At 31.8% G+C, this 57,671-nt stretch carries 58 protein-coding genes and 2 tRNA genes (2 of these 60 cut by a window edge); 34 read left to right on the top strand and 26 right to left on the bottom strand.

Annotated elements, in window-relative coordinates; translation table 4 throughout:
• The 9 genes from GvMRE_RS09195 to GvMRE_RS09155 form a co-directional block, all read right to left on the bottom strand.
• Window positions 1-439, bottom strand: partial view of a hypothetical protein gene (locus GvMRE_RS09195; protein ID WP_147410902.1) — the 5' portion only. The gene continues 647 nt to the left of window position 1, outside the view; only the first 439 of its 1,086 coding nucleotides appear in the window; the start codon lies at window positions 437-439; the stop codon falls past the left edge of the window.
• Window positions 440-441: 2 nt separating this feature from the next.
• Window positions 442-1,095 carry a putative phosphothreonine lyase domain-containing protein gene (locus tag GvMRE_RS09190; protein WP_147410901.1) on the bottom strand — a complete coding sequence of 218 codons (654 nt, stop codon included), beginning with the start codon at window positions 1,093-1,095 and terminating at the stop codon, window positions 442-444.
• On the bottom strand, window positions 1,088-1,531 hold the full coding sequence (locus tag GvMRE_RS09185) for a hypothetical protein (RefSeq protein WP_147410900.1): 444 nt from the start codon (window positions 1,529-1,531) through the stop codon (window positions 1,088-1,090). Before GvMRE_RS09185 ends, GvMRE_RS09190 begins: the two co-directional genes overlap by 8 nt.
• A 12-nt stretch (window positions 1,532-1,543) precedes the next feature.
• The gene (locus GvMRE_RS09180) at window positions 1,544-2,122 is read right to left on the bottom strand and encodes a hypothetical protein (RefSeq protein WP_147410899.1); all 579 of its coding nucleotides are present in this window, start codon (window positions 2,120-2,122) and stop codon (window positions 1,544-1,546) included.
• A gap of 127 nt (window positions 2,123-2,249) precedes the next feature.
• Window positions 2,250-2,729, bottom strand: coding sequence for a hypothetical protein (locus GvMRE_RS09175; protein ID WP_147410898.1), 480 nt, complete (start codon window positions 2,727-2,729; stop codon window positions 2,250-2,252).
• A 270-nt stretch (window positions 2,730-2,999) separates the two neighbouring features.
• Window positions 3,000-4,604 (bottom strand): ABC transporter ATP-binding protein/permease, encoded by a 1,605-nt coding sequence (locus tag GvMRE_RS09170; protein WP_147410897.1) that lies wholly within the window; start codon window positions 4,602-4,604, stop codon window positions 3,000-3,002.
• Between the two features lie 232 nt (window positions 4,605-4,836).
• The gene (locus GvMRE_RS09165) at window positions 4,837-5,178 is read right to left on the bottom strand and encodes a zinc ribbon domain-containing protein (protein WP_147410896.1); all 342 of its coding nucleotides are present in this window, start codon (window positions 5,176-5,178) and stop codon (window positions 4,837-4,839) included.
• A 26-nt stretch (window positions 5,179-5,204) separates the two neighbouring features.
• Window positions 5,205-5,366 carry a transposase gene (locus GvMRE_RS09160; RefSeq protein ID WP_245939643.1) on the bottom strand — a complete coding sequence of 54 codons (162 nt, stop codon included), beginning with the start codon at window positions 5,364-5,366 and terminating at the stop codon, window positions 5,205-5,207.
• Complete coding sequence (locus tag GvMRE_RS09155; protein ID WP_147410894.1) at window positions 5,341-6,135, bottom strand: leucine-rich repeat domain-containing protein; 795 nt, start codon at window positions 6,133-6,135, stop codon at window positions 5,341-5,343. The genes GvMRE_RS09160 and GvMRE_RS09155 overlap by 26 nt, the downstream gene beginning before the upstream one ends.
• Window positions 6,136-6,169: 34 nt before the next feature.
• Between GvMRE_RS09155 and GvMRE_RS09150 the strand changes: the two genes are divergently transcribed.
• Window positions 6,170-6,469 carry a rhodanese-like domain-containing protein gene (locus GvMRE_RS09150; RefSeq protein WP_147410893.1) on the top strand — a complete coding sequence of 100 codons (300 nt, stop codon included), beginning with the start codon at window positions 6,170-6,172 and terminating at the stop codon, window positions 6,467-6,469.
• A gap of 45 nt (window positions 6,470-6,514) precedes the next feature.
• Here the strand turns inward: GvMRE_RS09150 and GvMRE_RS09145 are convergent, their stop codons facing one another.
• Together GvMRE_RS09145 and GvMRE_RS09140 are read right to left on the bottom strand one after the other, a co-directional pair.
• The gene (locus tag GvMRE_RS09145; RefSeq protein WP_147410892.1) at window positions 6,515-6,961 is read right to left on the bottom strand and encodes a hypothetical protein; all 447 of its coding nucleotides are present in this window, start codon (window positions 6,959-6,961) and stop codon (window positions 6,515-6,517) included.
• Window positions 6,962-7,000: 39 nt separating this feature from the next.
• Window positions 7,001-7,252, bottom strand: coding sequence for a plasmid partition protein (locus GvMRE_RS09140; protein ID WP_147410891.1), 252 nt, complete (start codon window positions 7,250-7,252; stop codon window positions 7,001-7,003).
• An 871-nt stretch (window positions 7,253-8,123) separates the two neighbouring features.
• Between GvMRE_RS09140 and GvMRE_RS09135 the strand changes: the two genes are divergently transcribed.
• The 8 genes from GvMRE_RS09135 to GvMRE_RS09100 all read left to right on the top strand — a co-directional run bounded on the left by GvMRE_RS09135 (window position 8,124) and on the right by GvMRE_RS09100 (window position 17,113).
• Window positions 8,124-10,790, top strand: a complete 2,667-nt coding sequence (locus tag GvMRE_RS09135) for a leucine-rich repeat domain-containing protein (RefSeq protein WP_147410890.1) — start codon at window positions 8,124-8,126, stop codon at window positions 10,788-10,790.
• A gap of 230 nt (window positions 10,791-11,020) precedes the next feature.
• Window positions 11,021-11,392 (top strand): hypothetical protein, encoded by a 372-nt coding sequence (locus GvMRE_RS09130; protein WP_147410889.1) that lies wholly within the window; start codon window positions 11,021-11,023, stop codon window positions 11,390-11,392.
• A complete protein-coding gene (locus GvMRE_RS09125) occupies window positions 11,370-11,720 on the top strand; it encodes a helix-turn-helix domain-containing protein (RefSeq protein WP_147410888.1) in 351 nt (116 codons plus the stop codon). Before GvMRE_RS09130 ends, GvMRE_RS09125 begins: the two co-directional genes overlap by 23 nt.
• Window positions 11,721-12,010: 290 nt before the next feature.
• Window positions 12,011-12,382 carry a hypothetical protein gene (locus GvMRE_RS09120; RefSeq protein ID WP_147410107.1) on the top strand — a complete coding sequence of 124 codons (372 nt, stop codon included), beginning with the start codon at window positions 12,011-12,013 and terminating at the stop codon, window positions 12,380-12,382.
• A gap of 14 nt (window positions 12,383-12,396) precedes the next feature.
• Window positions 12,397-12,804: a hypothetical protein gene (locus GvMRE_RS09115; RefSeq protein ID WP_147410887.1), complete on the top strand. Its 408-nt coding sequence runs from the start codon at window positions 12,397-12,399 to the stop codon at window positions 12,802-12,804.
• Entirely contained in the window at window positions 12,791-13,264 is a 474-nt protein-coding gene (locus GvMRE_RS09110) for a hypothetical protein (protein ID WP_147410886.1), read from the top strand. The genes GvMRE_RS09115 and GvMRE_RS09110 overlap by 14 nt, the downstream gene beginning before the upstream one ends.
• A gap of 878 nt (window positions 13,265-14,142) precedes the next feature.
• Window positions 14,143-15,627 carry a coiled-coil domain-containing protein gene (locus GvMRE_RS09105; protein WP_147410885.1) on the top strand — a complete coding sequence of 495 codons (1,485 nt, stop codon included), beginning with the start codon at window positions 14,143-14,145 and terminating at the stop codon, window positions 15,625-15,627.
• Window position 15,628: 1 nt separating this feature from the next.
• Window positions 15,629-17,113: a coiled-coil domain-containing protein gene (locus GvMRE_RS09100; protein ID WP_147410884.1), complete on the top strand. Its 1,485-nt coding sequence runs from the start codon at window positions 15,629-15,631 to the stop codon at window positions 17,111-17,113.
• Between the two features lie 149 nt (window positions 17,114-17,262).
• Here the strand turns inward: GvMRE_RS09100 and GvMRE_RS09095 are convergent, their stop codons facing one another.
• The 3 genes from GvMRE_RS09095 to GvMRE_RS09090 all read right to left on the bottom strand — a co-directional run bounded on the left by GvMRE_RS09095 (window position 17,263) and on the right by GvMRE_RS09090 (window position 19,602).
• Window positions 17,263-17,523 (bottom strand): hypothetical protein, encoded by a 261-nt coding sequence (locus tag GvMRE_RS09095; RefSeq protein WP_147410883.1) that lies wholly within the window; start codon window positions 17,521-17,523, stop codon window positions 17,263-17,265.
• 192 nt (window positions 17,524-17,715) lie between these two features.
• Window positions 17,716-17,880, bottom strand: coding sequence for a hypothetical protein (locus GvMRE_RS13815; protein ID WP_172575347.1), 165 nt, complete (start codon window positions 17,878-17,880; stop codon window positions 17,716-17,718).
• Between the two features lie 270 nt (window positions 17,881-18,150).
• Entirely contained in the window at window positions 18,151-19,602 is a 1,452-nt protein-coding gene (locus GvMRE_RS09090; protein ID WP_147410882.1) for a leucine-rich repeat domain-containing protein, read from the bottom strand.
• Window positions 19,603-19,711: 109 nt separating this feature from the next.
• On the opposite strand from GvMRE_RS09090, the gene GvMRE_RS13810 reads away from it, so the two are divergent.
• From GvMRE_RS13810 to GvMRE_RS09080, 3 genes are all read left to right on the top strand, one after another.
• Window positions 19,712-19,867 carry a hypothetical protein gene (locus GvMRE_RS13810; RefSeq protein WP_172575346.1) on the top strand — a complete coding sequence of 52 codons (156 nt, stop codon included), beginning with the start codon at window positions 19,712-19,714 and terminating at the stop codon, window positions 19,865-19,867.
• 267 nt (window positions 19,868-20,134) lie between these two features.
• Window positions 20,135-20,329, top strand: coding sequence for a hypothetical protein (locus tag GvMRE_RS09085; RefSeq protein WP_147410881.1), 195 nt, complete (start codon window positions 20,135-20,137; stop codon window positions 20,327-20,329).
• Window positions 20,330-20,411: 82 nt separating this feature from the next.
• A complete protein-coding gene (locus GvMRE_RS09080) occupies window positions 20,412-21,572 on the top strand; it encodes a leucine-rich repeat domain-containing protein (RefSeq protein WP_147410880.1) in 1,161 nt (386 codons plus the stop codon).
• A gap of 50 nt (window positions 21,573-21,622) precedes the next feature.
• Here GvMRE_RS09080 and GvMRE_RS09075 read toward each other — a convergent pair whose 3' ends face one another.
• The 4 genes from GvMRE_RS09075 to GvMRE_RS09060 are packed head-to-tail and all read right to left on the bottom strand — an operon-like array spanning window position 21,623 to window position 23,339.
• On the bottom strand, window positions 21,623-22,051 hold the full coding sequence (locus tag GvMRE_RS09075; protein ID WP_147410879.1) for an HNH endonuclease: 429 nt from the start codon (window positions 22,049-22,051) through the stop codon (window positions 21,623-21,625).
• A 23-nt stretch (window positions 22,052-22,074) separates the two neighbouring features.
• Entirely contained in the window at window positions 22,075-22,617 is a 543-nt protein-coding gene (locus GvMRE_RS09070) for a tyrosine-type recombinase/integrase (RefSeq protein WP_147410878.1), read from the bottom strand.
• Window positions 22,618-22,624: 7 nt separating this feature from the next.
• Window positions 22,625-22,987, bottom strand: a complete 363-nt coding sequence (locus GvMRE_RS09065) for a hypothetical protein (protein ID WP_147410877.1) — start codon at window positions 22,985-22,987, stop codon at window positions 22,625-22,627.
• Window positions 22,971-23,339, bottom strand: coding sequence for a hypothetical protein (locus tag GvMRE_RS09060; protein ID WP_147410876.1), 369 nt, complete (start codon window positions 23,337-23,339; stop codon window positions 22,971-22,973). Before GvMRE_RS09060 ends, GvMRE_RS09065 begins: the two co-directional genes overlap by 17 nt.
• A gap of 251 nt (window positions 23,340-23,590) precedes the next feature.
• Here GvMRE_RS09060 and GvMRE_RS09055 point away from each other — a divergent pair, with 251 nt between their 5' ends.
• From GvMRE_RS09055 to GvMRE_RS08995, 13 genes are all read left to right on the top strand, one after another.
• Window positions 23,591-23,938 carry a HigA family addiction module antitoxin gene (locus GvMRE_RS09055; protein WP_147410875.1) on the top strand — a complete coding sequence of 116 codons (348 nt, stop codon included), beginning with the start codon at window positions 23,591-23,593 and terminating at the stop codon, window positions 23,936-23,938.
• A complete protein-coding gene (locus GvMRE_RS09050) occupies window positions 23,922-24,239 on the top strand; it encodes a type II toxin-antitoxin system RelE/ParE family toxin (protein ID WP_147410874.1) in 318 nt (105 codons plus the stop codon). The genes GvMRE_RS09055 and GvMRE_RS09050 overlap by 17 nt, the downstream gene beginning before the upstream one ends.
• 23 nt (window positions 24,240-24,262) lie before the next feature.
• Entirely contained in the window at window positions 24,263-24,487 is a 225-nt protein-coding gene (locus tag GvMRE_RS09045) for a hypothetical protein (protein ID WP_147410872.1), read from the top strand.
• A 180-nt stretch (window positions 24,488-24,667) separates the two neighbouring features.
• Window positions 24,668-24,943, top strand: a complete 276-nt coding sequence (locus tag GvMRE_RS09040) for a type II toxin-antitoxin system RelE/ParE family toxin (RefSeq protein WP_147410873.1) — start codon at window positions 24,668-24,670, stop codon at window positions 24,941-24,943.
• A 23-nt stretch (window positions 24,944-24,966) separates the two neighbouring features.
• Window positions 24,967-25,191, top strand: a complete 225-nt coding sequence (locus GvMRE_RS09035; RefSeq protein ID WP_147410872.1) for a hypothetical protein — start codon at window positions 24,967-24,969, stop codon at window positions 25,189-25,191.
• Between the two features lie 11 nt (window positions 25,192-25,202).
• The gene (locus tag GvMRE_RS09030) at window positions 25,203-25,538 is read left to right on the top strand and encodes a hypothetical protein (protein ID WP_147410871.1); all 336 of its coding nucleotides are present in this window, start codon (window positions 25,203-25,205) and stop codon (window positions 25,536-25,538) included.
• The gene (locus GvMRE_RS09025) at window positions 25,531-26,550 is read left to right on the top strand and encodes a hypothetical protein (protein ID WP_147410870.1); all 1,020 of its coding nucleotides are present in this window, start codon (window positions 25,531-25,533) and stop codon (window positions 26,548-26,550) included. The genes GvMRE_RS09030 and GvMRE_RS09025 overlap by 8 nt, the downstream gene beginning before the upstream one ends.
• Window positions 26,551-26,917: 367 nt before the next feature.
• Complete coding sequence (locus GvMRE_RS09020) at window positions 26,918-27,199, top strand: nucleotidyltransferase family protein (RefSeq protein ID WP_147410869.1); 282 nt, start codon at window positions 26,918-26,920, stop codon at window positions 27,197-27,199.
• Between the two features lie 297 nt (window positions 27,200-27,496).
• Window positions 27,497-28,051, top strand: a complete 555-nt coding sequence (locus tag GvMRE_RS09015) for a ribosome-recycling factor (protein WP_147410868.1) — start codon at window positions 27,497-27,499, stop codon at window positions 28,049-28,051.
• Window positions 28,052-28,083: 32 nt separating this feature from the next.
• Window positions 28,084-28,170, top strand: a tRNA-Ser gene (locus GvMRE_RS09010).
• 12 nt (window positions 28,171-28,182) lie between these two features.
• Window positions 28,183-28,872: a ribosome-recycling factor gene (locus tag GvMRE_RS09005; RefSeq protein WP_147410867.1), complete on the top strand. Its 690-nt coding sequence runs from the start codon at window positions 28,183-28,185 to the stop codon at window positions 28,870-28,872.
• Between the two features lie 32 nt (window positions 28,873-28,904).
• Window positions 28,905-28,991, top strand: a tRNA-Ser gene (locus tag GvMRE_RS09000).
• Between the two features lie 12 nt (window positions 28,992-29,003).
• The gene (locus GvMRE_RS08995) at window positions 29,004-29,477 is read left to right on the top strand and encodes a hypothetical protein (RefSeq protein ID WP_147410866.1); all 474 of its coding nucleotides are present in this window, start codon (window positions 29,004-29,006) and stop codon (window positions 29,475-29,477) included.
• Window positions 29,478-29,533: 56 nt separating this feature from the next.
• On the opposite strand, the gene GvMRE_RS08990 is transcribed toward GvMRE_RS08995, so the two are convergent.
• The 5 genes from GvMRE_RS08990 to GvMRE_RS08970 all read right to left on the bottom strand — a co-directional run bounded on the left by GvMRE_RS08990 (window position 29,534) and on the right by GvMRE_RS08970 (window position 34,042).
• Window positions 29,534-30,508, bottom strand: coding sequence for a coiled-coil domain-containing protein (locus tag GvMRE_RS08990; RefSeq protein ID WP_147410865.1), 975 nt, complete (start codon window positions 30,506-30,508; stop codon window positions 29,534-29,536).
• 359 nt (window positions 30,509-30,867) lie between these two features.
• Window positions 30,868-31,971: a hypothetical protein gene (locus GvMRE_RS08985; protein ID WP_147410864.1), complete on the bottom strand. Its 1,104-nt coding sequence runs from the start codon at window positions 31,969-31,971 to the stop codon at window positions 30,868-30,870.
• A gap of 2 nt (window positions 31,972-31,973) precedes the next feature.
• Window positions 31,974-32,750, bottom strand: a complete 777-nt coding sequence (locus GvMRE_RS08980) for a hypothetical protein (RefSeq protein WP_147410863.1) — start codon at window positions 32,748-32,750, stop codon at window positions 31,974-31,976.
• A gap of 243 nt (window positions 32,751-32,993) precedes the next feature.
• Entirely contained in the window at window positions 32,994-33,431 is a 438-nt protein-coding gene (locus tag GvMRE_RS08975) for a hypothetical protein (RefSeq protein WP_147410862.1), read from the bottom strand.
• Window positions 33,432-33,433: 2 nt separating this feature from the next.
• Window positions 33,434-34,042: a hypothetical protein gene (locus GvMRE_RS08970; protein WP_147410861.1), complete on the bottom strand. Its 609-nt coding sequence runs from the start codon at window positions 34,040-34,042 to the stop codon at window positions 33,434-33,436.
• 190 nt (window positions 34,043-34,232) lie between these two features.
• Between GvMRE_RS08970 and GvMRE_RS08965 the strand changes: the two genes are divergently transcribed.
• Both GvMRE_RS08965 and GvMRE_RS08960 read left to right on the top strand, forming a co-directional pair.
• Window positions 34,233-34,571: a hypothetical protein gene (locus GvMRE_RS08965; RefSeq protein ID WP_147410860.1), complete on the top strand. Its 339-nt coding sequence runs from the start codon at window positions 34,233-34,235 to the stop codon at window positions 34,569-34,571.
• A gap of 81 nt (window positions 34,572-34,652) precedes the next feature.
• Window positions 34,653-36,089, top strand: coding sequence for a hypothetical protein (locus GvMRE_RS08960; protein WP_147410859.1), 1,437 nt, complete (start codon window positions 34,653-34,655; stop codon window positions 36,087-36,089).
• Window positions 36,090-36,120: 31 nt separating this feature from the next.
• On the opposite strand, the gene GvMRE_RS08955 is transcribed toward GvMRE_RS08960, so the two are convergent.
• Together GvMRE_RS08955 and topA are read right to left on the bottom strand one after the other, a co-directional pair.
• Window positions 36,121-36,681: a DNA topoisomerase gene (locus GvMRE_RS08955; protein WP_147410858.1), complete on the bottom strand. Its 561-nt coding sequence runs from the start codon at window positions 36,679-36,681 to the stop codon at window positions 36,121-36,123.
• Between the two features lie 233 nt (window positions 36,682-36,914).
• Entirely contained in the window at window positions 36,915-38,639 is a 1,725-nt protein-coding gene (gene topA / locus GvMRE_RS08950; protein ID WP_147410857.1) for a type I DNA topoisomerase, read from the bottom strand.
• Window positions 38,640-38,926: 287 nt separating this feature from the next.
• Here topA and GvMRE_RS14540 point away from each other — a divergent pair, with 287 nt between their 5' ends.
• Window positions 38,927-51,964: a DUF6940 family protein gene (locus tag GvMRE_RS14540; protein WP_147410856.1), complete on the top strand. Its 13,038-nt coding sequence runs from the start codon at window positions 38,927-38,929 to the stop codon at window positions 51,962-51,964.
• A gap of 27 nt (window positions 51,965-51,991) precedes the next feature.
• On the opposite strand, the gene GvMRE_RS08940 is transcribed toward GvMRE_RS14540, so the two are convergent.
• Entirely contained in the window at window positions 51,992-53,602 is a 1,611-nt protein-coding gene (locus tag GvMRE_RS08940; protein ID WP_147410855.1) for a toprim domain-containing protein, read from the bottom strand.
• A gap of 222 nt (window positions 53,603-53,824) precedes the next feature.
• Here GvMRE_RS08940 and GvMRE_RS08935 point away from each other — a divergent pair, with 222 nt between their 5' ends.
• From GvMRE_RS08935 to GvMRE_RS08910, 6 genes are all read left to right on the top strand, one after another.
• Window positions 53,825-54,109 carry a DUF2442 domain-containing protein gene (locus GvMRE_RS08935; RefSeq protein ID WP_147410854.1) on the top strand — a complete coding sequence of 95 codons (285 nt, stop codon included), beginning with the start codon at window positions 53,825-53,827 and terminating at the stop codon, window positions 54,107-54,109.
• Window positions 54,110-54,355 carry a DUF4160 domain-containing protein gene (locus GvMRE_RS08930; RefSeq protein ID WP_147410853.1) on the top strand — a complete coding sequence of 82 codons (246 nt, stop codon included), beginning with the start codon at window positions 54,110-54,112 and terminating at the stop codon, window positions 54,353-54,355. It abuts the gene before it with no gap.
• 946 nt (window positions 54,356-55,301) lie between these two features.
• On the top strand, window positions 55,302-55,592 hold the full coding sequence (locus GvMRE_RS08925; RefSeq protein ID WP_147410852.1) for a type II toxin-antitoxin system RelE/ParE family toxin: 291 nt from the start codon (window positions 55,302-55,304) through the stop codon (window positions 55,590-55,592).
• 6 nt (window positions 55,593-55,598) lie between these two features.
• Window positions 55,599-55,922: a HigA family addiction module antitoxin gene (locus GvMRE_RS08920; protein WP_147410851.1), complete on the top strand. Its 324-nt coding sequence runs from the start codon at window positions 55,599-55,601 to the stop codon at window positions 55,920-55,922.
• Window positions 55,923-56,197: 275 nt separating this feature from the next.
• Window positions 56,198-56,452, top strand: a complete 255-nt coding sequence (locus GvMRE_RS08915; RefSeq protein WP_147410850.1) for a hypothetical protein — start codon at window positions 56,198-56,200, stop codon at window positions 56,450-56,452.
• A 114-nt stretch (window positions 56,453-56,566) separates the two neighbouring features.
• Window positions 56,567-57,671, top strand: the 5' portion of a protein-coding gene (locus GvMRE_RS08910) for a leucine-rich repeat domain-containing protein (RefSeq protein ID WP_147410849.1). It continues 584 nt past the right edge of the window; the window shows 1,105 of its 1,689 coding nt (coding positions 1-1,105); it begins with the start codon at window positions 56,567-56,569; its stop codon lies off the right edge, out of view.

The following is a 57,671-nucleotide window of genomic DNA, read 5'->3' as shown; positions in this document are numbered from 1 at the left end:
ACATTCACTGTTCAGTTCTCCCTCCGACATAGAGGAATTCTTGGTCAATAGGGATAGCCTCTTCAAAGACGATTTCTTGGTAGACAGTCCGGGCAATGGCTCCTCGGGCTCTTTGGTAACTAAACAAATCATAAAAATCAATTCTTTTAGCTCCTTGGTAAAATAGTCCTCTTTCTTTGATTTCAAAATGGTTTCGGTTGAGATTAGGACACTCTTCACAAAACTTCTGAACCAAATCCTCAAAAAAAGGTTTAGTAGACAATAAACTATCATGCCAACGACGACGAATTCAAGCAAAACGAAAATTAGTATCTTTGGTTATGGCTTCCAAGAATGACCAGCCTTTGGTGTCTGATTTTCCTCTCTTTCGGGCTGTGAAGTAGATATGGAAAAGCGGAGAGAGTTTATAAATTCCTTTTCAGTTGATTAGTTTATTCATAACTATTTAACTTTCACCTCCATTTCATCAATCCCTAACTCTCTCAATCTCTCCATTACCCTAGCAACTTCTCCTTCCTTGTCATTAACATAAATTCACAATCAGTATTTACTCTGACTAGTCCTTTTGGTGGAAACATGAGTTTTGAAGCCCAGATTTCCCTTAATGGTCTCTTGCCTAATTACTTTTCATTGCTGGTCGATATTCTCCTGTTCAACAGGAAAAGATATTATTCTTTCTTCGACTTCTAAATAAACTCAGTCTATTGTTTCATCTCGGTTAGTAGTAGGATTTGATAAATTAAGTAAACTTTCTCTGTCTTCTCTGGATAAATTATCTAACACAAAAGGCAAAGTATAATTGTCAAAATTTTGCCAGAACGAAGTGTTGTGTTTTTCTTCTGTTTCTTGTTGTAAAACATGAGCTAACTCGTGAGCCAAAGTGCGAAAGATTAAGGCTCGGCTGCTTCTCTCTAAATTGATGTATAATTTGTGTAATCCTAGCATACCACCACTATGGAAACCATTATAGTTAAGTCATTCATCATTAAATTTCTTTCCTTCTGGTCTAAAAAACACCTCAACTTTTATTTTCTGCTTTTCGGCAAACAGTCAGGCAATTCTTTTGATTTCTAATTCTATGTTGATTTTATTCACATTCCCTCCCCAAACAATAAACCAACCAAGCATCTAGTTCATGAACACTAATTCTCTGACCCTTTCAGCTTCAACCTTTACCTCTACCTTTGGCAAACTCTAAGCCTGCTATGGTTTTGGTTCCTTTAAGTAGTTTGGTTTTTAAGGCTTTCACCTGATTAACTGGCACACTCTTCACCTTCTCTACTGGCAAAACTTCTAGGGTTCCCAGTAACTTTAATAAACTGGTCATGTCTTTTCCTTTGGTGTTAATAAAATTCGTGTGTTCATAAAGTAAAATATTAGGTCGGTAAGTCTTAACTAACGAAACAATAAAATCATAGTGTTTTTGTCAGTCTTTTCCTTGGTAGTGATTAAACTCTTCCTGCTTGCCATTCCTAAAATAAATTCCTGTGGTTCCTGTCCCTGAGGGGTCAATACTTAATATTCTATTCATTTTCTTTACTTCCTAAAATTTTTCCCGTATACATAAGGGCCAACAAGGCCAGCGGGGGAAGGATTTGCTGACGCTGAAGTCAGGATTTATCCTTACCCCGCTGGGTAAGTGATATCTCACAGACAACCAGCCAGTCAGCATCTCCGTCCCGCTAGTGCCTTGGGGATAGAAGTCTAAAACTTGTTTGTTGGTGATTCATTTTCGATACTTAAAGACTAAATTCTGGCCTAAGATTTTCATGTGGCTGATTTGGTTTCATTTGTCCTCAGTTAGGTTTTCTTTTCGGGCTTGGAGGGTTTCTTTAGTGTTGCCACCTCCGAGTTTGAGGACATAATAAACCTGACCTTTGTTTTTGCCTTCTTTATATCTCCTTTCAGAGATTTCAGTGATGGAGCCAAAGAGGGAATAGGTGGTGTAGTTTTGGGGTTCTTCAGAGGTGAAATAATAAGAGACTATTTTCTTTAAGATTTCTCCGTAAAGGTTGGTTTGGATTTCTGTTTTGGGAGAGCCGAGTTTAGTCAGTAAATATTTCTCAGTTGCTTCTTTGTTGGCTAGTTGCTGGTTTTCAAGTTGGGTTCAAAAGTTATTCATAATAAGGATTTTAGCCTACTAAATAGACTAGCAAGTTAAGGATTATTTTGATATATCACTAACACACGAAAGCATATGAAAGTGATATATTAGTGGTATATAAAAAATGAAGAAAGTGTAAAATATATTATATAGATTGAACAGAAAAGTAATCATGGTTAATTCTAGATAAATTGTGATTAGGAAAAGTTAAAAAAGTTCCTTTTCAAGAATTAATTTTCAGTTTTTTCTCTTTAACTAATTTAACCAAGTGGGAGAATTGTTGGTAAGTTAACTCATTTAAATTTTTTGCTTCTAAAGGGTTATTTTCTAAATTGATTGAATTTAGACCGGGAAACTTATTAAATAATAAGGAGAAATTCACTTGGGTCACCTCATTTCCCCAAACATTCAACCACTTTAATTTTTCGGGATTAGGCAAAGTGAACAAAAAATCTAAGTTAGTAATTTTGTTATTAGAGATGTCAATCTTTACCAAGTTAGTAAATTCCTTTAAATTTATTTTCTCTTCTGTTTCGGCTAAATCACGATTACTAATGTCAAGAGAATAAACTCTTCCTTTGTTCATAATATCTTGGTCAATATATTTTTTTGCGTTTTTAGTCATGATAATTATATTTTAAATAAAAAGCCGGTAAATTAAACAAAGAAGTTTTTTGTCTAAAATTATTAATATGAAAACCTACTAACTTCGCTCTATCACAATGGGGTGTCGTCTAATAGCAGGACAACAGTCTTTGACACTGTAAACTCTGGCGCAATACCAGACGCCCCAGCCAAATAGTTAGAATGAAAAAATTTGCTGGCAAAAATATTATCAAACTTGCTTTTTTTAATTTTTAGTTTTTGACTTTTTTTTTATTAGAAAGGTTTGTTGTTAATGCTCAACAATGATGGTAATTGATTTCCGGGCAGTAGTTAATTCTTCCACTTTTTTTTTTCATTGGTCACGATTATTTTTGTCTAGAGAATTCCAAGCCTCGTCTAAAATTACAACCTGGCTTTTTCTTACCGGATCAGCAAAGGTATAATTATCTTTCAGCAGAATTTCCTCTAACTCCTGAATTTGTTTTTCCCCTTCGGAACCTTCTTTGAGTAAAGTTTGATTAGAAGCATAAGCGATTTGCTTGCGTCAGTGAGTTAAGTCTAATTGTTTCAAATCATAGTGATTATTAATAATGATTTGCCCTTTTTGGGGCTCCACTAATCCTAAAATAAGCAAAATAATGGTAGATTTGCCAAAACCATTTCGGCCTTCGATTTTGGTAATTTTACCAGCAGTGAACTCTTGGTTGATATTTTGCAAAAGAAATCTTTTTTGGTTAGGATAATGAAAGTAAATGTTCTGTAATTCAATTTTTTCAATTGGTTCAGTAAGGCAGACTTTGAGAGTTTTTTCTTTTGTTGGTAATTTAGTTGTATGGTAAAAATTAGCCAAGCGTTGACTTGAAGTCAAAACAGTGGGTAAGCCACGCATTGCTACCAGAACACTTTTCAATTGTCGAAGGACATTCTCTGTTAACATGCTCGCTTGGATGTCTAAAGTGAAAGCAAATAAAATTATTACCATTGCCCGGGGTAACAAATAATTAGGGTAAACTCCGTTAGCCACAAACAAAAATTTATCTTTCTCTCTTTTTTTGATATTTTTGTGCATTGTCCGTTTAATTTCTTTTAAAAAAACTGGACTTAATTCCTTTTTTTTTAGTAGTTCGATATTGTCGAGCAGATTATCAATTTTTTGGCTTTCTTGGTCAAGGGATTGCTTAAATTCTTTTTCTTTTTTTACTAATAATCATTGTAAGAAGATAACCAAAAGCAGAGTAAAAACAATTGCTCCTAATAAAATCAAAATGCCTCTTGTTTTTGTTTCACTTTGTAGACCGCTAATTAGTACAGCAGTGGTTAACATTGTATCTGCCGTTTGATAAAAAATTTGGTTAAAGTCTTGTCCTTTGGCTCCGCCTGCAAAAGAATAACTGAGTAGAGGAATATCTAGCAAAAGAATATTTCGTAATTTACTTTTTATTACTTGAGCTTCTAAATAGGGAAGTTGAATATAACGAGTAAGCGAAGTTTGGACCAAATGCTCCCGAATTTTGTCTTCCAAAGTTCAGCCTATATACATATGAAGATAAGATAAATGCGTTTGCACTAAAACTGCCAACAAATAAGCAATGATAAAACTACGAAAATCTAGTTGGTAAGTCCCTCATGGTAAAGGAAAAGGATAAGTTTTATTTTTAACAATTTCTCAATTTTCCGCAAAACTTTTACCAATTCTTAGACCTTCAAAAACTTGTAAACCAGTAGTCAACAAAAAAATTTTTCCTAAAAGAGCAACACCAGCTGCTATTCAATGGGCAAAAACCCACCACCGTAGTTTTTTTTGAATAAGCCGAAAAACAAAAATTTTATTGAGACCAAAAAGAAATAAGCAACCTAAAAGGAAAACAAAAACTACGGCTAAAGCGAAATTCATTTTCTTTTGCCAAAGTTTCTGCTTTTTGTCTGCTGACTTGGGCTGCCTCCCATATTAATAAGTTTTTACTGATTAAATATTTTCCTACTCCACTAAAAAGTTTGTTTAAATTTCCTTAACAAATTTGAATATTCATCATACTCACCGCAAACAATTATTATAATAATCGTGAACTACCCCACCTAACTCTTAATGAGTTTGAGGATGGGGCTTCTAAAAAGAATTCCCGGTTCTACCCAGCCTCTAATGAGACCAGTCCCCGAAGGTCGGTTCCCAACCCTTGTCGTGATTTATCAAAATCACTTCCATTAATTCTTAATTCTGCTCTTTTAAGAATATTATGAGCAGCATTAATATCTCTATTTTCTTTGTAGTCACAAGAACACTTATGAACTCTGACACTTAATTTCTTGGGAACTAATTCACCACATTCACTACATAATTGGCTTGTGTTTCTCGGGTCTACTTCAACTACTTCTTTCCCAACTTCTTCCGCTTTGGAAAGGAGTGTGTTGAGGAAGAGATTTCACCCAGCATCATTAATGCTTTTAGCCAAGTATTTATTTTTCACCATGTTTTTTATTTGAAGTTTTTCGTGAGCTATAAGTCATACTTCTTAACTAATTCCCTGCTTAATTTATGAGCTAAATCCTTTCTCTGATTAGCAACTTTTTCATGCTTAATGGCTAACATTCTCACAGCTTTTTTTCTCCGTTGGCTTTTCTTAACTCGTCGGCTAACTCTCCGACCTGCTTTGGCTAATCCTTTTTCGACTTTTCGATAAGTTTCTGATGCTTGATAGAGTTTGCCATCGCTTAAAAAATTCTTCGGGTAAATATTCTAAGCCGTTCTCAACATTAGTGCCAACTATGCTTAATTCTTTTAATTCAACTAAATTCCTTAACGGCTTCAAAGAACCATAAAAAGGATTGTTGCTAATGAATAATCTATGTAAACCAATAAGGGAAGCAAAACAGCTTAAATCCTGAGCCGAAAACTGGTTATTATCCATCCGAAGAGTGCGTATCTCAGTAGGATTTAAGTTTTTTAAGAATTCTAAATTAGTCAGTTTATTATTAGAACAAAAGATTTTTTCAATTTTAGTTAACCCAGTAAGATTAAGGTCAGTTAATTGATTATTGTCAAAGTGAATTTGTTCAAGTTGTTGGTTATTAGATAAGTCTAAGTAAGCGAGCTGATTATTGGAACAACTTAGTTCACGAAGTTTTGGACAATCTGATATATCTAGGGTGGTAATCTTTTGGTCGTTGATATCTAATCACTCTAAGTTAATAAAGCCTTTAAGTGATAAAGAACCTTCTAAAATAATATTGTCTTCAATTTGTTTTTTGTTTATTAAACTATCAAGACCGAGGAGAATAGTTGATAAGGGGTCTTGACCTTTGCTAATTGCGGTGAGTAAGTCATCGCCAATTCTTTTTAGGTCATCCTTAGAAGATATTCTTTTTACAGCAGCTTTGGCTTCGGGAGTGGGATATTTTTTATTTAATCATTCTTGGGCATTAACCATAATAGTTTAATTTTTATCTAAAAATCTTTAATAAATGAACCCAACTATCACTCCTCAAAAATACCAAAAACTAAAGAAAAAAGCCTTAATTATTGATGTGAGAAGTCTCTTAGAGCACCAAACCCTCCCTAAATTACCAAATAGTATTAATATTTACTATCAGGATTTAATGAATAATCCTGCTAAATACATAAAGGACAAAAACCAACTAGTGATTGTTTACTGCAACTTTGGTAATCGTTCGGGGCAAGTAGCAGAATATTTACATAATCAAGGATATAATGTTTTCGTTTTAGAAGGAGGAATTGAAAGTTATTGCTCTACAAAAAACTAATGTCAATCTAACTAACTATTACAAAAACGCAAATTAAAATTTGTATTATTCCTTTTCCTCCTCAATCACTTTTTTACAATTAACGCAATAAGTAGGATACTGGTTTAATTGGTCTAAATCAGGAGCAGGAGAATAAACTCTGTCTCTGATGAACTTTCTTTGACAGTTATCACAAATAAAGTTTACTTTTCAGAATTGATTCAGGAGTGGTTTTTTGGTTTCTCTTTTCTTACTTTTAGAAAGCAAACTTTTTTTATATATTTCCATGGCTCTTTCCAAAATCTCAATCTGATAACAATTTTTTTCAAAGGCCAGTCTTCTCAATTCTTCCGCAAATTCCGGACGACAAGTAAAAGCAATGCGCTTATTTCTGCCCGTAAATCTTTTATCTCTTGGGGCTAATTCGGGGGCTTGAATATTCTCACTGGCTTCGACAGGTGCTTCTCCTAATGATTTTAAATCTTTTTTTTTAATTTTATCTCACTTACTCATAATTACAACAATATAACAACATATAGTTATGTTTTAGCATTAATCCAAATAATCTAATAGACTAGTAATTAATTGCTTGGCTTGGCTGGCCAGTCCAAGATATTTAGTTTCGGTAATACTTTTGCCTTCGTTTTGGGCTTGCTTGTAACTGGTTTTTTCCATAAGGTAAAAAGACGAATAATGATAACCTGTTTTTTTTAAGTATTCTTGAATTGCTTTGGCTTCGGCGGGGGTAGATAAGCGAGTTAAAACAAATAATAGTTTCTTCTTACTAACTCCGGCTTTAACCAAAGCATTAAATTCTTTTACTGCGGGTATTAAATCATCTCGGCTGGCTCCGGTAGGAGTTAATATGGCTTTCAGTATATTATCTTCTCAAAAAGAATTTTTTAGTTTTTAAAAAAGCATCCTTAATCTCCAACAAAAGATTGTCTAGATTAAGTCTTGAAAAAAGGCAACAAGTCGCAAAATTTATTACCTTTCTTCAGGAGTTAATCCCAAAGATTGCTTCTGAGTTTCCTGAGACTATTACTTTCTCAGCGAATACAAGAATCAGGCAGTTCAAGGACAGCTAGGAAACTAGGTCTGCTCGTAAACTAATCTTGGATTACCAAAATTAGGAACTTCCGAATGGGTTCGGATAGTTGAGTCCCAACCACGAAAGACCAAATAACTAACTTGAATCTGTAATCAGATAGAGTTAGGTATTGGCTACCCAGGACTGATTCTTGATCCGTTAAATGGAAACTATATAATAATAGAATTGCTACAATTATATTTTTAGTAGTTTTGAAGACGGATTGAGTAAAAAGAAGGGCAATTTTTTCGCCAAAAATGACCTATTCTTAAAATATTATTTACTTTGTAAATAAAAATCGGTTAGCCCCTTACCATTTAGGCTTTTTTCTTTTAGTATTTTTTCTTTTTTTATAGTGTATTATAAGAAGCATGAGTGTCATAAACTTAAATAGATAACTTTAATAATATTAGTCAAAAAAGTAAAAGAAAACCCTAACCTCTTTTTGTAAACTTTTTCCCTACACCAAAAAGTGACAAAGCTGATTCTGTTTTTTTTTCTTCTTCTGCTTGCTGGCGCTGTATGTGCTTTTGTTGATCTAATAAACTTCTCCTTTTGCCAGCATTTATAATAAAAACAATAATTATGATTGATTGAGAAGATATTCATCCTGATTTTACTCCTGAATTGCAAAAAGAATGAGAAGACTGAGGATTTGATTATTATGATTGCAAAGGATACATTGATAAAAAAATAAATCCTAAAGAAGCTGATTTTGCCAATTACCTATACTACCAAGGCTACTATTTTTATGGCTCTGGAGCATTAACGGATTGGTCAGACGAAAAAATTGCTAAAAAAATAAAAGAGCTGAGAGAAGAATATATTCGATGAAAAAATACTGGTATTACTTCTGAATTTGCATTCCAGTGACAAAACATTGGCTTTACTTATGAGCAAATTAAAGAATGGTTAAAAATAGGTTTGCAACCTAGTGATTACGAATTCGCTGCTTATTTAAGAGGAAAGAATTATGCCCAACAACAGCCTTTTAATTTAGACCAGTTGAGGGAAGAGTTTAATGCTTGACGGAAAAGCGTGCTTGCCCAGGAGTATTTGGAATGCTGTTATCTCAAACCAAAAAGAAAATCAATAAAAATACTGGATATCAAGAACAAAAACTTAACAGGTTCTTTGGACCTATCTGACTTTGTAAGTTTAGAAATACTAGATTGTTGAGGCAACAAGTTAACTGATTTAAAGCTTGATAATTGTCAGCAACTAAGAATGCTTAATTTTAATGATAACCGATTAACCGGTCTGGATTTAACTTGTTTAGACAAATTGGAGGGTATTAAGTGCAGCAATAACTATTTGGAAAATTTAGTTCTTTCTCCTCTTCAGACTGAACAGTTAACTTATTTGTATGCAGAAAATAATAATTTCTTTCCCCAGAATTGCTCTGTTTTTGGAAAAAGCGTTAATTTGAGGGAATTAAAAATAGGCAACCATGATCAAACAAAAATCAATCAAGAAATTTATAATCGTTTTACTGGTTCTTTGGAACCTTTACAAAACCTAGGCAAATTGGAATATTTAGATATTAGCAACACCGACATCGACAGCGGATTAGAATATTTACCAGAAAGTGTTAAAGTTTTTTCTTGTGAGACATATAAAAGAAAAAAGGCCAAAGTAAAAATCATTCAAGAAGACTGGGAATATTTCAATCATGATCTAAAAAAATACAAAGATTTTATTAGTGGGTCCGATGACAATCAGAAATCATTAAACCAGTGATTAGAAGAAAATTATCCACAAAAAGGAGAATGCCGAAGAGAGACAGCAGACAAAGGTTGGGATGGTAGCGGCGACTGAAATAACAAAGGCAAAAAAAGAGCAGAAATCACCAAGTTAGACATTAGCCAACAAAATTTAGCCGGAAGATTAAGACTAAAAGGTTTTACCAGTTTAAAGAGATTAAGTTGCTCAGGCAACAAATTAACTAGTTTTAATTTAGGCGATTGCCAAAATTTAATCGAACTTAAATGTGATGACAATCCAAATCTTTCACAAGACTTAAAAGTTTTGGTTTCTCTTGAAAATTTGAAATATTCAGACGTTAGCAATTGTCCTTTTGAAGGAAGTTTAAAGCCTCTTGAAAATTTGAATAAGTTGGAACAATTAAACATTAGCAACACTAGCCTAAAAGAAGGGTTAGAGTATTTACCGGAGAGTTGTAAAAAAATTTACTGTAATAGCAATTATCCTCACCAATCTACTAAAATCATGGAAGAATTAGATAAAAGTAGATGCCTGGTGGAAGAAAAAGAAGATTCGAAATCGGTTAGTAAAAAGTATTACAGTCTTGACAAATGAAGAACAGACAAGCAAAATAATATCACTGCTTCCACTATTCCTTTAGAAAGATTGTTTGTTATTCGCAGTAATCTCAAACAGTTTCTTAACAAATGAGGAAAAAAAGATGAAGGTGAGCTAAGTAATGAGTTAAGCAAACTCCAATCTCCCGAACAATACAGTAAATTCCGTTATCTCGGTGGCGTAAAATGAATTGCTCGAGCCACAGCAGTAACTGGCGGTATTTTAGCTTTAACAAATCAAGCAGAAATTGGAGGTTCTCTCGCTGCCGCTTCTCCTTTTATTGACGCTATTGCTTCTCAAATTGAGGAAGTTTATTACACCAAGAGAGAAGAAAAATGAAAAGAATTCTTAAATGATGCTGACATGTTTTTGGATAATTACCATGAACTATTAGGAATAATTAAAAAGCTCGGCACAGGTTCTGATTTAGGAAAAGTAAACAAAGCGTTAAAGGACTTAAATGAAAAAGCAGATGAATTTTTGGAGATATATGACGAAAATCATAACAAAGAAGTAGATATCAGCGAATTAATTGAAAAACGAAAAGAATTAGCTAAAGACTTAGCCAAGGATAAAAAAGAAAGTCGGTCATGAGGAATTGTTGAGTCTATAAAATTACTTGAAGACAAAGTAGTTGATTACAAAAAAAAGGGCTCTTTAATCGAAGAAGAAAGCAAAGAAGAAATTTTCAAAGAAGTAGAAGGAACAACAGAAAAGAAAAAAAACAAGGAACTTGAATCTATCAAACCAGAAACTTCTCAACAATGATTAGCAGTCAATGTGGAGAGTGAGCAGGCAAGTTTTGTTTCTTTGACTTCTTCGCATGTCAATCTTTTAACTAAGGAAGAAATAGAAATGCAGAATCTAGAGCAACAGGCAAATATCATTCAACCATCTGTTTACGGTATTCCTGGTTCAAGTAAAAAATAATCACTAGTATCCTCTTTTCCACATAAGAATATATAAAGGTAAATAATATGACGAAAAATAAAAGAATTGGTGATATCATGGAATAGTAGAAAACCAGGAAAATACTTCTTACTGAAAATGATTACACACCACGGATAGGATTAGAAAGAATGTGAGAGTTAGAAGGATTGGTGTATAATCAAAAGGGAGCAAAAGAAGTAGAGCAATTACTTGCTAAAAAATAGTTATAAATGACTGCTAAATCAGAAAAAGAAAACTTTACTCCTTATCCTTGTCAGGAATGATTAGGCAGGTCATACTTGCTTATTAACTATCGCCAGTTAAACACTCTCCAAATTAGCGACCATGTTTGAAAGAAGTCAGGGCGAGAAGGCATTACTCCTGAACTAATTCAAAAGTTAGTGAAAAAATTAGAAACCAAAGGTCCTTTTATTCCCGAAGGCCGCAAAGATGATAAGGAATTTTTTAAGTTAGAACCTGCCTGAGATAGTGGCAAAAGTTATAAACTAATTTGATATTTAAAAGACAGCGATAATTCTCTTTGAATTAAAACTTGTCATCGCACTAAAAAGAAATATAATGAAAAGAAACAAAGACTTTAAAAACCTAACTGAAAAAGAAATAATTGCTAGACTGGAAAGTGATAATTACGAAGGGGGAAATATTGGCTTGCCAGAAAATCCTACTTTGGAAGAAAAAACCAAATATCGTCTTTGTAAAGCCATTTTATCTTACCAACAAAAAAACAAGTTGCCTTTTGAGAAAGTAGCACGAAAATTAGCCATTTCGGAGGAGGAGTTATATGATATCTGCCGAGCCAAGATTAATGATTTTTCAGTTGCTCGCTTAATGTTTTATTGAGAAAAGTTAACTCCTGGTTCAGAATTATTGTTAGTTGATAAGCAAAGAGAACAGGGGCAGGTTGGATAAAATTATTTTTTGTTTGGGTTGTTTCTCTGGGTTCAGGGCAAAAGTTAGGGACTGTTTGATTGCTCTCAATACCATTTTTGCTTATATACCTTATCGTGTCACATTAATTAACAAGCCTTCGTGGGTCTCGTAAAATGCGAGACTTGGAGAGGGGTATTTGCGGGTGGAACGCTAAGTGTTTTTGCTGATGAAAGTAAAAAATTTTTTTATGGATAAATCTTCCCAAATTAAACAAATCATGTAAAAATATATACAAGGTATTAAAACCAAGGGCGAGCAATATGAATTATATGCCCCTAAAAATAAATCCCAACACAATTAAAGATAAAGAAACATCATCCCAAAAAACTAAAAAAGAGGTGATTACTTATTACCTTTACCCACTAGATCAAGCAATTATAGTTAACGACCGCTCAATTAAATATGTGGCAGTTAGTTCTCACTGTGATAAACATTTAGAGCATGGTATTACCCACAAGTTAATTATGAAATTAGTTCAATTATTAAACAATCACTATTTTCCTTTTAGCGGTAAGCAACCCGAGAAAAAGAATTATTTTAAAGCTTATCCTGAAATAAACGACAAAAGATATAAACTAATTTGGTGATGATGAAAAGAAGCAGACACTTATCTTTGAGTGCGAACTTGCCACCCTGATTAGTAAAATTAGAGTATATGAAAAACCAAGGGCGAGAAATCATTGAAATTCCTATTAACGCTGAGGAAGAAAAAGTTTTTCAGTGAGTAGAAAGTGAAAAGTGTTTAGGAAGTTGAATGCCCGGAGAGCAAGCCAGTGTTAGCGAAAAGACTAAATATGAGTTTAGCCAAGTCATTTGTCGTTATCTAATCAAAAACAATCTTTCCGAGGAAGAATTGGCTCAAAAATTAGATTTAGATAAAGATAATACTGCTAGATTAGTGCGAGGATACACCGAAAGTTTTTCTTTGGATAGTTTAATTGCTCATACCGAAAAATTAAAAATTAAGAACATTTACTTAAATAATATTCCTTTGTTGCAAATTCCTTCTTATTGTAGTTCACGCTTCGCGATAATCAATCAAAAAACGCATGAAAGACTATAAATTAATAAATAACTTTTATAAAGACTCTGCCAAATCTGAAAACGACTGAAAAGAATTAAGAAAAAAATTAATATTTGCTCGGGCTTGTTTATGTAGTTCTAGTTTGCTACAATGAGGAGGAACTGATAGAAAAGAATTTGTAGATGAAAAAAAATCCAAGAAAATTTGAGAATTATTAACTAATAGTCCTGATGGTATAGATAACTTTTATGTGAAAAATTTTGGCAGTGGAAGCATGAATTATTTAACAGAAAAAAGGAAAAATGCGACTGACAAACAACTTGAAGAACTAATGAAACTTATTCAAAACACCGAAAAATTTATTAAAGAAGACTTGGAAAAAGGAACTGAATTTGAAGGAGAATTTGAGAAAAAATTTCCTAAATACATTGAATCCGAAGAAGAAAAATGAGAACACTACAAAATAAGCAAGGAAGTATTAAATGAAGAAGGTTCCTAAGACAGGGAATAACTTCAAAAAAAGAACAAAAAAGAGTTATTTTTCCAAAAATGTAAACTTTTTAACTTTTCCGAGGCGGTGGGTGAATTATTTGAGCTTTGAATTGGCTTTTTTGCTCTAATTGTTGGTAATAATTAAATTTCTGTCATTGCTGGAATTGTCTGGCGGCTTTTTTTATCTCGCTAATTATTAAATAGTTTAATTGCTTTTCTGCTATTTGCTTATCTTTTATTGCGTTTTGTAAGTCTTTTTGAAGGTTGGTAATAGTTTGTTAGTAAGCCTGATTTTTATTTGCTAAATTGTTGTTATTTTCTCGTTCAGATTGTGATTGCTGGCGTAAGTTATGATTAATTTGTTTTTCTTGGTTAAGATTATTTTCTACAATAATTCTTTTCTCTTGTTCGTTAACTAATTCTTGGGTTAGTTGGTTAATAATCTAAGATTGCTTGAAGTTTGTCAACATCATTTCAAGTTTCATAAGCAGCGTCGTTTAGTTTCTGTAGACTTTCAATTAAAGAATCACAGTAAGGTTTTAAGCAAGCAGGTAAAGAAGGAGAGTATTCTTGGGCAAGTTCTAATAGTTTATGGGCTAACTTGTGGAGTTTATCGGCATCTACTGAAGTATAAGTTTCAGTTAATAATTAGCTTATTTCAGAATATAGAGAACAGATTTTGCTACAAAAACTTTCGTTGATTGGAGTGTTAGTGATTTCTTTTTGACACTGAGAACACTTGGTTTTTAGGATTTATTTTTCTTTCTCCTTATTTGTTTAGAAGAAAAGCTTTTTTAAGCAATAAATCAATAAATAGTAAAAGTAAAAAAAATTCTAAAAGTAAATTAAATTTTTCCTAAAAATAAAACTATACAAAAAGTTATCATGAAATATTGTCAAAATTGTCGAGGCTTTCGGGAAAGCTTGGTTGAGAATAAAACTTGTTCTGAATGTAGTCAAAATTCTCTCGTTAGCCAAAGCAACCAAATAAGCAAATTAGAGCAATCAATTGCTCAACTTATTGAAAAAACTAAGAATGAAAAAAACAAAGAATGATTTGTTCAAGAACTTCAAGAAGTTCATCAGGTTTGTCAGGAATTCCAAGCCATTCAGAAAACGGAAGAGGAAAATAATCTCGCGGTTCAGAAATTTGGTCAAGAACTCATTAATAAACTTCTTCAAGAACTTAATAGTCGACAAATCCGGATAGTCAATTGGGAAACCAGACAAGCAGTAATTAATTCTTTTCAGGATAATGGAGAGTTAAGCCGATTAATTGCTAATGAATTAGAAACCAAACTGCAAAATCTTCGTCGTGAATTAGGAGCCAAATTAGAAAACTTGCCCCAAGAGTTAAGAGCTAAATTGAACTTAGACGTAGAGCAAATGTTTAGTCAAGAAATCCAAGGTTTGGTTGGTGGTTTAACCGGAAAACTTGACCTTGCTAATTTAACCTCTGCTAATAGCTCCGAGGTGGTAGCCATGTATAAACAGTTAATCGAAGACTTAAAGGCAGGACATGAAGACTACAAAGTACTCAAAGAAAACTTAATTGAGGAGATTAGAACGACCAAAAATCAAGCCCAACAAGCTTTCGCGGTCGAGCAACTTGAACATGCCAAAACTAAGCAAAGCAAAGAAGACTTAGTTCAACAAATTAAACAAGTTTTAGGTTTAGAAAAAAACGATGACTTAGCTGAAAATTGAACTATCCAAGTGGTTAAGCAAGAAGAATTAATTAAGGAGCAGACTGCCCATAACTTAACTAAGGAGAAGTATCAGAATTTACAGACTTCTTATTCTTCCTTAACCAAAGAATTGCAAACTGAAAAAGATAACCATGCTAGAACTAGCTCTGCTTTAACTGCTGAGCGGGCTGAGCATAAAAAAATTAGTGAACAGTTAGTGGCTGAAAAAGAAGCCTTTCAAAAACTCCAAGCCGAATTTGAAAAAGAAAAACTGGCGGCCGAGGAGACAATTCGCTTAGTTAATGAAGCAAAAGAAGTAGCTATCCGGGAAAAAAACGAAGCCGAAGAAGTTCGGGAAGCCAGCCAAAAATCAGTGGCGGAATTAGAAAAACAGTTAACCGAAAAGGAAAATAAAGGTAATGAATTAATAACTCAACTTGAAGAAAAAGACCAACAAATAAAAGAATTGCAAAATAATAATAATTTACTTACTGAAAATGTTAAAGAATCAAAAGAATGTTTAGAAAATTATCAAAAATATTTGCGTAGCCAAATTCAAGAGACTGAGGAGGCTTTAACTGCCACATTTTTTACGGAAATGCAACAACAGGAAATTCGCCAGGAAAAGCAGGAATGCGAAGCCAAAATCGTGCAAGTAGAACAATTTATTAGAAAGGTATAGTATGTTAAAGAGTTATAAGAATAAAGTAAAAGAATTGATAGTTAAAAATCAAGAATTAGAAAACCAAATTAGGGCAAAGTTAGGTTTGTCAGAAACCGAAGTTCTCCCGACGGATTGAGAAAAAGAATTAGTGGGAAAAAATGAAGTAGCCGAAGTTGATGAGTTAATGATGAAGAAATATGAAGAGGATTTAAAAGCGGCTCAGGAGGCAATTCGTTTAGCGGAAGAAGTTAAAGTTGAAACAGAAAGTAAATATGCTCAGGAGAGATTAGTTAAAGAACAGATTTTACAGGAAAAAGAAGAGTTAGAGGCAAAGTTAAAATTGGTTAATAAGGCTGGGAAGAAAGTTGAAATTAATCCAGATATAGCCGAGGAATTGAGCGAGAGTGCTGATAGCGAAAAGGAAGAGGTTCAGTCAATGCTTCCAGAAATCACTGTCGATGATTATGAATCCGAGAAAGAAGAATCCGCTATACACTCAATTGAACCTGAGCAGTGGCAAGAAAATTTACTCAGTAAACAAAAAAAACTGGCTGAATTAGAAAGTGAAAAAAAACAGTTGGAGCAAATGGTAAAAGATTTGCAAAAGAAAGGTATTGATGAGAATGAATTAGCTGTAAACCAAGCAAACTTGCAGGCTAAGAAAAAAGAATTAGAGGAGTTGCGAAATCAATTTGAACAAGAAAAAACGGCTTGGGAACAACTTATGTTAAAGAAAGAAGTTGAAGCTCAACAACGGATTCAACAACTGCAGGACGAAAGAAACCGTTTAGCCGGAGAAAAGCGAATCTTAGAGGAATTATTGGCTGAAAGGAAAGCTGAATGCCAAGAAATAAGTAGCCAGTTGACCGAAAAAGCAAAAGAACTATTAGAGACTAAAGTTGAGCAAGAAGAATTGGAAGCTTTACGAGCCGAAAAGGCTAGACTAGAAGGAGAATTAAGAGGAGCTGAAAAAAGCCAAACTCGTCTAGAACAAAAATTAGGGGAAACCGAACAAGAACTTCAAACTAATCAAAAAGCAGAAGAATTGTTATTACAAGAACAATTGCAAGAAAATAGTTTGCTATTATCGGTTAGTTCCACGGAGATGAAAGAAAAAACTTTAAAGGAAAAATATCCCGGTTTAGCCAAATTGCTTAATGAAACTAAAAATAAACTAAAAGCAGATGATTATAAATGATTAATTAAAGTTTTCGAAGCCCAAGAAGAATTGATAAACTTAGAAAGTCGAGTTAATCCTAAACCTAAGACTAAGGAAATTTCCGAAGCGAAGTGGAAGTTGAGAAGCTTCCAAAGTAAGTTAAAAAAAGAAAAGTTAGGAGAAGTTTTGATTAGGAGTAAGGAATTAATTGAGAAGCAAGTCAAGTCTCAGCCAACTTCTAGTTCGATAAAGCGTAGTGCTAGCCCGATGAGAAGGCAATTAAGTAATCCTCAGCGCGCCCAGATTCAGCAAAGTGAGTTGCCTCCTTTTTTTAAGAAGGGTTAATTTTTTCTGCTTGACTAAAAGTCTCTGAATTCCCCTCAGACTTCTTTGTTTCTTCGTGAGATGCATTATTAATTATTACATCTCTTCCTAAATTATTGATATTGTAGTAAGTATTACCACTATTGGCAACTGAACTCTTGTCAGAAACATTAACTTGATTTAAAGTTGGCCATTACTGGTCTTGTTATTTTTGCTTGTATTAGTCTGAACTTTTTCTTTGCTACCGGTAAGTTTTTTTCAGAGATATTTAATTCATTTTCCTCAACAGTTTGTTCTTTGTTGCCTAAATTTTGCTCCAAATGCTTTTGTATAGCATTATTTCTTAACTTAACCATTTGCTGATAACTAGTAGCCTGTTGGATTTGCTCTCTTATTTCTTTACTTAAACTGAGACCTAATTGTTTTTCCATATCTCCTAATTCAATATCTTTAATAACATCTAAACTTTCCCCAAAAGGAGTGTTTTATTGCCTAATTCTTGGCGAGTCGGCCAACATTTCCTGCCCTGAGTTGCTTTGTTGTTGTTTTTTATGAGAAAAACAAAGACATAACTATCGCTTTACTATCGATACTTTGTAATTTCTCCTTATTTGGCAAACTATTTAAGAAATTCAGGTTTTCAAACTGATTATTAGCGGCATTAAAATGTTGGAGGGTGTGAATTCAGAGAGGTCGGCATTGCCTGCTAAGTCTCTATTGCTAATGTCTAGATAATAGATGCGTCCTTTTTTAGTGATTTGATTAAGGTGTTGTTGGGCGTCATTCATGATTTATACTCAATACCAAAATCTTGCTTTAATAAGTTTCAGAATTCCGTGGCAGTATTAAAGATATAATTTTGTTTAGGGAAAAAGGTGCCTCAGGCTTTATATTCATAATAACCTAAAAACTTGCTTTCTTTATCATAATAAGCATTGCCAGGGAGCATAACCTCACCGCTGATTTTAGCGTCTCCTATTTTTTGTCCTTGATAGTAAAGAGTGCCAGTTTTCTTGCTTTTAAGGTCTTTTATAGGAATGGTAGTAAATTCTCTTTTTTTATTTAGGCGGAACTTGAATTTGGGCAGAATTCCCCAAGTTTCTTAATTTGGCTTTTAAATTCATAATTTGTCGGTCTTTGAGCATGCTTTCAAAAACAACTTTTTCATAAATGTCAAACTTTTCTTCAATTAGGTTTGCTATTTTTTTATCTTTTTCTGCCCAACTATTAAAAATTTCATTAATTTTTTGTCGATGTTGCTTAGTCAGTTCTTCTCGTTCTTTTAGCAGTTTCTTAAATTTTTTTCATGAGTCATTAATACCAGTGGTTGTTTTTTTTCTTTCCACTAGATCTGGAAGATTTAGTAAAAGTTTTTTTAACACTTCATCTTTTTGCTGATTTTGCTTTTTTAACTCTTCACAACTTTCATCAACTTCTTTAAAAAAGTTTTCTACTTCATCAAGACTAGTTTTTTGGTGAAGTTCATTTATCTTTTTTTGAACTTCTGAGCAAGCATCTTTTTGTGATTGAAGTTGATTCTCAAGCTCAAAGATCTGTGCGTTTCTAGCGGTTATAATTAAATTAGAATTGGCGTTTTGTCAAGGGACCATGAATACACCATTCTCTTTGTCTTTCTGTCAATCTTTAATATCACTCCGATATGACTTTAGTTGTTCAGCAATTGCTTTGACTTTGCTATTAGGTCGGTATTCTTGATTAACCTCACAAACAACTTCAGCACCTAATGGTAAATATTCTAATCCTGAGTCGATGTCAGTATTACTGATATTTAAAAACAGAAACACTCGCTCTTTTTTGCCTTCTTTGCTTTCTTTTTGTCCATAAGTAATTATTTCCTTTAAGGGTTCCAAAGAACCATGAAAACGATTAATGACAGTTCCTTCTTCACTAACATCAGAAGGATAAAGATTAGATATGTCTAGTTTTTCCAAGTATAAAAACCCTTTAAAAATTGACAAGTCCTGTGAAGGAAAATTATTATTCGCTAACTTTATTTCTCTTAGTTCATCCCTATTTAAAGGAAGTTTTATTTCTTGCAGTAAATTATTTCTGCAACTAATTATTTGTAAATTAGGAAAGTGACTTAAATCTAAACTTTCAATTATGCTTTCATTGCAAAATAGATCTCATAATTCAGGGCATTCAACAATCTTAATTTCTTTAAGCGAAATGTTATCAGAAAAATAAAGTTTCCCGAGATTAGGAAGATTGCTTATAATCACTTCTTTTAGTTTGAGAAGACGATTAATATGTATCAAATTTAATTCAGGACAGTTAGTAATAGTTATTTTAGTTAATCCCAAGGTATGAACTGGTATTTCCCAATCTGTCGAACTTTTTTCTCCATAGTTTCTAATTTGCTTTAAATTAGGTCATCTATCGACAATTAGCTCGCTTTCTTCATCAGCCTTTAGATCAGAAAAATCAATTAACTCTACTTCTTCTTTATTAGGATACTTCCTTTCCAATCATTCTCGTGCTTTTACCATGATATATATTTTTAACAAAGTTTTTAAAAGCAGAAAACTTCACCACAATTTTTATTACCTTTTTTGCTTGGCAATGCTTCTCTTAATTGAGAAATGGCCTTTAAAATTAGTGTTTTCACCATTGCTTATTGCTCCTCCACCAGGAGATTTCAGTGAATATTCTCCTAAATTATGATTAGTTGTCTATGAAGCACCTTGGAAAAACGTTGGTAATGGCCTTTATGCAAAACAATTAGATAACAAAAATTGCCGAAACTTAGATTAGAAGTACACAGCCCCAAAGAAACTTTTCGAAAAGCCGCCGCAGAAGTCTAATTAGGGAATTTGAAGCCTGAGGAGAAAAATATTTAGAAACTAGAAACCTAACTGTCCACAGTTACGAAGCAGATATATTAACTGACATTTGAAAAACCTTACCTAACTTTTTGGAAGATTTAAATTACCTAATTGCCAAAGTGCAAGCCGAAATTAACCAAAAATAGTTTTATATGAACCTACAACTAGAAGAAAAACACTGAAAAATAGTTCACGAGTGAAAGGCAATGCTAGCAAGTTTTCTGACTTAGACCTTTGCTATCAAGAAGAAGTGCCTCTTTCTACCATTAGCCAGATAAGGGAAGAGTTTATTGAATCTAATTTACCTTTTGAAGTAGAATTAGTTAATTGAAAACACATGAGACCCCGTTTTCGTGAGTTAATTAAAGAAGACTTGACTAGATTAGACTAAATTAATTTATGGCAAAGCATTCTCAACTAACGTGCTTTAAAAAAACACTTTTTATGAATATCTATTATATAAAACTAAAATTATGGCAAAAGCACAAGAATGATTAGAAGAAAATTATCCTAAGGAGGAAAGAGAAGAAATAAAAAAATTGAATCTCAGCAGAGATTTAGAAGGTTCTTTAAAATTAGAAGGATTCGTTAAAATGGAGCAATTTCATTGTCGTGATGGCAAGTTAACAAGTTTGCATATCAGCGATTGTCCACAACTTACTACAATTGATTGTGCGACATGCCAAATTACTGATATATTTATTAACAATTGTCCAGAAATTAGACACCTTGATATTGGTGATAATCTCATTACTGAATTTAATTTCAAAAGTCTAGATCCAGAAAAAGTGACTTTTTTAAATATTGGCAGTGATGGTTTTACCACCCCGCAAGATTTATCATTCTTAAGTGATTTTACTAATTTAGAAACCCTTTATATAGATACTATTAATAAACAAAAAGCGGATAGAGGGTTTTACAATCGTCTTTACGGCTCTTTAAAGCCCTTAAAAAATATGAAAAAATTAAAAATACTAAATATTTCTAACATTGATATTGACAGCGGTTTAGAATATTTGCCTGAAAGTCTAGAAACTTTTTTATGTAACACAAATTTTCGACCAGAAGCTGGTTGCCAAGCCATTCAAAAACAACTGGCAGATTATGGAGGAGATTATCAGTCTTGGAGAAAAGCTAATCCTAGCCTAATAATAACTAGATGAAAAGAAGAAGTTCAAGAGGAAAAGGAAAAAATAAAACGGGCTTTTTCTATTCTTTTTCCTAATCAACATTATAACTTCCAATCTCTCCAAAATGAAATCAAAAGATTAAAAATCAAAGAATTAGCTCCTCAAGTACAGAAAGAAAAGGAACAATTGAAACAGTTAACCAATAATCTAAAAAGCAATCTTGGTAGTGCAGGAAAATATTTATTAGAAAAACTACTTAAAAAGCAAGAAAGGGTTTTACAAAATAATGATAATGAATCCGCAAAACTAAAAGAGTTAAAGCAAACTTTAAACGAAGAATTGAATAATAACCAAGAAATTTTACAAACTCTTCTTAATAAGCAAGTTGAACTCCACCAATTAGAAAAACAATTAGAGAGTTTACAACAAAATCAAGAGGCAATTAATTGCCAAGAACAACAAGCCCAAATCCTCCAATCCTCACCCTGAATCAATAATTCTTAAGAAATTCCACTACTCTACAAAAAACCTTTATTGCTAAAATTAACAAAAACCTAACCAAAATTATCTAAATAATTCAAATCCAAAACTCATTTAACCTTATTTCTTACTTCTCACTCACGAAACTTTTCTTGAATATAAATAAGGGTTTGTTTCTCGTTCCAGCCATTCACTTTTTTTAAGTGTTCTTTAGCTTCCTGAAATCTGCCAATTACTCCGGCATAACCTAGATGTTGTGCCAAATGACAAAGCCGACAAACTGCTTCTAATTTAGCCAAGATTTGCTTATTTGACTGATATTTTCACACTTCATTACAATCTAGTCTTACTTTTTTTACCCCACATATTTCACAAGCATAATTAGCTTGTTGGTAGACTTGTTTTCTTATTTTATTTCATTGACTAGGTTTAATTTGACTGCGAGCATTTTTTCATCAAGAAGTAATGGGAATAAGATTAAGGGGTAGTTTGATGAGTTTCATTTATTTGTTTTTATATGAATGAATTAAACAGGTTTAAACTTAATTAAATCACTGTCTTTAATATATAAAACAGTAGTGCTAATTCTAGCATGACCTAATACTTTCTGCAATACTGGTAAAGGCATACCATTCAAAGCATTATAAGTAGCAAAACAACGGCGGAGAGTATGTGGTGCCAGTTCTGTTTTTTCAGAGATATCTAATTCTTTCTTAACTTGTTGGAGGAAATAGAAGAAATTAATTCTGTTGGTTGTATTTGGTTTTCACTTTCTTTTTTTTAGTTCTTTGACTACTTCTAGACTGACATAAACTCACCTGTCTTTTTGTCTTTTCCCTCGCAGTAAATATAAACCTTTATATTCAAGAGATTGATGCTCTAAATTTAAATCAAAACTAATGGCTTCGGTAATTCTCAATCCTGCTTTTCAGCAAAGCAAATATAAGCATTCTCACCGACTTTTTTTAGTTTCTCCTTTTTTGTTTGGTCGACTAATAATATAATCTCATATTTGTTGGAGGAGTTGATTAGTAGGAAGGATAGTTAAGGGTTTTTTAGTTTTTGTCATATATTATTTAACTTACAGGATAACAGTTTCTCACTCATAATCAATCAGAATTACCATCTTCAAATCAAAAGACTAATAAATAATCCTTATCGCCATAAGGAACCCATTCGCGAACATAAATATCCCGATTATTAATCCTTTCTTTAGGTTTCATTCTTTGACGACCATTCAACTCGGTAACCAAAATATTCAAAACTAATTCTTTAGTAATTCACTCCCGACCAGGCTTTTTTCAAGGATGGTCAGTGATAGTTATCTTAGCAATGCTTTTTTTTTTGAAAGTAAACTCAAATAAACATTCATAAGTTCACCAACATTCTTGAAATTTATCTGAAAACTCTTCTTTGATTAACTTAAATGGTTTGGACATGAATATTATTTGATTCGATAACTACTTTTATTTCATTAGGGGAAAATAAATTGCTAGCAATATTTATCAAGTAGTCGAGGTTAAATTTACTTATTCGGCAAAACAAAATATCTTCTAATTCAACTTGAGTTAAATGAAGCTTACGAACCATTGCTTCATCACTTAAATTACTATCTTCTTGGTAGCCTAATATTTTTTCACAAATTTCGTATTTTGTTTTTTCTGCTACAGTAGCATTTCTCGGCAAAGCCCAAGAACCTTGACCAATATTTTTGGGATCTTCTAGTTCTTGAAGAGTTTTTTGGAATTCTTGCTCTTCTTGTCCACTCATTTTTTTCTCTTTTATCACCATATTTATTTTTTATAACCTTTCGGTTGTTTTTTATTACTTTTTGTTCTAAATTGGTTATTAACAGATAATTGTTTTGTTCTTTATTATTACCTCAATGATGCATGCGTGCACGAATAGGAAAAACTAAAAAACTACTCATAAGGCAATTTTGCTCGGCTTTTTCTTTTACCCAATAAAAGAGCATAGGCTAAATATAAGAAAAAACCTAAAAAACTCATAAAACATACTAAAAATAAACAAAAATAATTATTATGAAAACAACTAATAAACAAGAGAAGTTTGTGGTTAAGCCTATTCATCCGGGTACAATCTTACGGGAAGAAATATTAATTCCCCGTGATATTAGTCCCCAAGAATTAGCCGATGCTCTCCAAGTTTCCAAGGAACAAATAAAGTGGGTTTGTGAAGAAAGAGCCGATATTACCCCAGATTTAGCGGCTCGCTTGGCTTTTTATTTTGGTAGTTCGGTTGAACTTTGGCTTAATTTACAACTAAGTTACGAAGAAGAGTTAGCCAAAGCCAAGATGGAAACGATAAAAAAACAGATTACACCTTACAAAGCGAAGCCGGAAAGTTTAAAGCATGCCCCAACTCGTTAAGCGAAAAAAGTTTAAAGACCCCGCCGTGGAGGAATACATGCTGGGTAAATGATTTAAGCAGTGGTCGGGAATTCAGCCCGCTGAAAAAGCTCGTTGGCGGATAAAAGTGGTGGTTAATGCCCGAGACAAGAAAGATTTTAATGTTTTTTCGGGTTTTCGTTTTGAACCTATTGAAGCCGTGAAAGACTATTACAGTATTCGCATTGGCGGACAATGACGCTGCTTTTTCCTGTGAGAGAACAATCAAGCCTGGGAAATTGAGATAAGCAAGCATGATTATAAAAAAGTAAAAAGGAGATAAAAATTATAAATAAAATTATTTATATGAATAATGACGCACAACAACATATAAACCAAATCACTAAAAAAGCCAAGATTAGATATTTAGATATCAGCAATAGAGACCTAGCAGGAAACGCAGATTTAAGCGAGTTTACTACTCTCCAAAGTTTAAATTCTTATAATAATAAGTTTGAAAACTTGGACTTTTTAAACTCTCTCGCCAACAAATCCCAGTTAAAAAAACTTAATTTTTGGCAACCAAATTAAAGAAATAGATTTTGCTTGATTTACTGTCTACTTTTCCTAATTTAGAAGCCATAAATGTTGAAAATAACCCAGTAAAAACCAAGAATCTAAATAATCTCACTAGCGAACAGTTTGCTAAACTAGTCCAAGGAATTAAAGACAANCCAACTCGTTAAGCGAAAAAAGTTTAAAGACCCCGCCGTGGAGGAATACATGCTGGGTAAATGATTTAAGCAGTGGTCGGGAATTCAGCCCGCTGAAAAAGCTCGTTGGCGGATAAAAGTGGTGGTTAATGCCCGAGACAAGAAAGATTTTAATGTTTTTTCGGGTTTTCGTTTTGAACCTATTGAAGCCGTGAAAGACTATTACAGTATTCGCATTGGCGGACAATGACGCTGCTTTTTCCTGTGAGAGAACAATCAAGCCTGGGAAATTGAGATAAGCAAGCATGATTATAAAAAAGTAAAAAGGAGATAAAAATTATAAATAAAATTATTTATATGAATAATGACGCACAACAACATATAAACCAAATCACTAAAAAAGCCAAGATTAGATATTTAGATATCAGCAATAGAGACCTAGCAGGAAACGCAGATTTAAGCGAGTTTACTACTCTCCAAAGTTTAAATTCTTATAATAATAAGTTTGAAAACTTGGACTTTTTAAACTCTCTCGCCAACAAATCCCAGTTAAAAAAACTTAATTTTTGGCAACCAAATTAAAGAAATAGATTTTGCTTGATTTACTGTCTACTTTTCCTAATTTAGAAGCCATAAATGTTGAAAATAACCCAGTAAAAACCAAGAATCTAAATAATCTCACTAGCGAACAGTTTGCTAAACTAGTCCAAGGAATTAAAGACAAGAAATTTAGAGTAGTTTCCTGACAAGGAACTATTTTAATGGATTTACTGGAATATGCCAAGAATTTAGTAGCAAGAGGCAATACTAATCAGCAAACCCAAGCAATTCAACCAATTACTCTTTATGAGCGAATTATTTTTGATTTAAGTGCGAAGGGAAAAGGGAAGTTTCTTCGTTACGAACTTAAAATAATATATTATGACTAAATACAAAAACGCTCAAGAATGACTAAACTGTCAATATTCCAACAGAAACCAGGTAGAAACAATTGAGTTTGACAGCAATTTAAACTTTAAACAATCTAGTGAACTAATTATTGATGGCTTTTCTAATTTAAAAAGAATACGAAAAAATTATGTCTCTGCTGGTTATTCTTCTCTTGATTTAACCAAAATAGTCATTAGTAATTGTCTTCAACTAGAAATAGTATGTATTGATGGTTTTAAAAATATCCAACAACTAATCTTAAATAATTTACCTAGTTTAAAGAAACTTAATTGCTCTCATGATTCTCTCGCCGAAATTAAATTCATTGATGCTGGGGAAAAATTAGAACATTTAGACTTAGGCAGTAATAACTTTAGCCAAGATTTATCTTTTATGAATCATTTAGTGAATTTAAAGGAATTAGATTTAAGAATAAATAATTTTACTGGTAGTTTAGAACATCTAAAGGGGATGAATAAATTAAAAAAGCTTTTTATTAGTGATACTGATTTAGATAGCGGTCTAGAGTATTTATCAGATAGTTTAGAAGACTTTTACTGTCCAGCAATTTATAGAGAAGATGCTAAGTCCCAAAATATTTACAATTTGTTTGCTAAGGAGAAGATAAAAGTAGAAGAAGAATGAGATAGAAAAATAAAAGACTTCTCCCAAAAACTGCAAGCTTGAAAAAAAGCTAATCCTGAATTAGTAATTAAAGCCCAAAAAGAAATTATTGAAAGCAAATCAGAGAAAATAACTCAATTAGAAGAAGAACTCCAAATGGAACGAGAAGAACTCCAAATGGAACGAGAAGAATTTGAAAAAGCTCTCCAAAAAGCCAAGGAGTGAAGAGAAAGGCAACTCAAAGAAATCGCCGAGCAAAAAGATAAAGTGATTGAAGACTTAAAAAAGCAAGTTAGCCAATTACAGTCCCAATTAGATAATTTACAAGTTCAAGAACAACAAGCCCAAGTCCTCCAATCTACTAGTCTCCCTGGATCGAATAAATAGCTCAACAGGAAACAATTATCCCAAGAAAGAGAAAATTTTGCCGAACAAAAGCAAATCAATAACCATCTCGCCAACAATTACAAACTGAAAGAAAAACCAGCACTGATTTAGCAAATAAAATCCATGCTTACGAACAAATCATACTAACCTAATAAATGCTTGCCAAAACGCAATAAAAGATAAAAAAAAGGCTCAAAAGCAAGTTGAATGCTACGAACAGCAATTAAAATCTATTACCCGAGCATTCCATCAATTACAGAAAATCAACTATTATCAGCAATTAGAACAGCAAAACGAACTAAAAGCCCAAATTATTCAACCTCTCCGCCCCAAAAACTTAAAAATTAATTGTGAATCAGATACCAGAATGCTACAATTAGAAACTAGACACCAAAAAATAATCCAGCAAATACTTGCTAAATACCCTTACCATTTTTACGCTTATGGCTCCCGAACCAAAGGGACCGCCAGAAAACTTTCCGATTTAGACCTTTGCTATCAAGAAGAGATACCAGACGCTGTAACTTTTCTTTTAGAAGAGGAATTTAAAGAAAGTGATTTACCTTTCAATGTAGAATTAGTATCTTGAAAGAATATGAAACCTAGTTTTCGAGAGTTAATTAAAGAAGATTTAACGAAATTAGACTAAATTAATTTATGGCAAAGCAATTCTCAACCAACGTACTTTTTTATGAATATCTATTATATAAGATTAAAACTACTACCGTGTGCAAATTAAATTTCCACTTTTGGCTTGGATACAACCGAACTTTATAAGTTTTTTTCATAGTGATTTCGTTAGAGTTCAATACTCAATCAGCAAGCCAATCCGAAATCACTACAACTCTAATTGGCTAACTGGTTCAGTAAAAAACTAACAAGAGTTTTCTCTCACCACTTATAGAAATGGGAGTATTCTTGCTAAAATTTAGATAAAATTAACTATATGACGGAATGAGCCGAGAAAATTGAGAAATTAATGGAAGAAGACTTAAACAGGTTAGAAACTAATTTAAGAAAAGTTCGTAGCAATCAGATTTCTTTGGAAACAATTGAAGAACTGACCGTTGAACAACAAGGAAAAAAACAAAAAATTGAACAATTAGCCACCTTGAAGATTAATCCTGACAGACAACTCGTTGTTCACGTTTTTGAACCAAAAAAAATTCAAGTAATTAATAAAGCAATCTTAGAATCTGAATTAGGCTATCAGCAAGTCAAAATGGAGAAAGATGAAATTTGTTTTTCTCTTCCCCCCATGACCGGAGAAACTCGCCAACAATTAATTAAAAATGTTGGAAAAAAAATTGAACAAGGAAAAATCGATTTGCGTGCCAGCCGCCAAAAAGTTTTGAAAGAGATTGACAATTTAATGAAAAAGAAAGAATTATCTAAAAATGAACAAAAATTAGCCGAAAAAGAAATTGAAAAAGTTAATGAGAAGTATTTAAAAAAAATTCAAGAACTCCAAAAAAAGAAAGAAAAAGAATTGACTCTGTAATTTAAAGACAAAAAAATACTTATATTATTTTTGGGAGCGTGTCCGAGCGGTCAAAGGAGCCGGCCTGGAAAGTCGGCGGTAATATTACCACGAAGGTTCAAATCCTTTCGCTCCCGCCAAAAATTTTATATATGACAAAAAAAGAAAAACGAGACATTTTTTTTGAGGTTTCAGTTAAAAGAAAATCTAATGGTAGTATTCAAAACTTAAAAACTTATCAAGAAATAGAAATTGAATGACAAGGAAACGAAGGTATTCCGAGCAGACAAAATGAAGTAATCTATTTTATGGATCCACAAAGTATTGCCGAAGAACAAGGATATTTTGATTACAGATTCGNAGTTCGTAGCAATCAGATTTCTTTGGAAACAATTGAAGAACTGACCGTTGAACAACAAGGAAAAAAACAAAAAATTGAACAATTAGCCACCTTGAAGATTAATCCTGACAGACAACTCGTTGTTCACGTTTTTGAACCAAAAAAAATTCAAGTAATTAATAAAGCAATCTTAGAATCTGAATTAGGCTATCAGCAAGTCAAAATGGAGAAAGATGAAATTTGTTTTTCTCTTCCCCCCATGACCGGAGAAACTCGCCAACAATTAATTAAAAATGTTGGAAAAAAAATTGAACAAGGAAAAATCGATTTGCGTGCCAGCCGCCAAAAAGTTTTGAAAGAGATTGACAATTTAATGAAAAAGAAAGAATTATCTAAAAATGAACAAAAATTAGCCGAAAAAGAAATTGAAAAAGTTAATGAGAAGTATTTAAAAAAAATTCAAGAACTCCAAAAAAAGAAAGAAAAAGAATTGACTCTGTAATTTAAAGACAAAAAAATACTTATATTATTTTTGGGAGCGTGTCCGAGCGGTCAAAGGAGCCGGCCTGGAAAGTCGGCGGTAATATTACCACGAAGGTTCAAATCCTTTCGCTCCCGCCAAAAATTTTATATATGACAAAAAAAGAAAAACGAGACATTTTTTTTGAGGTTTCAGTTAAAAGAAAATCTAATGGTAGTATTCAAAACTTAAAAACTTATCAAGAAATAGAAATTGAATGACAAGGAAACGAAGGTATTCCGAGCAGACAAAATGAAGTAATCTATTTTATGGATCCACAAAGTATTGCCGAAGAACAAGGATATTTTGATTACAGATTCGCTTTAAAATTCCTTAAACTAAAAAAAGGCTGATTTAAAGATAAAGTAGTAGACTATCAACTAGAACCAATTCAAGACGAGGAAAGTATAAAAATCACTACGGCATGAGGATATAAAGTTTCTTCTTCTCATCAAATAAGGTGAAGGAATGTTGCGTTGACTACTTTTATTTTTATTTTGCTTCTTTTGGTTGCTTTTTTCTCCTTATTTCTGATGAAGAAAAAGAAAAAAAATAGCAATATAAACATCAATTCTTTTAGGAATTAGCATGTTTTTGATAAAATAACAACTTTTTTTTCCTTTGCTGCTTTTACAAAATACTCTTATCTTTTTACCACTTCAAAAGTTACTGAATGTTCATTAGTGGTTAAATGAATGCGACCAAATTGTTCTCCTTGTTTTCATTTAACTATTAGTTTTTTGTAACCTAAATTGGCTAACTGCTGGGAAATATTAGAAATATCCAAAGGAGCAGCGACTTCTTTAAATTTGTTCTCGTATTCAAGATATATTTGTCCTTTATCTTGGTCTAGTTTTTTGCGAATTTGATACTCTTGTTCTAATCTTCTTTTTTTGGTTTCCAGTTCTCTGCTTGATGGAGAAGTAGGTAATTTTTGCTCTCTCAATAACTTTTGCAACTCTTCTTCTAATTGTTTAACTTGGGATTCTAATTCTTCGGCTTCTTTAATTAATTCTTGGTTGGACTGGTTTTGTCGCAAATTAGCGATTTCTGCTTCGCTAGTTGTAATTTTTACGTTTAATTCGTCTATTCTTTTAATTATCTCTTGTTTCTCTGCTTCAAGATTTTGTTCGGGATTTTGGTTCGGATTTCGTTGATTTTCTTCTATTTTTCGATTAATGTTTTCCAAAATCACTTCTTCATTAGTTTTTGCTTGCTTGTAGCCTTCAATTTCTTTTTCAATCTCGATTATTCTTTGCTCATTATTTTTTGATTGTTCAACAGTTTCTCTCTTTGCTGCTGCTTCTACTTTTAGTGTGTCAATTTTTTTTTGAAGTTCACTAATTCTTTCTTGATTTTCTTCATTATTACTTGAACTTTCTAATTTGGCTAATTCATTTTGGTATCATTCTTCTATATCTTGATTAGAATCAATTTTTTGTTTATATTCATTATAGAGTTCTCTAACTTTCTCAAACACTTTTGTTTTACTAAATTCAATTGATAATATATTTTGTAGCGGTCCGGTTTCAGAAGAAGCAGAAGGAACATTTATACTTTCTTTTTCATTTTTGTCTCTCCCGCTTCTGTTAACTCCGGCAAAACCAGAATCAAACATAAAAGCTAGAAGTTGTTCTGGCGTGGCTTGAATTTCACAAGTTTTTGGTTCTTCTTTTCTTTCTCGAATTTCACTGCTTCCACAACTATGAACTATTTTTCTATCAGGTTCTTTTAGAATTTCTTGGAGAGCTATTTCAATTTGGTCGACTGTGCTGACAAAATGAACCTGTCTAATTTTTTCTTTGATATAAGATGGAATACTTTCAAAGCCGTCTGTGGGATTAACGTGATAACTACCATCTGGAAAGTGTCTTGCTTTATTTTCTTCGGATAAAATAAAAATATCAATAGGATTATCTTTTTTACTATCATACCCAACATTATATCCTAGTTTGAGCCTTAATCCTCCTATTGCCCCTACTTTTGGTTTTTTAAAAACAGTCCAGTTGAACCCAAATTTCTTGGTAAAGGAATTTGATTAATTAGACTATAAAGTACTAAGTAATAAGCAATACCAGCAGAAGGTCCGCTCATGGACGAATCAGTTCTAATAAGACAGTAAACGTCATAATCAAATTTTTCTTTTTCAACTAGAAAATCACGAATAAATTTTTTATAACCTTCTTTGTCATTATAGGCAATCTGAGTTGAAAAATTAATAACCGAACTGGAATTATTTTGATTAATATTGCCTTCAACTCGCGGGTTTTTTCCTGATTTTGGCTTCAAAAAAATTATTAAATCACTGGAACCGCCAATTTTGCCATACTCCCTTTCGCTAGTTCATAAAATATTTGTTGCTCCTATTCTTGTTTCAGCGTTTAAATCCGGTATTTCTTGGTTCGGAGTAAGTAAATTTCATTCTCGCAATTTTTCAATATCTCGGTCAATATAGCCTTTTTGTCGCAATTCTGTTTTTCTGCTAATTTTGTCTAATAATTCTTGTTCTCGAATTTTTTGGTATTCGCGAATTAAATCTTCAATTCTTTTTAATTCTTGAACCCTTTTTCAATATTCCTCTAATTGTCTGTTATATTCTTTTTGTTGCCATTTGAGCCAGTTTTCAACATCACGACGAAATTTTTCTCGGGCATGTTCTAAAATTGATTTATTTAAATCTCGTAAATATTCCTCAATTCATGGTCTTAATTCCCATCAAATTCTTTCTATAATTTCTGACGGAAGTTTTTCGCTAACATTACTTTTAGGAGAATTATCAGGATTAAAACTGATTAAAAATTCTTCTTCAATTTCCTGAATAGTTTTGACGCCTCCGCCTGGCTTTTTAGTTAGTTGATTAAGGTTATTAGTATTGCCTAAAAGATTATTGGCTAATTGTAAAACAGCGTTTTGTGTTTGCTGATTTTGCTGCTCGCCAAGATTTGCCTGGACTACTCTTTTTTTATTTTTAACTGCGAATCAAATTATACCGCCAAGCAATAAAACTCCAATTATCGCAAAAGTAATAATAACGGCTTTTCATTTGCTTGAACCATTTTTTCGATACTCATTATACTTCATAATTAATGCTCTATTTCTTTTATTTCTGCTTGTAATTGATTAATTTCTCCATTGAGACCAAGAAATCTAACTAAATTGTAAATTCAAAAACCTAATGGAAGCAAAAAAGCAAGTATTATTCCTATTTTTCAAATAAGATTTATTGAAATATTATGACCACCATAGACATAAAACTCAGAAGTTAATATTTTAAAGAAATCCTTAATCACTTTGCCAAAAGGAATTTCCGTAGCCAATCCTAAACTGGGATTATTCATGGCTTGAACTTTCATTTGCTCTTTGAGTTGTAATCAAAAAATAAGAACAGCAATTAGAGGTAGTAATCATTGTAAAACTGCCAGATTAATAATAAATTGAGTAAGATAACTATTTCTTTTTCTCTGCTTGCGGCTTAATTCTCGTGTTAATATTCTTTTTTCACTACTGCTATCATTTTTTTGTCTATATTCAGGTTGCTGATAAATGTTAGCATTTACTGGTTGGGAAATTGGAGCAGTTGGGTATGGCTGTTGGCTTCCGTTAAAAGTATTTGTTTCTCCTCTCTGTTTTTTCACTAAACAGGAACGGCAGATTTTTCCTTCATGGGCAGTTTCACCACCTAAAAATTCTTCTTTGTATTTGATATTACAGATACCGCACCAAAAATATTTATCTTTCTCGGCGTCTTCAGGTTTATTTTCTTTAAAGGCTAAGCCTACTAATAAGCCAATTAAAGGAGTGAAAAAAAATCCTACCAGCAAAACTACTCATCCTCCGGTGTTATTTCCACTTTTGAACAAACTAATTATCTTTAATATTCAAAAGACTAAAGGGAGGATAAATAGTGCTAATAATAAAAGGATAAAAAAGATACCTAATCCAGCCATTCAGCCTCACATTTTAATATCTTCCTCCTTTTCTTATTTGATTTTTGTTTAAAAGAAAAATTTTTTGTTTTTTATCTACAGAGAGAGAGAGAGAGAGAGAGAGAGTTTTTTCATACTACTGAATTTTTACTTTTCATATACTATAAATTTTAAGCATTAATTATTTTTCTCTAATCATTTAGTTAAGTTACTTTTAATGCTTTCTTCATCTTTTAAAAGAACAAAACAATTTTCTTGCTTTTCTTTAACTTTCTCTTTTGTTTCTTGTCATTGTTGTTCGGTTAAAAGAATGAGGTGTTTATTTTCTCCAAAGAGTTTTTGGCAAATGGTCTGTTCTTGGATTTGGTAAGTTTTAGTTAAATATTCTCGAACATTTTCGTCTGCCACTTGAAGCAAAATTATGTCTTTTTCAATTATTAATAGTTCTGCATCAATAAAAAAAGAAGAAAAATTGCTCTTTAATTCTTGTTTTCATTGTTTTTTGGTTTCGGTAAAATTCTTTTCTCAAAGGTTATTTTCTTTTAACCATTCTTGTAGTTTAGCCAAAGGTAAATAGCAAAGGTTAACATTTTTGAGCAGTTTGTCATTATCCATTTTTAAACTTTAAATTTTTTTATTTTTCTTTGTTTCCAAAAAAGATAAATGGCTATTCCGGCTGAAATAACTGTGGTTATCCCAAAAATAATGGCGAGAGTTCAAGGAAGCGTTTTTGAATTTGTTGAATTGTTGGAAGTTGAGGATGTTTTTTTTTTTTTGTCTTCATAATGCCGAGAAATAAGAAATAAAAGTTTTTCTTGGTAAGGTTGAAAAGGTTCAAGCTCTTCTTCTTCTTTTTTGTCAACTTTTTGTCTATAATCATCATTTTTCTCGTATGCCTCATTTTTTTTGTAATTTTTTAGTTCGTTAATTTTGTTTCAAATATTAAGTAATTCTGTTTCAAGACGTTCAATTTCTTTGTCATTAAATTGAAAATTTTTATTATGCCATTTATCAACAAATTCAAGAGTTTTATTTCTTTCAATTTTATTTATTTCTTGAACAATTTTCATTTCTTCGTCAGAAACTTTTTCATCTTCAGAAAAATCTTTGTTTATTTCCTTAAATACTGTTTCCAAAAACTCTATCATTTCTGATAAAGAAGAATCCCATTTTTCTAGTTTTTCCTTAGTTTCGTTTAACTTGGCTATTCGTTCTTCAAGTGACATATTAATAAATTTTAGCGAAATTATTTTTTTAACCTTTAATAAACATGGAACTATTTAGAACTTAGTTAGAAAAATTATCGATACATGAACGCCAAGAACCATAAATAATTCTTATAATTGGAGTGATTTTGTATTATTGAAAGAGGAAAAATAAAAAGCAGAAAATTAATAGTTAGTAAAAATTCTTATAATGACAGTGATAATCACCAAAATTCTCCAACAATTAAAAAGCAATCAAGAAACTATTCAAAGACTAAAAAGAAAATCCAGAAAACAACAAAAGTTATTATTTGATTTAGAAGACAATTTAGTTCACCAGCAAGAATTTTTAAAAGCACTTCAAATTTATACCCAAAAATTAGTCCAAAAACATCGAATTGATTGAGGAGAAGTAGAAAAAGAACTAAAAGAAACTTGCTATCCTTGTGCTTGTGTTTTTCGTTTAGTTGAAAGATTTGTACATAAAAGCAAAATTAAGTTTCAAGTTGAAAATAATTCAAACACAGTTGATAAGAAACAGGATAATTAAGTTTTTTAAAGAAGAAAAAAAGCATATTTAAACCACATTTTCCGCACATGAATTTTTAACAAGTTTAAAATAATTAATATTATGAATGACTATCAAGAATTTAAAGATTATTTTAAAGATGTAAAAAAAATGTATAAAGAACATTATGAATTTATAGCCCAAAATAAAGATATTTGAAAAAGCAAATTAAGGCTTTTTTTTGAAGTGAATAAAATGTTAGAAAGACGAAATTTGGAACCAGTAAAATTAAATGAAGTTTTAGCCAGAAGACAATTTTATCGCAATAATAATCTGCCAGGTGAAGTAAACGGAATTATCGAAAACTATGTCAATGGCAAATATGACTATGACTCTAATGATTTCAGGTTCTATGAAAGGGCTTATCAAAACATTAATAGTGCTGTATGAAATGAAGATACTATTAACTTTCAATGAAGTCAATTAGAAATTTTTTTAGAACCAGAAAAGCAAAGGAAATTAATCAAGTTAGTAAGAGAGAGAGAGAGAGAGAGCAAATTATTAGAGTATTTAGAGCAAAATAACCAAATTTTAGAACTAAAAAATCAGTTGCGAGAAACTAACCAAGAAACTCAAGATTTAGAAGACCAAATTATCCTTATTCAGCAAATTGCAGAGCAAGAAATTGAGGAATTAAGCCAAAAATTAGCCAAAGAAAAAATTATTACTGATTCTTACCGAGAAGTAAAGAACACTACTCAGCAGCAAAATAAGCAAGACCAAATTAACTTCTTAAACGCTTTGAAAAAGTTGAAACTAACTAATGAACAAATTCGTAATGAATTATTAACTAGCGGCAAGCAAAAAGCCCAAGAAGAGAAGGAAAAACAGAGCATGCTCTACAAAGAGTTAATAGACCAGAAGCAAAACCTCCAAAGCCAAGAAAACCAACTAACTAACCTAAAAAACAAAAACAAGAAGAAAACAAAAGTTATTAAAAAACTAAGAAAAGAAAAAAAAAATTGACAACAGCACGAACAAGAACTCTTAACTAAATTAGATAAGCAACAACAAAAAGAACAAGAATTACAAAGCAAACTTTCAGATATAGAAAGTAAATGTGATGGATTAAACCAAGAAAAAGAAGCCTTATTAGTTAAGCAAAAGGAACTATTAGCCGAAATCGAAAGGCTAAAAACTCCTCCAATCATTGCCAATAAAGAAAAAGTTTTGAAAGATAAACCCGAAGAAATTAAAAATTTGGTCGAGAAAGTCCCATTAGAACAAGAACAAATAGAAGCTATTAGCACAGCCTGACAACAAAAAGAAAAACAATTTTCGCAAGAAAGAGCAAGCATCCAGCAACAGTTAAAGAGTAATGAAAAACAATTAGAAGTTTCTCAGACTCAACAAAACCAACTAACAAAAAATAAAAACTATTGAATAATTGCTACTTTTAGTCTTTCATTTATTTTACTCTTTGGGTTAACTATTTTTGCTTATTATCTCTTAAAAAGAAGAGAGGAAAATAAAAGAAACAGTAAAACAAACATTTTTTAAGGTGTTGATTTTTTTGGTAATAAACTATGTTCTAAACCGGCTTATTGGATATTTCCTGCCAGTAAGGAAAAAAATCATTTCAGAATTTTTGAATGAATTCAAGATAAGAGTTTTTTCCTTGGCTAATCTTATCTAATTCTGCTTCTAAATTAGCAGTATATTTTTCATTAATTAAAGAAGCAAAGTTTTTTTGTAATCATTCATTCACTTTAAAGCCTAATTCTGTCGGGACAAAGTGCTTTTGTCTATCATTATTATATTCAACATAACCACGATTAAGCAAAATTCTGCTAAATGTATTATAAGTAGATGGACGACCAATGCCTAATCTTTCTAATTCTTGAACTAAGCTTCCTTCATTATAGCGCTGAGGTTTATTTTCCAAGTATTCTTTTATTTCAATCTTATTTACTTCTAAGGATTTTAAATTAGTTTTTTCTAAGAAAGAAGTTTTTTTGACTTTATAATTAGGTAAATAATAATCAGGATTAAGGACAAAAAAGCCCGCAAAGGTAAGCACATTTTCATTCAGGGTGAAGTAGTAACNCTGACAACAAAAAGAAAAACAATTTTCGCAAGAAAGAGCAAGCATCCAGCAACAGTTAAAGAGTAATGAAAAACAATTAGAAGTTTCTCAGACTCAACAAAACCAACTAACAAAAAATAAAAACTATTGAATAATTGCTACTTTTAGTCTTTCATTTATTTTACTCTTTGGGTTAACTATTTTTGCTTATTATCTCTTAAAAAGAAGAGAGGAAAATAAAAGAAACAGTAAAACAAACATTTTTTAAGGTGTTGATTTTTTTGGTAATAAACTATGTTCTAAACCGGCTTATTGGATATTTCCTGCCAGTAAGGAAAAAAATCATTTCAGAATTTTTGAATGAATTCAAGATAAGAGTTTTTTCCTTGGCTAATCTTATCTAATTCTGCTTCTAAATTAGCAGTATATTTTTCATTAATTAAAGAAGCAAAGTTTTTTTGTAATCATTCATTCACTTTAAAGCCTAATTCTGTCGGGACAAAGTGCTTTTGTCTATCATTATTATATTCAACATAACCACGATTAAGCAAAATTCTGCTAAATGTATTATAAGTAGATGGACGACCAATGCCTAATCTTTCTAATTCTTGAACTAAGCTTCCTTCATTATAGCGCTGAGGTTTATTTTCCAAGTATTCTTTTATTTCAATCTTATTTACTTCTAAGGATTTTAAATTAGTTTTTTCTAAGAAAGAAGTTTTTTTGACTTTATAATTAGGTAAATAATAATCAGGATTAAGGACAAAAAAGCCCGCAAAGGTAAGCACATTTTCATTCAGGGTGAAGTAGTAACCATTATTAACAAAGGTATAAGTAGTTTTTTTTGTTTGGGCTGAACTCATTAAACTGGCTAAAGTATGTTGGTATATTAGTCCATATAAGGCAAATTGTTCAGGTGCTAAACTATCTTTTATTTCTTCAGGACGCTGAGAAAAATAAGTGGGACGAATAGCTTCATGAGCGTCTTGAACGGTTAAACTTTCTTTTTTTTGTTGATGCTGAGGAGAAAATTGGCAATATACTTTTCCTCATTGCTTTTGAATATATTGATAAACTTGTTCTACAAATTGCTTATTTAAGCGACAAGAATCAGTACGAGGATAAGTAATCAAGCCTGTTTGTTTGTTGTTGTTTTTCAAATAAATACCTTCGTATAATTGCTGGGCTAATTTTGTAGTTTGGGCAATGGAAAAACTTAATTGAGATTTTGCCTCATATAATAAAAGAGAAGTAGTAAAAGGAGATTTAGGAAATATATATCTTTTTTCTTTTTCTTCATTAATAAGAGAAAAAATAGAACTTAACTGAGATTTAACTTTTTCTGCTTCTTCTTTGCTAGGATAAGTTACTAATTTTCCTTTTTCGTCTTTTTGTCTTAAAGTGTATTTTTCACCTTCAATTTCGTAAATTCCTTGAAGAATGTATTCTTTTTTTTTCTCAAATTCACGAATAGCAATTTCTCGGTCCGCAATTAATTTCAAAACTACGGATTGCACCCGCCCGGCTGATAAGGCTTGCAATTTTTTTCGTAAAAGCGGACTAAGACAAAAACCAATCATTCGGTCTAAAACTTGGCGAGCGTTTTGGGCTTCAACTAAGGATTGATTAAGCGATAAAGGATTGCTGAGGGCTTGTTTAATACTTTGTTGGGTAATTTCATAAAAAAGTAAGCGTTTATAATGATGAGGTTGCAGTTGCAAAATTTTCACAATTTCCTGGGCGATTCCTTCTCCTTCCCGGTCTGGGTCAGTAGCTAAAAGAATTAAACTTGGCTTGTTTTTTTTTAAGTAATTTTGCCAGAATTTAATATTTTTATTTTTTTCAGGCAAAGGGTCATAATACGGGGTAAACTTAGTTAAATCAACTCCTAAATTATAATAACCTCTCTTGGCTAATTCCATTAAATGTCCGCTAGTAGCAAAGACTTCATAATCATTTCCTAAAAAAGTTTTGATCGTTTTTTGTTTGGTAAAAGACTCCAGGAAAATCAAGTATTTAGCCATAAAGTTTTTTTATGCTGTTTTTTAATTTGTTTCGCTTTTAATATGAAAAAGTATGAACGAAAAAGAAATTATGGCAAGGCTTGCCAAAAACTAAATTCAAAAAAAGTCTATTTAGAAACTTTAAAGACAATAAAATCTAAAATTATAAAAAAAACTATTAAAAAGTATATTATATAGATTAAAAATTTATGACAACAGTAGACAGCAGTAATAATATATATATATATATGGAAATTGGAAATAAAAAATTATTTCAACAAATAGGAGGAAAAAATTAATATAAAAATATGAAAGTAGTTTTAAATTTTACAGTAAGAAGTTTTGCAGGAGGGGGGGAATTAGGAGGAAAAAATTGAAATATTTCACTAAAATCCGATTCAGGTGGTCCTAATTCACGAGGCGGTATTGTTTTTAATTATAAAAATGGAACACCTTTTCAAGGAGGAAAAAAATATAATACTTTATTAATTCCGAAAGAACTTGTTACAGAAAGAGGATTAATAGAAAATCAAGAAGGTAGAAAAGGCGAAGAAATTAGATTAGAAATAGACGAAGTTCTTTTAAAAGATTTAGGAAGAGACGTTTTGTGTGTTGAAGGTCCGCCGCAATTAGAAGTAGATATATCCTTTATTCTATTGAAAGTTATTGAAGACAAAAAAGGAGGAAGGTTATTGTTTGAAATAGAAAAACAAGGAGAAGAATTATTTAGTAAATATCTAGAAAAAAAAGTTGATTATTTGNTCTCTCTCTCTCTCTCTCTCTCTCTCTCTATAAAAATAAATTATAGTAATATGAAAGTAGTTTTAAATTTTACAGTAAGAAGTTTTGCAGGAGGGGGGGAATTAGGAGGAAAAAATTGAAATATTTCACTAAAATCCGATTCAGGTGGTCCTAATTCACGAGGCGGTATTGTTTTTAATTATAAAAATGGAACACCTTTTCAAGGAGGAAAAAAATATAATACTTTATTAATTCCGAAAGAACTTGTTACAGAAAGAGGATTAATAGAAAATCAAGAAGGTAGAAAAGGCGAAGAAATTAGATTAGAAATAGACGAAGTTCTTTTAAAAGATTTAGGAAGAGACGTTTTGTGTGTTGAAGGTCCGCCGCAATTAGAAGTAGATATATCCTTTATTCTATTGAAAGTTATTGAAGACAAAAAAGGAGGAAGGTTATTGTTTGAAATAGAAAAACAAGGAGAAGAATTATTTAGTAAATATCTAGAAAAAAAAGTTGATTATTTGATTTTAGAAAAACCAGTAGTAGAAAAATTGAAAAATTCGTCCTGAAACGAACTGCTTTTATCTCAACAAACTGAAAGTCCGGGAGGAAGAGTAGAACCGGGAATTTTTTCGGCTCTTAATTGAGGTAGAGAAATTACTATTAAGGGATTGAATTGAAATGAAAAAAGAATTAATAATCCTCTTACTCGTGAAGAAGTAGGTAGGCAAAGCAGAATTGAATTTTTAGAAAATATTAGGAAATTAGAGAGTCGCGGTTTAATAAACTGGACTATAAAAGAAGAGGCTGAAGTAGTTGGGGATATGCCGTTTTACGTTGATAAGAGAAAACCGATTTTAAAAATTAATTTTGCCGATGCTTTTAGAGATATTGAACTTGGAGGAGGAAATGAATGAACCCGAGAAGTAGAAGAATTAGAAAATATAAAAAGAGAAATTGAGGAACAAAGGATAAGTTCTTCAGATGACCTAATAAAAATCAACCAATATATTAAATTTTTAGAAAGTTATCAAGATGGAAGTAATAAAATTAAAAGTTGAGCCTGAAATACTTGGTGTTACAACATTCATCACAGCGGAAATTTAGGTAATCATTTAAGAAGTTTAAAAGCGAGAAAGAAAAAGTTAGAGGAAAATGCTCCTGAAAATAAAGATATGAAAGACAAAAAAAATGATTTATTGATAAGAATAAAAAATTCTTTTTATACGGGCGATATTGACAATAAACATCCTGATGATACCACAACAATCCTTAACGATAACACTTTACAAAGTTGATTAGTAAGGAAAGGAAAAATAGTTAAAGAAAACGAAAGAGGAGTAATCTGAAAAAGTTATATTTCTGACTGTCCCAATGAAGAGGCTTTTAAAAAGCGAGAAAGAGAAATAGTTGAATTTATTGCTCGAAATTACACCATTAAGGGCGAAAGAAACTTTTTAAGTGATATCCAACAGAATGAAATATTTAACCAGTCTGACCTTAACGACGCTTTAATTGCCAACAATGAAATTTTATGGGAAATTCAAAAATTAATTTCTCTTTTAAGCGAAAATAAGAACGCAGTATTTTCAAAAGTACGAGTTATTGAAATTGATGCCTACAAAGAGGGTAAAAACCTAGATAACACAATAACTTTTCATAAGACTGGAATTAAGTATGGAGATTGCTCTAACAACGAAATCAAAAGAAAAGTTTATGAAATAGTTAATATTAATGGTTTAGTAGATAGTTCTTATTCTCTGGTTCCCGAAGATATAAAAAGCAAAAAAGCCGAAGCATTTTCAAAATTAGTTAAATATTGAGAAGGAGACGAAAACAATCCTCAAATAGAAATCGCCGATTTACGCGAAAGGCTAGACATAAGTTCAAACAAAGTAAATAATCTTCAAAAAATAGTGGGTGAACTTGCTGGTAAAAAAAGCAGTTATGAAGAATTTGAAACAGCAATAGAAGAAGTAAAAATAGCCATTCAAAAAGAAAGAGTTAAAATAAAACTTAAAAACGCAATTGATAATGGAGATAATGATCTTCTACAAAATATCTTGAATGAAGGTTACGATTGATATAAGCGAGATGAACAATTATTCCTAACAGAAACAATAGAACTTGACGAAAAAAAAAGTGAATCTGAAATAGCGGAGACAATAAAAGTCAAAGACAGAGAAATAGAGAAAAAAAAAGCCGAAAATGAAAGATTAAAGGAAAAATTAGCAACTGATGATAAATTAGGCACAGAGGAAAAAGAAGGATTAGAAAAAACAATAAAAAGTAATCAAACTGGAATTAGTAGATTAGAAGAGGTGAAAGATAAAATAAAAAAAGAAGGTATACGCAAAACTGGCACTAGAACAATTGAAAAAAACACGTCAGTAGTAGATGATGAATTAATAAATATAATAAAAGGGGTTTTAAGTAGTATTGACAACAAAATAGACACCAGTTTTTTGGATAATTTAGAATTTTCGGAATTAAGCAAAAAACTTGCTGATATTATTAGCAGCAGGGAAAGCAATAATACAAATTTAAGTTTTCAAGTTGCTGCTTATAGAGAACACGGGGGGCTAATAGGTAGTCAAAGTGGCTATTGACGAATTTGACCAAAAGATTATTTAATACTAAATAGGTTTCAACACACCGATTTATTTATTCCTCAAGAACTCGTTGACGAAGAACGCTTAATAGATAGTAGAGATAACGGAACAACTATTAATATAGGAATAAAAAATGGTCTCTGGTGAAATCAACTATTTACTGATGAATGAAATAGAAGTAGAAATGGATTATTTGTCAACCGAGAAAACATTAATTTAATTACCGACCAGAGAAAGGAAGTATTGAATCTTTTCACTAAATTTGAGACATGAAAAGCAGAAATGGTTGATAAACTAAGAGAAAAAGATAGTGAAGTAAGTGATGATTTTGCTAATTCGGAATTAACTTATATCAAGAATTTAGAAGAAAATTTGAATGAGTTATTTACCAAAAAAGATACGATGTCTGTAACTAAACTTCAAGAATTAAAGGGTAGAATAATAAGACCAGAAACCGACAACAACGATGGAAATAATATTGATGATAATAATTCACTAAAAATACTTGAAAAAGTTAATAGCATCTTTGAGGTTGCTATTAGAAAAAGTAAAAGTCCCATAAAATTAGTAGGTGATAAAACTCATAAGGTCAGAGAAGACAAAATCCCTGAACTAGCCAGAAACTATAACGTGGCTTTACCTGAAGATTCCTCAAATAAAAGATTAATAATTAATGGCCTCTCACAAAGAAAACTTGTTGAGGAAATGTTGTCTACTAATCGCCACTCAGTTCCGGGAAATGGATGAGAAAAAGAATTACACCAAGAATTCAATAGTTTTCTCGAAAATCTTGAAATTATCCCTCCGTTAAATGTAGAAAATAGTGAAGAGGAGGGAAATATGCCTATTGACATTAATCAAGTTTTTCGGGATAGACTTTCAGCTAGTTTTTATGACTTTTTGGCTAAGAAGGGTTATTCTCCTGAAAGTCCAACAGTAAATGCCGAATGCGAAAGACTAATGGAACAACTTAACAATTACTTTGAAGTTATACCAGAAAAAACCGAAGAAATAAAAACCAATTTAAAAAACTTAATTTCTAATACTTGAAAAACTTTCTATTGTCAATTTAAAACTGTTCCTCACAACAATATTCATTGGACTTTTCCTAGTCCGGAAAACCAAAAATTAGACAGTAATATTATGGATGGCTCTTTGATTGATGAACAGTGAGAAAATGAAAATGCTTCTTACTTTTCTTCTTTTCCTTATATATCTTGCCGCGGAAAAGAATCGATATTTAAAAAAGCTTGAATTATTTTAGCAGATTGTTTAACTAATAACGAACTAAAAGAAAAAATTGGAAACCTAACCAGGGATTGCTTGGAATATCTTAGGAGCGAGAAAAACAACCCTAATTGAGAAAGAGGCGGAGTCTCCACAGAAGAAATTCCCAAACTTAAAGACAAAATAATTACTGAGGAAGAAATCCAAAAAGTAGTTAAAATCAATCAAGATAGTGAATGAGTTATTTTCCCGTTAGAATTTGTGGAGCAAGTTTTTGTTTCAATGCCCGGTGCCAGAACTTCCGAAATATCTCCCCTCCACGATTTTGTTCCTAAACTTTTTGCTACTACTCCGGACAAAGCAACCGCCCACCCTTGTTTTATTCGCCAAGATAGAGAAGATTCCAGTCTCCACGAAACTTTTTTCATGGAAGATGAAAAAACTGTTGAAGAAAAAATAAGAGAAATAAATTCCAAAATTGCTACTCATAATGAGCGGTTAGGAAGAAAAGAAATTAAACCTATTGAAGGATGAATAATTGATAGCCAACCCCAAATTTTTAATAGTGACGATAGAGAGCATGTTTATTATCAAGTAATAGATACTAGAACTAAGAATTTAATTGAACTTGAAATTCCCCAAGAATATGAAGAAAGAACCCAAAATTATCAAATTAAAAATGATTCTTTGAGCCAACTTTTAGGAATTTTGGCTAATAATTTAATTCCTGATTGAGATAGTGAAGAAGCAAAAATAAAATCAATTGAATTTCGGGGTGGAAGAGGCGAAACAGAATCAGTCCCCGGAAGCGAAAAAACTCGACGATTTGTTGATGATTTTGACGACGGCATTAATAAATGAGTAGCCATTAATAAAAAAAGACTAGAAACAATTTACGGACTGCCCGAAAATTTAAGCTTGCAAACCGGCTCCACGACGAGATTAATTGAAGAAAACGTTCGAAAAGGATTAAGAGCAGGTGTTTTATTAAACGAAGAAGAAACCAATAAACCATTTAATTATGGTGAATCTTCTTGAATTGCAGCAAATAATAATTCCAATCGCATTTTAAACCTCCTTATTGATTGTGAAACCTATCCAGAAAAGTTAAAAAGTCACAGACCAAAAGATATTAAGGATTTTTGCCAAAATTATATCAAAAAAGAATTTTATTATGCTTCACCGGATAGTTTAGAAAGAAAAGTTTACGAGAATAATATAGAAAAAGTGGACCATGTTTTTCTTTTAATTTACCAATGATTAGAAGACAACAGCACTGAATTAAAAGACGAATTTGGAAGAAAATATAAAGAGAGATTAGAAAAAGAAGGAAAGCAAACAAGAACAGTTGAAAATAAAGTTAAAAGCCAATTAGATAACTGAGAAGAAGATAGAAAAGAATTAAGAAACTGACTTGAAACGAATTTCGCTGAGGAAGGTAGTCCATGAAAAAGAGTTGTTAATAGAAAAGTTAAAAAAGACCCAACTGAGGCAGAAAAAAAACTAGGTCTAGAAAAGAAAATTAAAGATTTAGAAAACGAAATTATAGCCTTAAAAGGAGAAAAAATATTCCTCAACGACATTGAGGATAAAGACAAAGAAGAAATTTTAAAAACAAGAAAAGAAGCAAAACAAGCAGCGATTAAAAGTCGAGAAAAAGAAATAGAAAAAATTCAAGAAGAATTAGCGAAAGATAAAAATATTGTATATAACATGAATGACAATAAAGTAATTAAATTTCATAAAGAATATGAAGGCTATGGGGGATTTAGTAATTTTTATTCTTCTGCAATATCTCTCAAATCTGCCTTGCCTTATGATTTAGATGATGAAGGAAAAAGTACTGATGCTGATAAGAACTTATTTGGAAAAGAAACAGATTGAAAAACCGCCGAACACCTTTTTCAAGCCCTAAAATTCTTTAACAATGATTTCCAAGAAACCGAACATATCACCAAAATTTTAGAAGCAAGCAACACCGATGAAGCAAAAAAATTAGGAAAAGACAGAACTATTCCCATAAGAGGTGATTGAAACGATTATCGCCAAAGAGCCATGCGTTATGTCATCAGGCAAAAATTTAATCCTGAACTTAACCCTGAATTATGTCAATTTTTACTTAATACTAATTATGATATTTTAGTTGAAGATACCCGCCACCAGGCAACCAGTTATGTTGACAGTTATTTTGGTAATGACGGCAAAAATATTACTTCTGGAACTGATAAAAGAGATTATTATGGCACTGAGGAAGGTAAACAAGATTTCGGAGATAACTGACTAGGACGGATTTTAATGGAACGCCGCTCTATTGAAAGAATAAAAGCAGAATTAAAAAACTTTGATGATAAATTATTATCATGAGAATCCTATATTATCCAAAAAATAGATGAAATAACTGAAAATTATTGAGATGAAAAGGAAAACAAAAATATCGGTCAAAAAATCTGGGAATTAGAAAAAGAATTAATAGATAAAATTAATAAACTTGGAGAAAAAGAGCAAGAAGAAAACCCTGCCGACAATTTATCCGACGTTTCTAGTTATGAAGAAATTAATTCTTCCGATTTGTCAGGAGAATTTGATTTTGTTGATGAAGAAGATTTTTCTGATATTGCCGAAGAAGAAAAAGAAATCTCAATTCCTTTGGATAAAATTACTGGATGAGGAGACGGGGGAGCAATTATCAATAATGGTCAAGATGAAAGTGTGTTTGTAAATGGCAAAATGTCTAATCATTTTCAAGCAACTATTACTGGAATTGGTGAAAAAAAAATAAGAGGAGATAAGCATATTGCTATATACAAAATTAAACCAATAGAAGTAAAGTTATCAGATGGCAGTCGTTCCGTTATTGAAGAAATAGAATTAATTTACCAAATTGATAACAACTTGATAGACCGCAACAGTCGAGAAGAGGAAGAAAAAGCATTATTAACCCGAACTAAAATTTCTAATTTTATTAATGAAACTCGAATTGACAAGAATTTTAGAAATATCGGTGATGATTTAGTAATTAGAGAAGGAAGCCAAGTTCAAATAAAATTAGCAGACAACAATAAAAAAGTAGTGAGAGAAGGTGGAGAAAATTACACTCGTTGGAAAAGTTGAACCTTACTAGAAAGCAACGTAGGAACTAATAACTATACATTAAGCATTCATGATGATTATTATTTAAAGGTAATTAATGACGATAAAGAGCCATTTAAATATAAATTTAACAATAATAGTTTGACTAGTATTATTTCAGAATTAAAAGCTTGGGTGTACTATTCAATAACTTCCGGAGTAAAAGTTAGTCTTGCTCTTGGCAACTTTGATAATATTTTTGAGGATATAAAAAAACACCCAGAGTTTTTGAAACTTGATGAAGTCAGAAAAAATGAAATCCGGGCAGAATTAAGAGCCGAAAGAAAAAAATTAAAAGGTGAGGAAGAGGAAGCAAGGAGGGAAGAAGAAATTACCGAAGGACCAGTAATTTTACTAATCGGTCAAACTGGTAGCGGTAAATCAGTTTTGGCTAATACTCTGCTCAACAAAAATGGTAACTTTGAAGAGGTATTTAAAGAAGGTTCTGGTAGCGTCAGTGTAACCAAAGAATTTCAGGTAGAGGAATTACTTGCCGGAAATCGCCCTAATATTTCTAAACTCGGTATTATTGACACCCTTGGGCTGAATGATACCAAATTAGACAGCAAAGAAGCGGCTCGGAATTCATTTACCCCCGAATTACTAGAATTAATTGCTAACAGAGGAATAAAACAAATTCTATTTGTAATTGGGAGTAGATTTACCGATACTGAAAAGGAAAACTTTCGCTTTTTGACCGAGGCTTTATTTCCTGACCAAGAGGCCAAGGATTATATCACTATTGTCAAAACCAAGTTTCCAGATTTTGAAAACGAAGAAGAATGCAAAAAAGACAAAGATGGTTTATTAAAAGGAGGAACTTGATTTAATGAAAATGTTAGACCAGAAAAAGTTATTCACGTAGACAACCCATCATTAAGCGGAAAAAGAACATCAATAGAAAGTGCCAAAGAAGTTCGCCGGCTAACAAGAAAAAAAATATTGGAACATCTTAGTATTTTTGACCCTCTAGAAAAAGAAAATTTCATCACCAATATCAAAAATCGCCTAAGAATATACGACATAACTCCCAAAGAACTTAATGAATGAGGAGAAAGAGGTCATTGAACAGGAAAATGAGAAGACAATGTAAAAGAAAGCCAAGGTTCAATTCTTTTTGCCTTAGCGATGGGATTAATTGATAAAACTTATCAACAAAAAGAAAAAGGAAAATTAGTTGCCGAGGATTTAAAAGAAAAAATTGAACTTTTAATAAAATACACCCAAGATTATCAAGACGCTAACGAACTTGCTGTTTATGAAATGAAAAAAGAGGAAATTAAAGATTTACAAGAAACTTTGGAAACTCTTAAACCTGAAAATGATAAAGATAAAAATAAATTCACATTTAAGTCTGAAAAACTAAATGACAAACAATTTAAATATTATTTTGTAAATTCAGACAATCATAATAAAATAACTTGAAGGGATTTTCTTAAACATTTAAGATCCGGGGGCGAGAAATTAACCGAAGTCTTAAAAGATGCCAATTCTAGATCAAAAGCCTACTTTTGAGAATGTATTCCTTTATCTTCTGAAACCATTGACCAATCATTTGAATTTGTCATAACTTATGATAATGGATTAAATAGCATTAGTCATGATTACAAAAGTTTTGAAGAACATATCAACAAAAATACAGGTAAAATTGTTTGTAATTTTAGGAATTTAGGGAATGATGCCACTTTAATTATTCCTCTCCCTAAACCAGGATTAGATTATAGACATCTTAAAAGTTTTATTGAAAATTCTTCGTCCGAAGAGCAGGAAACCCTTTGAAAAGAAACAGGTCAGATATTAGATGAAAACTGAAATAAAAAAACTCAATGATTATCTACTCATGGCACTAGAGTTTACCATTTACATGTGAGAATTAACGAACGACCGAGTTATTATCACTGGGAAGAATACAAAACTGTTAAAAAAGAAGAAAGCATTAGTGTAAAAGAGCAAAAAATTGCTCTAATTCTCCAAGGAATGGAGAAATTTATTAATGAAAAAAAACGACCTGGAACTAACATTTGAGACATTAGCAAAAAGGCTTTACGGGAAAAAATGGAAGAACTTGCCAAAGCGAACGAATATGAAGAACACAACAACGAACTTTTAAACCTTCTCAACCAAGACAATAAAATTAGTAGTGCCAAGGATGAAAGTGCAAACCGTCTTTTAAACCAACCACCATTTAGCGATTATCTTGGAAAAAATAAACTTACTGCTTATAAGTCTACTGGCAATGGTAATTGTTTTTATAATAGTTTCTCATTACTCCTTAATGATAATGAAACTTTAGCAGGTAAAATTCGTCTAAATACTCTGTGGAACATTATTCAAGACGAAAACGAAACATTTATGTCCCACAATCAAGGTTGAGATGAAAGTACTAAGAAATTCACTCTTCCTAAAAAACAAACATCAGAAATAGAGGCAAATGTTTTACTTGACATAGCAACTGTTTATACTGATACAAATGGCAAAATAACCGGAGGAAAACAATCAGGAGGTATTGACGAACAAGGCAATTTGGCTAAATTATTAGATTGTAATATAATAACAATTTCTACTGCTGCAAACAGAGATATAGGCAGTATTATCGGAATAAACTCACCAGAATCTACTGGTATTGAAGAGAAAGATTTTATTGAAGATGGCGGCGAAAAGAAATTTAATAAGATTGCGGAAAGAAAAACTATTTGAATTTTCCATACTGGCACTAATAAAGGAGGTCATTATGTTCCGCTTATCCCTGATAAAGAATTAAATGACTCTTTTTCTCTTGCTAAAATTTTCTTAAAACAATGCATTATTTCTTTTGCTAATAATAAATCATTAACAGTTGATACCGAGGATTTTGATAATATAGAATATAAAGTTGATGTAAATAACGATTGAAAAGAAAAAATAGAAAATACTCCTGATTTTCCGACTTTGAAAGACCTTTATCACGAATTAAGAAGCGAAATTATTATCTTAAAAGGAATTAAAAAAATTGAAAAATATCTTGAACAACAAGGAATTGATATAACAGAGGAAAGAGCAAAACAAAATTTTGAAAACTTAAAAAGAGAATTTGATGGTTTTAAAGATGATAATCCAGGAGACCAAAATAAAGTTCATAATTTTGTGCATGAGAATTTATTAAAAATTAAAGAAGTCATGCCTGAAATTAAATACATGTATGATTTTCGAAAAACTGACTTACCTAATCCTCGCCCTCTTTCCCAAAATGGAGATGCAGATAAAAATATTTTACGCTGAAAAAATGAAGCCGGAATAGAAGACCCCAAAATTGCCCGCGAATACTTTAATAATTGATGAGAAGTTGAAGACATTGAAAGTGGTGGTGATTATTTTGGTTTATTTGGGAGCGATAATGAAAATATTGGAAAAGCCCAATATCAAGGTCAATTTTATTCCAGCAACCAAGACAAGAGGATTTTAGAATTTCGTTTTAACTTCCGCAATCATTCCGGTAATCCTACTAATGATGACGGTTTAACTTCGGCTATTTCTGATGAGATAATTGATGCTTATTTTGGTAAAGGTTTAACTGCCGAACAAGCCGCCGCGGCTTATTATTACGGTAATGAAGAAGAAAGGATTCCGGCTGAAATAATTGATAACCGAGGAATAGTAAAAATTGGCACTAATCATTATGATTTAGTCTTGAACTTAAATGGTGCTCGGACTGCTCAAAAAAATCTTGTTCTTCGTAAGGCTTATGATTTGGCTTTAGAGAGAGATAGTAATGATAATGGCTGAAATTTAAGTGATAATGAAAAAAAATTATTTGATATAGAAGAGCACCCTGAACTTGATACAGTGGCGAAAATTAACGCCATGAGACAATTATTAACTATTTTACGAACAATTAAAGGCGGTGAACTAGATGAATGGATAAATAACAGAAACCAAATTAATAATGACATTACTCTTGATTATGATTATTTTAATCAACTCAACATTTTTTCTAATGTCGATCCAAACGAATTAGCAGCCTGAGCTTTATTTGAAAGAGTTTTGGGAAATATAGGGCAAAATGTTTCAGATAGATATGATGAATTATATGACGCATGACGTGAATTTTATAATAGAAGCGAAGAAGTTAATGATATAGAAGAACTAAAAATTTGGGCAAGCAGTGGTTTTAGTCCTATTGGCGAAGAATATGAGGACGGAATTGTAATCTCCGAGGCTGATTTAGTGTATGCTAACGGTTGAAGGGCAGCCAGCCTTCTCCATCTCGTTAACAAGATTTTTCCGAATGTCCTATTTGACGGACAAGATATAAGCACACCAAACATTGACCCTCTTGGAGTAAATGCGACAAATTTATACCAAGCCTGTCAAATTCTTGCGAATATCGCTAATGAGAATAATCCTGATAATTTAACTGCTGGCAGACCAATTGCAAGACAAATTGCTTTGTTGGATGACCTCCTTTGATTACCTAACGAGCGAAAAAAAGATGCTTTAACTGCTGAAATGAATAATCGACGGGAACAGATTATTTCTGCTTCTGCTACTAATTTACAGAGAGTGTTTCGCGGATATCGAACCAGAAGGGAACTTGCCAAACTCCGCTGACAAGATGCAGTTATTACGGCAGTCAATGCTCACTGAAACGCCCAACAAACCGGAGGGCAAGTGAACGGTCAAAACCAAATTGGTGTGCTGGGTAACGCTTGAGAAGCAAACATTCGGGCTCTCAACACGGAAATAACGATTAATGCTGAACGGGACCGCTTAATACGCCTGATTGACATAGAAAAAAATCGAGAGCAACCACAACAACCACAACAACCACAAACCAACTTTACAGGAACTCAGAATTTCTTTCCTAATCCAACCCCAACCAGCAGTCCAAATGGTGGTGATGGCAACGGAGGCTCTAATACTTCTACTGATGCTGGTAATAATTACTCTTCTCCTGGTAGCAGTTACAGTGGCGGTTATGGAAGTTACGGAGGAAGCAGCGAAAGTTCCGATTCTCCTTCTTCGAGTCCCGGAGGAAGCGAACCATCTACTGCTCCTACCACCCCTTCTCCTTCCCGACCGACTTCTCCTTCACCCAAACCTACCGAACATAAAGAAGAAATTATCGAAAAGGCCAAAAATATCCTTGCTGATGACAATGGTCACATTCAACCGGACCAAATTCAAGATGTTATCGAAGAACTTGAAAACTTAACAACTCCTTCTATCCCAGAGACTGAAAACAACGACTCAAATGGAGAGAAGCAAAAAGAGCAGATAATCAATGATTTAAATGTTAAATTAATTCAAAAACAGCCACTTGCTGAAGCTAAAAAAACAGCTGAAGAAAAAATTACTAAACTTTTACAAAATCATCAAGTTAAAATTAGTGATTTAGAAGTTCCTGCTGCTGCTGCTGCTGATTTAAAAGCCTACCTAAATAAGTTAAAATCTTCCCAACAAGTAGCCCAATTTGTCCAACAAATTCAACAACAAATTACTTCCTTCCAATCCAAGAAAATTTCTCGCCAGACCGTTTCTTCACCAAACAAAGAGGAAAAACAAGGTTCAAAAATTGCTTTGGGAATTATCGGTGGAGTTGTTGTTCTAGGAATAACTGCAACAATTGTTACCATCAAAAACCACAAAATCAAGAAATAGCAAATTTCTGTTTCTTGGGTAAAGTAATTAATTATTGTGTTTGCTTTCCTTAAGTAGTTTCATAAAATTAGCCAAAGAATTAGAACTAGTTTGATCAAGATTATCATCAATAATTTCTTGCAATTGGCGAGTTTTTTCTTTCAAAGAACTATTGTCAACAGTTAACTTTTCAAGATTAAATTCTAAATGAGGTTTAGCAGTGTAATAATTATGAAGCAATTGGTATAAATAACGGTATTCAGATTGAGAAAAAAAATAATTTTCTTGTTGAATTATCAATCAATAACGGCGATTTTGGTAACAATAAGCCAATAATTCTTCTTCTTTGCTAATTTCTTTGGTTCTTATTTGTGATTGGTAAGCAAAATAAGTTTCTTTAACTTCTTCTTTATCTCAATTAGCAAAAGCACTAAGTTTTTCGAGTAAAAATTCTTGAATTTTGGGTGAAAAATCCTGAAATAAGTTGGCTATTTTTCGAATGAAACTAGCAATACTTTGAGGATTTTCCCGAATTTCCCACTTTTGGGCAAAATGCTGCAAGATATACATATAAGGGTCTTCTTTTTTTTGACAAATTTGAGTTAGTTCTTTTTTTTTCTGCTGGCAAATTTCGTCCGGGTCCAGAGATAAAGAATGATTAATAACTTCACATTCAATGTCTTGGGCTAAAAGGGCAATTGCTAATTTGATAGTAGCTTGTTTTCCGGCTGAATCACCGTCTAAAAAGAGGACAATTTTCTTTTTCAGTTTTTTGAGTAGAATAAGTTGTTGCTTACTTAAACTAGTTCCCAAAGAAGCTAAGCAATTATTTACTCCTGCTTGAGTTAAACTAATGACATCAAAAAATCCTTCTACCAAATAACAAAAATCTGTTTCTCCCATTTGCTTAACCCGAAAGTAATTATACAAAAAACTCGATTTTTGGTAGTTTTCGTAGTTTGGTAAATGGAGATATTTGTTTTGGCCTGCCTCCCATTCAGCCACTTCAATTTTGCGGCCAGCAAAAGCCATAATTTCTCCTTTTTCATTTTGTAGAGGGATAATTAATTGATTTTCGGTAAAAAAATCAGTAATTCAGCTATTTTCTTTACTTCGCAAAAGGTTAGTTAAAAGTAAATGTTCAGCGTCTTCACTGTTTGCTGAAAACAAATTAGTTAATTGTTGATGATTGATTGAACAGCCAAGCCCAAATTGCTGAATAGTTTCCCTATTAAGTTGTCGTTTTTGTTTTAAATAAGCAAGCGCTTTTTTTCCTGCTATAGAAAATAAATTATGTTGGTAAATTGTCGCCACTAAGGAAAAGAGTTTTTTTTCTTTGCTAATTTCTTCTTGCTCTAACCAATTTTCTTCGGAGCCGACCTGATAGCCTAGTTTTTTAATTTCTTGTTTAGCTTCAATTACGGAAACTTTTTTCATTTGTGCTCATAATTTAAAAATATTTCCGGCCCCAAAGCCGCAGCCGAAACACTTAAAAATTTTTTTTTCGGGCTCAAAAGTGAAAGATGGCGACTTCTCTTGGTGAAAAGGACAAGAGACAAAATAATCTCGTCCTTTTTGGATGAGGGGTAAACGAAGTTCTCTTTTTAATACTTGAAGAATATTCTCTGCTGAAAGAGGGAGCAAATCTTTTTGGTCCATATCGTTTTTTTATGTTCTCTTTTAAATAATTTCGTCAACAGTATCTTTTAATATTATATAACAACAAGAAAAAAGAAAAGAAAATTGAACCTAAAAAAATTTAAGAACTAACAAAATTTTTACTATTTTTCCTATATTATTCATGTATTACTTACTAGTAATACTCATATATTATTATAGATATAGCAAAAAAAAGATTGAAAATTGCTAAAAATAAACATTATGATGAAAACAGAAGGACAAATAAAAGAAACAATTTCATTAACAGCAAGTGAAAAAGAATATCCTTCAATTATTTCTCTCCACTGTGAAAAACACAAAATTACTGCTACGCTTTCAGACGGAAGGATAACTAGCATCCCTACTGCTTGATTTAAGCGTTTACGACAAGCAAGTTTGGAGCAATTACAAAATTATGAGATAGCTTTTGATGGTTATGATATTCACTGACCAGAAATTGATGAAGACATTAGTGTAAAAGCTTTTATTGAAGGATTAAAAAACTAATTGCCAACTATCCATCACGAAAGAGGATATCGTTTTTATTTTAACTCGAATGAAAATAAAGAGCCGGCTCATGTTCATATTAAAGGCAAAGAGGGAAGAATGAAAGTTTGGTTGGCTAGTTTGACCATTGACAAAGTGCGGAATATTCCTGACCATGAACAAACTAAATTATTGGAAATAGTAGAAAGCAAACGGGACAAATTTCTCCAAGCATGAAATAATTTTTTTGAAGAGGATAAAAAGTAGCGTGGGAAAATATAAAGTTGATTTTATTTTTAGACTTTTTTAGGGTCAATATTTTACTAGAAAACTGCTAACTTTTTAATAAAATGTAAAACACATTTACACACTCACGAACATATTAGGGAAAAGCCCACCATTCAAGGGAGAAATAAGAAAAAATCTTCAAAAATCAGCCAAAAAAAAGCCGAAGAAGAATTCCCTCCATTTAAAGAAATGGAGACAGCAAATTTTATTTGAATGTGAATGAAAATATAAATTTGCTGGTGAATTATTGGGGGTCAAATGTGAATATTGTGAAGTAATATGCCGTGAGGCATTATTTTCGGGATAAAATAAGCAAAGGGATATCTTATCCCTTTTAGCTTAATTATATCCTTTAAATCTACTCCCTTGATACTTTTTAAAATTCTCATAACCCCAAAAAATCTTAGTCAAAATTGTTATATTCTTTTACATTCTTCTACAATTTGTGTTTTCCTTTGTAAAAAGGAAAGGGAATTCTTGCGGGCCCTTTTTTCTACTTTTAGTAGAAAGACAAAGGACAGCAAAAAAAATTCCTATAATTAAGCAAGTTGGAAGCAAAAACCTTAAAAAACTGCTCTTGGAGCAAGAAGCTTTAAAATGGCAGGCTGGAAAGTTTTAAAGGCTGTTTTGGGGATTTTAAGGCTTGTTTTTAGATTTTTTAGTAATTATCTACTCAATTAACTAACCGACACCTAGCAACGGTTTTTTCTAAACCGGTTAGTTAATTCAACAAATAATTAACTTTTTAACAAACTTCTTAAAAACTCATTATTATAACAGAAGCAAATCCATAAACGATTTACTTTAGGGCTTGGCTATAAAAATTACAGGAAAGGATTTTTTTGCTTATAAATTGCTATGGTTTTATTATAAATAAGTATTAATCACAGTGCTTTTACTTGATACTGTTAAAACTTTCTTTATTGTGATTAAAACTTTAAAAGGAAAATGGAGCAAAAAGATTTGGGCGAGAAGACCCAGTAAACAAATGCTCGCTATCTATGAAGAAGCGTGAGAAAGTTTAAGTTTATTGGATGCCATTACTAATTGAAAAGACTTTGCTAAAATTCCTGGTCTCAATTTACATCCGCTTCACGGAGACCGCGAAGGACAATGAGCCTTTTGGATTGGTAAAACTAAATATCGAATTTGCTTTATCTGAGGCAAAGATAATCATGCTTACGAAGTGGAAGTAGTAGATTATCATAAAAACTAATTAATTATGACCCAAGCAAAATTTCCCCCAGTTCACCCTGGAAAAACAGTGTGGAGAAAGTTTTTTGAACCATTGAATTTAGACACGGAACAAGCCGCTAATGCTTTAAAAATTCCCCCTTATCAATTCCAAGATTTAGTGGATGGTAAAAGCAAAATTGATTTAGAAATGGCTTATCGCTTGGGACGTTATTTCCAAATTGAGCCGGAAATGTTTTTAAACTTACAGCAAAGGTATGATTTTGAAGTTTGGAAAGATAGACAAGAAAGTGTTGTTAAAAGACAAGTTAAACCACGCTCAGAAATAGGAAAAAGGCAAATTCAGCCTTAATTTATTTATTTTTCCTTGCTTGATATCATTTATTTTCTAGTGCTTTTTCACTTTTGTTTCTGGGGAATTGTCATCAAGCACAAGCACAGCAGAAAAAAGTGGGTTTGTTTTGATAAGCAATATTAGGCAGAGAGGATTATTTTCAACGCCACAAAAACACACAAATTTCCTTCTTTCTCGTGAGCGAGTAATATAGAAAAAAATTTACACAAAACAATTTAAAATCAACCTAATTTAGTTGCTTTTTCAACCAAATCTTTCCTAAAATATCATTAATGGCGACTGATACTGATAAAAAAATAAAAATAATCACTTGATTACTTAACAAAGGCAAAGACAGTAATTTTAATTTTGGCTACCTAGTTGTTGCACCATTTAGTTATCAAAATAAAAAAATTAGTTATTTAGAATTTGACCCCTCTTTACACGAACACTATGAAAAATTTCTTGATAAAGAAAGTAAAAAAGCAATAGTTATTGAAGTAGATGAAAGTAATGTTGAAATAAAAGCATCCTTTGCATGATGGTAAGAATTCTAGGAATTCTGTTAAATATGTTTTGGAATTAAACCAAAAGGCTGGAATCAGTCGTGAAACAGAACTCCCGAGTGAGTTAAAAATTATAGTATTAATCAAAATGTTAATATGACTAAATATAAATTAAAAGATTTTGAAAGTTGATTGAACCGAGCAAACAGCTCAGGAATGACTAAAGAGCATTGAAGTCATTATTTAGGGTGATACAAAGAAAATCCTGAGAAGTGAAAATTAACAATAGAAAAAGGATTGACGTGAAAATTTGATCCCGCTTGAAGAAGTAACAAAAATATTGAATATACGCAATCAGTTGATAATGTTCTTTGAAATACAATTTTAAAATGAAAACACGAAGTAGACTCCAAAAGGTCTAATAGTTTACAAGAATATTTAGATAAGAAATATCCTACCAATGAAATAAAGGGAAATGTGAGAGAAATTAATAGCGAAAAAGTTAACCAAGAAAGGAGAAAAAGAGGTATCAAACTACTAGAAGGAGAAGAATTAGATTTATCAAAGTATAAGAATTTAGAAAAATTTAATGAAAATAATTTAGGAACTCCATTCACTAAACTAATTTTGGGAGAAAAGCCATATTTAAAAGAACTTTGTTGCCCTAATAACCAACTTATTTTTTTGGATACTTCGAATTGTCCAAACCTAGAAATACTCTATTGTTCAAGTAATCAACTAACTACTCTTGATATTTCGGGTTGTGGTGCTTTGAAAAGGCTTAATTGCTCCAATAACCAATTAACTTCTTTGGATGTTAGCAAATGCCCTAAATTAAGTGATTTATACTGCGATGCTGAATTATTTACTGAAAACAAGTTAATTGGTTTAGAAAAAACTTCTATTGTCAGGTTAAACTACCGAAGTGGTAATCAATTACAGAAAAACCAAGCTCATAAGTTTGTTTGAGAATTTTTTATTAAAAAATATAACGCTATCTTTCCCGAAATGAAACTAATAAATTTCAGTGATTTAATTGGGTCAGACGACCAACTTACTTCCGAAATGATCGATGAAAAAATTTTCGCTTGCTGTCTAGAAGTTCAAAATCGTCTCTGCGAGAATAAGGGAGAAGAGTACGAAAAATGCTTAAAGTTGACTGAAGAATTAAAATGTCAAGATAAAACTTCCCAAACTTATGAAGAGAGAAAAGAAAGAGTAGAAAAAGCCTTAAATGGAGATGCTATGCTCTTGGAAAAAT

The organism is endosymbiont GvMRE of Glomus versiforme, assembly GCF_003546845.1.
The sequence above is the reverse complement of the archived record's forward strand: the minus strand, read 5'-3'. Positions and strand labels throughout refer to the sequence as shown.